The 57,671-nt window shown below is 51.1% G+C and carries 57 protein-coding genes and 1 pseudogene (2 of these 58 only partly in view); 20 read left to right on the plus strand and 38 right to left on the minus strand.

What is annotated here, in order from left to right; genetic code table 11:
• A protein-coding gene (gene hrpA / locus OGV94_RS11510) for an ATP-dependent RNA helicase HrpA (protein ID WP_080625229.1) crosses the window boundary here: on the minus strand, positions 1-705 show its beginning. 3,198 nt of this gene lie to the left of the window's left edge; the window shows 705 of its 3,903 coding nt (coding positions 1-705); its start codon is at positions 703-705; its stop codon lies beyond the left edge, outside the window.
• Positions 706-906: 201 nt separating this feature from the next.
• On the opposite strand from hrpA, the gene azoR reads away from it, so the two are divergent.
• Complete coding sequence (azoR, locus tag OGV94_RS11515; RefSeq protein ID WP_043016220.1) at positions 907-1,512, plus strand: FMN-dependent NADH-azoreductase; 606 nt, start codon at positions 907-909, stop codon at positions 1,510-1,512.
• 43 nt (positions 1,513-1,555) lie between these two features.
• Here the strand turns inward: azoR and OGV94_RS11520 are convergent, their stop codons facing one another.
• From OGV94_RS11520 to OGV94_RS11565, 10 genes are all read right to left on the minus strand, one after another.
• On the minus strand, positions 1,556-1,747 hold the full coding sequence (locus tag OGV94_RS11520; protein ID WP_043016219.1) for a hypothetical protein: 192 nt from the start codon (positions 1,745-1,747) through the stop codon (positions 1,556-1,558).
• 98 nt (positions 1,748-1,845) lie between these two features.
• A complete protein-coding gene (locus OGV94_RS11525; RefSeq protein WP_286523370.1) occupies positions 1,846-2,247 on the minus strand; it encodes a hypothetical protein in 402 nt (133 codons plus the stop codon).
• Positions 2,223-3,527 carry a phosphatase PAP2/dual specificity phosphatase family protein gene (locus OGV94_RS11530; RefSeq protein WP_286523372.1) on the minus strand — a complete coding sequence of 435 codons (1,305 nt, stop codon included), beginning with the start codon at positions 3,525-3,527 and terminating at the stop codon, positions 2,223-2,225. The genes OGV94_RS11525 and OGV94_RS11530 overlap by 25 nt, the downstream gene beginning before the upstream one ends.
• Positions 3,517-5,277: a bifunctional alpha/beta hydrolase/class I SAM-dependent methyltransferase gene (locus OGV94_RS11535; RefSeq protein WP_087053378.1), complete on the minus strand. Its 1,761-nt coding sequence runs from the start codon at positions 5,275-5,277 to the stop codon at positions 3,517-3,519. Before OGV94_RS11535 ends, OGV94_RS11530 begins: the two co-directional genes overlap by 11 nt.
• A complete protein-coding gene (locus OGV94_RS11540) occupies positions 5,270-5,911 on the minus strand; it encodes a lysophospholipid acyltransferase family protein (protein WP_047411037.1) in 642 nt (213 codons plus the stop codon). Before OGV94_RS11540 ends, OGV94_RS11535 begins: the two co-directional genes overlap by 8 nt.
• Before the next feature lie 3 nt (positions 5,912-5,914).
• Positions 5,915-6,832, minus strand: a complete 918-nt coding sequence (locus OGV94_RS11545; RefSeq protein WP_043016215.1) for a phosphatidate cytidylyltransferase — start codon at positions 6,830-6,832, stop codon at positions 5,915-5,917.
• Positions 6,829-7,434: a CDP-alcohol phosphatidyltransferase family protein gene (locus OGV94_RS11550; protein WP_075146222.1), complete on the minus strand. Its 606-nt coding sequence runs from the start codon at positions 7,432-7,434 to the stop codon at positions 6,829-6,831. The genes OGV94_RS11545 and OGV94_RS11550 overlap by 4 nt, the downstream gene beginning before the upstream one ends.
• 112 nt (positions 7,435-7,546) lie before the next feature.
• Positions 7,547-7,870 (minus strand): YdbL family probable chaperone protein, encoded by a 324-nt coding sequence (locus tag OGV94_RS11555; protein ID WP_075146223.1) that lies wholly within the window; start codon positions 7,868-7,870, stop codon positions 7,547-7,549.
• Positions 7,871-7,877: 7 nt separating this feature from the next.
• Entirely contained in the window at positions 7,878-8,069 is a 192-nt protein-coding gene (locus OGV94_RS11560; RefSeq protein WP_003020350.1) for a YnbE family lipoprotein, read from the minus strand.
• Positions 8,066-10,705 carry a YdbH family protein gene (locus OGV94_RS11565; protein WP_080625233.1) on the minus strand — a complete coding sequence of 880 codons (2,640 nt, stop codon included), beginning with the start codon at positions 10,703-10,705 and terminating at the stop codon, positions 8,066-8,068. Before OGV94_RS11565 ends, OGV94_RS11560 begins: the two co-directional genes overlap by 4 nt.
• 690 nt (positions 10,706-11,395) lie before the next feature.
• Between OGV94_RS11565 and OGV94_RS11570 the strand changes: the two genes are divergently transcribed.
• Positions 11,396-12,385, plus strand: coding sequence for a 2-hydroxyacid dehydrogenase (locus tag OGV94_RS11570; RefSeq protein WP_003833196.1), 990 nt, complete (start codon positions 11,396-11,398; stop codon positions 12,383-12,385).
• 111 nt (positions 12,386-12,496) lie between these two features.
• Positions 12,497-12,916 (plus strand): heat shock protein HslJ, encoded by a 420-nt coding sequence (gene hslJ, locus OGV94_RS11575; protein WP_047411022.1) that lies wholly within the window; start codon positions 12,497-12,499, stop codon positions 12,914-12,916.
• Positions 12,917-12,929: 13 nt separating this feature from the next.
• Here hslJ and OGV94_RS11580 read toward each other — a convergent pair whose 3' ends face one another.
• Complete coding sequence (locus tag OGV94_RS11580) at positions 12,930-13,196, minus strand: putative hemolysin (protein WP_045442854.1); 267 nt, start codon at positions 13,194-13,196, stop codon at positions 12,930-12,932.
• 274 nt (positions 13,197-13,470) lie between these two features.
• On the opposite strand from OGV94_RS11580, the gene nifJ reads away from it, so the two are divergent.
• The 7 genes and pseudogenes from nifJ to ttcA all read left to right on the plus strand — a co-directional run bounded on the left by nifJ (position 13,471) and on the right by ttcA (position 21,349).
• Positions 13,471-16,995 carry a pyruvate:ferredoxin (flavodoxin) oxidoreductase gene (nifJ, locus tag OGV94_RS11585; protein WP_286523375.1) on the plus strand — a complete coding sequence of 1,175 codons (3,525 nt, stop codon included), beginning with the start codon at positions 13,471-13,473 and terminating at the stop codon, positions 16,993-16,995.
• A gap of 366 nt (positions 16,996-17,361) precedes the next feature.
• Complete coding sequence (gene ompC, locus OGV94_RS11590) at positions 17,362-18,477, plus strand: porin OmpC (RefSeq protein WP_043016209.1); 1,116 nt, start codon at positions 17,362-17,364, stop codon at positions 18,475-18,477.
• A gap of 145 nt (positions 18,478-18,622) precedes the next feature.
• The gene (locus tag OGV94_RS11595) at positions 18,623-18,835 is read left to right on the plus strand and encodes a KTSC domain-containing protein (RefSeq protein ID WP_043016208.1); all 213 of its coding nucleotides are present in this window, start codon (positions 18,623-18,625) and stop codon (positions 18,833-18,835) included.
• 81 nt (positions 18,836-18,916) lie between these two features.
• Positions 18,917-19,351, plus strand: a complete 435-nt coding sequence (uspF, locus tag OGV94_RS11600) for a universal stress protein UspF (RefSeq protein WP_043016207.1) — start codon at positions 18,917-18,919, stop codon at positions 19,349-19,351.
• Between the two features lie 186 nt (positions 19,352-19,537).
• Positions 19,538-19,780 (plus strand): DinI family protein, encoded by a 243-nt coding sequence (locus OGV94_RS11605; protein WP_003840850.1) that lies wholly within the window; start codon positions 19,538-19,540, stop codon positions 19,778-19,780.
• Positions 19,781-20,094: 314 nt separating this feature from the next.
• Positions 20,095-20,364 (plus strand): annotated as a pseudogene (locus OGV94_RS11610) (tyrosine-type recombinase/integrase); the annotation flags it as partial.
• 49 nt (positions 20,365-20,413) lie between these two features.
• A complete protein-coding gene (gene ttcA, locus OGV94_RS11615) occupies positions 20,414-21,349 on the plus strand; it encodes a tRNA 2-thiocytidine(32) synthetase TtcA (protein WP_075146227.1) in 936 nt (311 codons plus the stop codon).
• A 78-nt stretch (positions 21,350-21,427) separates the two neighbouring features.
• On the opposite strand, the gene dbpA is transcribed toward ttcA, so the two are convergent.
• The 4 genes from dbpA to OGV94_RS11635 all read right to left on the minus strand — a co-directional run bounded on the left by dbpA (position 21,428) and on the right by OGV94_RS11635 (position 25,521).
• Positions 21,428-22,801: an ATP-dependent RNA helicase DbpA gene (gene dbpA / locus OGV94_RS11620; RefSeq protein WP_043016204.1), complete on the minus strand. Its 1,374-nt coding sequence runs from the start codon at positions 22,799-22,801 to the stop codon at positions 21,428-21,430.
• Positions 22,802-22,829: 28 nt separating this feature from the next.
• Entirely contained in the window at positions 22,830-22,997 is a 168-nt protein-coding gene (gene ynaL / locus OGV94_RS11625; RefSeq protein ID WP_087050510.1) for a proline-rich small protein YnaL, read from the minus strand.
• Between the two features lie 275 nt (positions 22,998-23,272).
• Entirely contained in the window at positions 23,273-24,256 is a 984-nt protein-coding gene (gene zntB / locus OGV94_RS11630) for a zinc transporter ZntB (protein WP_043016203.1), read from the minus strand.
• Between the two features lie 155 nt (positions 24,257-24,411).
• A complete protein-coding gene (locus OGV94_RS11635) occupies positions 24,412-25,521 on the minus strand; it encodes a methyl-accepting chemotaxis protein (protein WP_080625235.1) in 1,110 nt (369 codons plus the stop codon).
• 410 nt (positions 25,522-25,931) lie between these two features.
• On the opposite strand from OGV94_RS11635, the gene OGV94_RS11640 reads away from it, so the two are divergent.
• Together OGV94_RS11640 and OGV94_RS11645 are read left to right on the plus strand one after the other, a co-directional pair.
• Complete coding sequence (locus OGV94_RS11640) at positions 25,932-28,046, plus strand: putative bifunctional diguanylate cyclase/phosphodiesterase (RefSeq protein WP_080625236.1); 2,115 nt, start codon at positions 25,932-25,934, stop codon at positions 28,044-28,046.
• 67 nt (positions 28,047-28,113) lie between these two features.
• Positions 28,114-29,346, plus strand: coding sequence for a GGDEF domain-containing protein (locus tag OGV94_RS11645; RefSeq protein ID WP_080625237.1), 1,233 nt, complete (start codon positions 28,114-28,116; stop codon positions 29,344-29,346).
• Between the two features lie 13 nt (positions 29,347-29,359).
• Here the strand turns inward: OGV94_RS11645 and smrA are convergent, their stop codons facing one another.
• Positions 29,360-29,923: a DNA endonuclease SmrA gene (gene smrA, locus OGV94_RS11650; RefSeq protein WP_286523379.1), complete on the minus strand. Its 564-nt coding sequence runs from the start codon at positions 29,921-29,923 to the stop codon at positions 29,360-29,362.
• A gap of 213 nt (positions 29,924-30,136) precedes the next feature.
• Between smrA and ogt the strand changes: the two genes are divergently transcribed.
• From ogt to uspE, 3 genes are all read left to right on the plus strand, one after another.
• A complete protein-coding gene (ogt, locus tag OGV94_RS11655) occupies positions 30,137-30,652 on the plus strand; it encodes a methylated-DNA--[protein]-cysteine S-methyltransferase (protein ID WP_043016198.1) in 516 nt (171 codons plus the stop codon).
• 194 nt (positions 30,653-30,846) lie between these two features.
• Positions 30,847-31,599, plus strand: a complete 753-nt coding sequence (fnr, locus tag OGV94_RS11660; protein WP_003020397.1) for a fumarate/nitrate reduction transcriptional regulator Fnr — start codon at positions 30,847-30,849, stop codon at positions 31,597-31,599.
• Between the two features lie 151 nt (positions 31,600-31,750).
• Positions 31,751-32,701, plus strand: coding sequence for a universal stress protein UspE (gene uspE / locus OGV94_RS11665; RefSeq protein ID WP_043016197.1), 951 nt, complete (start codon positions 31,751-31,753; stop codon positions 32,699-32,701).
• 48 nt (positions 32,702-32,749) lie between these two features.
• Here the strand turns inward: uspE and OGV94_RS11670 are convergent, their stop codons facing one another.
• Positions 32,750-33,010, minus strand: coding sequence for a DUF2534 family protein (locus OGV94_RS11670; RefSeq protein WP_003020403.1), 261 nt, complete (start codon positions 33,008-33,010; stop codon positions 32,750-32,752).
• Between the two features lie 244 nt (positions 33,011-33,254).
• Here OGV94_RS11670 and OGV94_RS11675 point away from each other — a divergent pair, with 244 nt between their 5' ends.
• Positions 33,255-34,286, plus strand: a complete 1,032-nt coding sequence (locus OGV94_RS11675; protein ID WP_043016196.1) for a mechanosensitive ion channel family protein — start codon at positions 33,255-33,257, stop codon at positions 34,284-34,286.
• Between the two features lie 39 nt (positions 34,287-34,325).
• On the opposite strand, the gene OGV94_RS11680 is transcribed toward OGV94_RS11675, so the two are convergent.
• From OGV94_RS11680 to OGV94_RS11690, 3 genes are all read right to left on the minus strand, one after another.
• Positions 34,326-35,378 (minus strand): NAD(P)-dependent alcohol dehydrogenase, encoded by a 1,053-nt coding sequence (locus tag OGV94_RS11680; RefSeq protein ID WP_080625238.1) that lies wholly within the window; start codon positions 35,376-35,378, stop codon positions 34,326-34,328.
• Between the two features lie 43 nt (positions 35,379-35,421).
• The gene (locus OGV94_RS11685) at positions 35,422-35,829 is read right to left on the minus strand and encodes a cupin domain-containing protein (RefSeq protein WP_179947233.1); all 408 of its coding nucleotides are present in this window, start codon (positions 35,827-35,829) and stop codon (positions 35,422-35,424) included.
• 211 nt (positions 35,830-36,040) lie between these two features.
• On the minus strand, positions 36,041-36,424 hold the full coding sequence (locus tag OGV94_RS11690) for a VOC family protein (RefSeq protein ID WP_043016193.1): 384 nt from the start codon (positions 36,422-36,424) through the stop codon (positions 36,041-36,043).
• 119 nt (positions 36,425-36,543) lie between these two features.
• Here OGV94_RS11690 and OGV94_RS11695 point away from each other — a divergent pair, with 119 nt between their 5' ends.
• Positions 36,544-37,314 (plus strand): DeoR/GlpR family DNA-binding transcription regulator, encoded by a 771-nt coding sequence (locus OGV94_RS11695; protein ID WP_043016192.1) that lies wholly within the window; start codon positions 36,544-36,546, stop codon positions 37,312-37,314.
• Between the two features lie 37 nt (positions 37,315-37,351).
• Here OGV94_RS11695 and OGV94_RS11700 read toward each other — a convergent pair whose 3' ends face one another.
• Positions 37,352-37,621 carry a Rho-binding antiterminator gene (locus OGV94_RS11700; protein WP_075146233.1) on the minus strand — a complete coding sequence of 90 codons (270 nt, stop codon included), beginning with the start codon at positions 37,619-37,621 and terminating at the stop codon, positions 37,352-37,354.
• Between the two features lie 71 nt (positions 37,622-37,692).
• Complete coding sequence (mppA, locus tag OGV94_RS11705) at positions 37,693-39,306, minus strand: murein tripeptide ABC transporter substrate-binding protein MppA (RefSeq protein ID WP_043016190.1); 1,614 nt, start codon at positions 39,304-39,306, stop codon at positions 37,693-37,695.
• Between the two features lie 184 nt (positions 39,307-39,490).
• Here mppA and mpaA point away from each other — a divergent pair, with 184 nt between their 5' ends.
• Entirely contained in the window at positions 39,491-40,219 is a 729-nt protein-coding gene (gene mpaA / locus OGV94_RS11710) for a murein tripeptide amidase MpaA (protein WP_043016189.1), read from the plus strand.
• On the opposite strand, the gene ycjG is transcribed toward mpaA, so the two are convergent.
• Positions 40,194-41,159 carry an L-Ala-D/L-Glu epimerase gene (ycjG, locus tag OGV94_RS11715; protein WP_105179602.1) on the minus strand — a complete coding sequence of 322 codons (966 nt, stop codon included), beginning with the start codon at positions 41,157-41,159 and terminating at the stop codon, positions 40,194-40,196. The genes mpaA and ycjG overlap by 26 nt on opposite strands.
• Before the next feature lie 115 nt (positions 41,160-41,274).
• On the opposite strand from ycjG, the gene tpx reads away from it, so the two are divergent.
• Entirely contained in the window at positions 41,275-41,781 is a 507-nt protein-coding gene (gene tpx, locus OGV94_RS11720) for a thiol peroxidase (protein WP_003020437.1), read from the plus strand.
• Between the two features lie 53 nt (positions 41,782-41,834).
• On the opposite strand, the gene tyrR is transcribed toward tpx, so the two are convergent.
• The 4 genes from tyrR to pspE form a co-directional block, all read right to left on the minus strand.
• Positions 41,835-43,379: a transcriptional regulator TyrR gene (gene tyrR / locus OGV94_RS11725; protein ID WP_043016187.1), complete on the minus strand. Its 1,545-nt coding sequence runs from the start codon at positions 43,377-43,379 to the stop codon at positions 41,835-41,837.
• A 146-nt stretch (positions 43,380-43,525) separates the two neighbouring features.
• Positions 43,526-44,587 carry a YcjF family protein gene (locus tag OGV94_RS11730; protein ID WP_075146234.1) on the minus strand — a complete coding sequence of 354 codons (1,062 nt, stop codon included), beginning with the start codon at positions 44,585-44,587 and terminating at the stop codon, positions 43,526-43,528.
• On the minus strand, positions 44,584-45,981 hold the full coding sequence (locus OGV94_RS11735) for a YcjX family GTP-binding protein (protein ID WP_075146385.1): 1,398 nt from the start codon (positions 45,979-45,981) through the stop codon (positions 44,584-44,586). Before OGV94_RS11735 ends, OGV94_RS11730 begins: the two co-directional genes overlap by 4 nt.
• Before the next feature lie 142 nt (positions 45,982-46,123).
• A complete protein-coding gene (pspE, locus tag OGV94_RS11740) occupies positions 46,124-46,441 on the minus strand; it encodes a thiosulfate sulfurtransferase PspE (protein WP_043016185.1) in 318 nt (105 codons plus the stop codon).
• Positions 46,442-46,669: 228 nt separating this feature from the next.
• Between pspE and OGV94_RS11745 the strand changes: the two genes are divergently transcribed.
• Positions 46,670-47,680, plus strand: a complete 1,011-nt coding sequence (locus tag OGV94_RS11745; protein ID WP_043016184.1) for a LacI family DNA-binding transcriptional regulator — start codon at positions 46,670-46,672, stop codon at positions 47,678-47,680.
• Between the two features lie 29 nt (positions 47,681-47,709).
• Here OGV94_RS11745 and OGV94_RS11750 read toward each other — a convergent pair whose 3' ends face one another.
• The 10 genes from OGV94_RS11750 to OGV94_RS11795 all read right to left on the minus strand — a co-directional run.
• Complete coding sequence (locus tag OGV94_RS11750) at positions 47,710-48,615, minus strand: OmpG family monomeric porin (protein ID WP_047410968.1); 906 nt, start codon at positions 48,613-48,615, stop codon at positions 47,710-47,712.
• 67 nt (positions 48,616-48,682) lie between these two features.
• Positions 48,683-49,765 (minus strand): ABC transporter ATP-binding protein, encoded by a 1,083-nt coding sequence (locus tag OGV94_RS11755; RefSeq protein WP_043016182.1) that lies wholly within the window; start codon positions 49,763-49,765, stop codon positions 48,683-48,685.
• Positions 49,766-49,775: 10 nt separating this feature from the next.
• Positions 49,776-50,444, minus strand: coding sequence for a beta-phosphoglucomutase (gene pgmB / locus OGV94_RS11760; RefSeq protein WP_047410965.1), 669 nt, complete (start codon positions 50,442-50,444; stop codon positions 49,776-49,778).
• Complete coding sequence (locus OGV94_RS11765; RefSeq protein ID WP_286523384.1) at positions 50,441-52,717, minus strand: glycoside hydrolase family 65 protein; 2,277 nt, start codon at positions 52,715-52,717, stop codon at positions 50,441-50,443. Before OGV94_RS11765 ends, pgmB begins: the two co-directional genes overlap by 4 nt.
• Positions 52,714-53,769 carry a D-glucoside 3-dehydrogenase gene (ycjS, locus tag OGV94_RS11770; RefSeq protein WP_286523386.1) on the minus strand — a complete coding sequence of 352 codons (1,056 nt, stop codon included), beginning with the start codon at positions 53,767-53,769 and terminating at the stop codon, positions 52,714-52,716. Before ycjS ends, OGV94_RS11765 begins: the two co-directional genes overlap by 4 nt.
• 10 nt (positions 53,770-53,779) lie before the next feature.
• On the minus strand, positions 53,780-54,568 hold the full coding sequence (gene ycjR / locus OGV94_RS11775; RefSeq protein WP_047410959.1) for a 3-dehydro-D-guloside 4-epimerase: 789 nt from the start codon (positions 54,566-54,568) through the stop codon (positions 53,780-53,782).
• 16 nt (positions 54,569-54,584) lie between these two features.
• Entirely contained in the window at positions 54,585-55,637 is a 1,053-nt protein-coding gene (gene ycjQ / locus OGV94_RS11780; protein WP_075146238.1) for a D-guloside 3-dehydrogenase, read from the minus strand.
• Positions 55,638-55,664: 27 nt separating this feature from the next.
• Positions 55,665-56,507: a carbohydrate ABC transporter permease gene (locus OGV94_RS11785; protein ID WP_003020474.1), complete on the minus strand. Its 843-nt coding sequence runs from the start codon at positions 56,505-56,507 to the stop codon at positions 55,665-55,667.
• A complete protein-coding gene (locus tag OGV94_RS11790) occupies positions 56,494-57,375 on the minus strand; it encodes a carbohydrate ABC transporter permease (protein ID WP_003840754.1) in 882 nt (293 codons plus the stop codon). Before OGV94_RS11790 ends, OGV94_RS11785 begins: the two co-directional genes overlap by 14 nt.
• A gap of 20 nt (positions 57,376-57,395) precedes the next feature.
• On the minus strand, positions 57,396-57,671 hold the 3' portion of the coding sequence (locus OGV94_RS11795; RefSeq protein ID WP_047410938.1) for an ABC transporter substrate-binding protein. Its footprint extends 1,017 nt past the window's final position; only the last 276 of its 1,293 coding nucleotides appear in the window; its start codon lies beyond the right edge, outside the window — the gene reads right to left on this strand; the stop codon is at positions 57,396-57,398.

Consider the following 57,671-nt stretch of genomic DNA (forward strand, 5'->3'; position numbering starts at 1 on the left):
CTCCGGGTCGATAGTCGCCGAAGTGATGATAATTTTTAGATCCGGACGGCGCGGCAGAAGCTCTTTCAGATAGCCGAGCAGAAAGTCGATATTCAGGCTGCGTTCATGCGCTTCATCGATGATGATAGTGTCGTACTGCATCAACAGCCGATCCTGCTGGATTTCCGCCAGCAAGATACCGTCCGTCATCAGCTTCACCATCGTGTTGTCGCTGACATGATCGCTAAAACGGACCTTATAGCCGATACAGCCACCCGGCTCGGTTTGCAGTTCTTCCGCAATACGGTTCGCTACCGTACGCGCCGCCAGACGACGCGGTTGGGTATGGCCGATCAGCCCTTTTATCCCGCGTCCGAGCTCCATACAGATTTTGGGTAACTGGGTGGTTTTACCTGACCCGGTCTCACCGGCAACAATCACCACCTGATGGTCGCGAATTGCCTCCAGAATATCCTGTTTTTTCTGGCTGACTGGCAGGTTTTCCGGATAGCTGATGACCGGACGCGCCGCTTCACGCAGCACAACTTTACCGGCTGCGTGATCAATCTCTTTTGCCATCTCCTGGTAAATGGCCTGTTGTGCATCAGGATTTTTAACCTTCTTAACACCGTGCAGGCGACGGGCAAAACGCTGTCTGTCACGCAGCATCAGTGAATCCAGCTGTTGCTGCAACATGTTGAAGGTTAATTTTTGTTGTTCTGTCATAGCGTTAAAAGGCAGTGCTCTGCCGGGTTAAATCTCTTTTAGATGATAGGTATAGAGTACCACATCGGCGCTTTTCATGTGTTGTTCAATAATTTCGAACATAGGATTCGATATATTGCGCTATCACTGCGACAGGATTGTGAATAAAGTGTCAACAAGCAACGGGGCATAACCCCTTCAAACACATAAAAGGAAACACCCATGAGCAAGGTATTAGTTCTGAAATCCAGTATTCTGGCAGGGTACTCTCAGTCTGGTCAGTTGTCTGATTATTTTGTTGAACAGTGGCGTGAAAAGCACTCCGCTGATGAAATCACCGTCCGCGACCTGGCTGCAAATCCTGTTCCGGTACTGGATGGCGAACTGGTGGGTGCCCTGCGCCCGAGCGATGCGCCGCTGACTCCGCGTCAACAAGAAGCGCTTGCGTTGTCCGACGAACTGATTGCTGAGCTGAAAGCGCATGATGTAATTGTTATCGCCGCGCCAATGTATAACTTCAACATCCCAACGCAGCTGAAAAACTATTTCGACCTGATTGCCCGTGCTGGCGTAACCTTCCGTTATACCGAGAAAGGTCCGGAAGGTCTGGTAACAGGTAAACGCGCAGTAGTACTGACCAGCCGTGGTGGTATCCATAAAGATACCCCGACCGACCTGATCACGCCGTATCTGAACGTATTCCTGGGCTTTATCGGCATCACCGACGTGAACGTCGTCTTTGCGGAAGGCATTGCGTACGGTCCGGAAGTGGCGACCAAAGCGCAGTCCGATGCGAAAGCCGCTATCGACAGCGTCGTCGCTGCCTGATAATTCACCCTCTCACCATCCGGTGGGAGGGTTTCTCGAGTATTTACTTCTTTACCTGCACCCGAACCTGTTTGCCGTGAATGCGATTAATATCACGCCAGATGGTTGCATAATCCCTGCATTTCGCCAGATTCTCTTCCCAGCAATGCAGCAAAAATTGTTCTGGCTCGGCGACATCCCGGCTTAATAGCTTAAATACCCAACGATTCCAGACATACCACTTGAGAAGCCACATGATCTCACTCCGCATCGCGACTGATATAGAACTATATCAGCCTGAATTTGATGCCGTGTGGCAACTATTGCGATGTTGATGAATAATCCAGATGAATACTACATCAACAGCACCAGCCAGAAAGCCCACAGAACCGCAATCATGCAGAGCGTATGACGAAACTGTTTCAATGCGCCGGACTGCCGTTCAGCCAGCGTTAACGTTTTCAACCGTTCACGTCGCCAGATAAAACACAGCGCACTTCCGGCCTGCTCGTTGTTTTGCGGATTAATCAGCGAAAAATAGCGTTCGTCGAGCCACAGTCGCCAACAGCCAAACCAGACCGCTGCGCACAGCAATGCCATGACGGCGCGCGGTACCCCTGACGAAGCAACAAACAGCACCCATGCCATCGGCGGGAGGGAAAAAAGCAGCATAAAGCGCCAGCTTGCCAGCGTATGCCGCAGCAGAGCATGCTGAAGCACTTCACCATTCGTTACATTGTCACTTTCTGTTGCCATTGTCGCAGCATCTCCAGATGTTTATCTGTCAGTACCACCTGTGGCCGACTCGCCCGAATCTGCGCCACGGCGTGCTCTACCGTCGCCGCATGGCCATAACGCAACAGCCACGCTGCAACCACCATTGCGCTGCGCGACAGCCCTAAGGCACAGTGCACCAGCACCGTTCCCTGTTCCTCACGCAGAGTCTCCAGAGTGCTAACCGCCTGCTGCAGTTCGGCTTCATGCGGGATCACTAAATCCAGCATCGGTACGCAATGATAAGTACGCGAGGACGTCGCCCGCCCACGTGAAAACTCAAAGGTTAAGTCAAGCACCGCCTTTTGCGCAGGTACCGAGCGCGGAAAACTGCCGAGATATACGCCAGCCACAACCTGACTTACTGCCGGTATACGGCGGGTAAACCAGCGCATCGACAGCCACATTCCCGCACGCCACGGCAATGATAGCCAGTAAACCGCGGGAGACAGTCGCCCCTGCGAATCTTTCGCCGTCACCGCCGCGCCAAATCCCGCGTAACCGCAGCCGACCATCAACAAGGCCATCGCTGGCCACAGCAGCCATGGCGTCAGCAACGCTGCAGCAAAAAAACATAATGCCGAGCCCAGCAGGTAACGGCGCATCAGCCTCTGACGGGCTGCATCCGGTCTGCACCAGCGCCAGCGGCATTGTTCCGGTACCATCCAGTCAATCAACATTCCTGCCGCCAGCCCGGTAATAATATCGATAAAGTGATGCTGCCAGGTGGTCAGCACCGATACCGCGATCAGTAAAGACCAGCCATCGCACAGTCTGCGCCAGCCGCCGGACAGATGGCGACTGAAATGCCGCCACAGCAGCCAACAAAGAATGATATGCAGCGACGGCGACTGGTTATAGGGCAGATCGAACTGTTCGAGCTGGGCAAACAGCCAACCCGCCGCGCCCGTCACTTCGGGGCGGGTAAAGGTAAACTGTAACGGGAACAGTAAAAAACCGGCGCAAGCAATCAACGATGCCAGTACCAGCCTGAGCACCAACCGACGCTGCTCGAAACGTGTAGTGCAAACAAACAGAGATAACCCGTAAAAAAGATCCAGACTCCAGTACGGGATGATGGTCCACGGAATAAAAGGAATGGCAGATTCCCAGGCAAAAACGATGCTGCCAACGTTCTGATAATGAGCATCCTGCCAGGCGGTAAACTGATTCACCTTGCCGTAGGTAAGGAAAAAAAATGGCGCCAGCAGCAGTAACCAGCCTACCGCCTGCACCATAACTTTACGCTGTTCAGGATGCACGGCGTACCGCCATAGAAACGGTGAAAATACCCCACTCATCAATCAGTTGGGTACACTTCTCAAAGCCTGCCTCGCGGACCAGCGCGTCCATTTCACCCTGTGTACGCACGCGCATAACCCATGCTTTGCCGTCTTTATGACTGGTCAGCGACCAGGCTATCGTTTTAAGTTGCGGATGCCACGGCTGCCCGGTGTAAATCAATACGCCCCCCGGCGCTATCGCCTCTGCCAGCCCGGCCAGAGAATTTTTGACCAGCGCATTTTCAGGAAAAAGCTCGTACAAACCAGAGACAATCCCCAGACCAGGACGAGGCTCCAGCGCCGCCAGCTGTTCGCGGTTGAAGGCATCGCCTTGCTCAAAACGCGCAATGTCAGCCATGCCTCTGCTGGCGATCATTTCCCGACCTTTATTCACATTCAATTCACTGTAATCACGCAATAAAATTGAACGTACCGCCTTTTCGCCTTCCAGCGCATCAAGCACATAGCGTCCATGTCCGGCAGCAATATCCACCACATGTACCGGCGTGCCCTGCTCATTCAACTGTGCAACAGCCTTACTAATCAGCATCTGCAAATGAATCTTACGCTGGCGGATCCCCTGCCAGCCGACATTGTTCAGGTAGTTCTTGTCGATTAAACGCCCCAGTGCACCGTTGCCCTGCGGCTGGTTGCGATAGACATAATCCAGTGTGCTACCGGAATCAAAACCGGTTTCAAATCCAAGACGCACGCCTGTTGATTGTGTGCCCAGAAGCTTCATTCCGTAGCGCAGGCCACGGTACGCAATATCGTCGAGAGAATACGGCGCGGGTCCCCCGTTGAGCATCCGCCAGGTATCGGCGCCAGGGCTCCAGCGATCTTCGTTGCTGTAATCAAAACGCTGTGGAGGCATAGCGTAGAGCGTAGAAATGAAATCACGCATTTTATCGAACGCCAGGTGCCGGTCTTTTTCGCCCAGCGTGTCGTGGTAAAAACCCGGCAGCACGTGCAGCTCTTTGAGGGGATTTCGCAGACGCTGATAAAAATCAATTTGCGGCTGGCGATGCACAACGAAATCATCGCCGGAGACCAGCAACTGCACAGGCATCGTAATGGCGGCGGCATCGCTGACAATGCGTTCTGCCGTTTTGTAGAGATCCAGCAAGATATTAACCGCAATAGCCCGGGTTATCTGGGTATCGAGGTTAAAGCTCGCCACACGATCGACGTCATGCGTCAGGTATTTACCCTTAACATAAGAGTTAACGAAAAACAGGCCGCGCAGTCGGTGCATTAACGCCAACCCCTGACGAGCAAACGGCACATACAATTTCACTTTAAAGGCCGGTGATGCCAGTACTAATCCGCGAATAGCGGGAGCATAGTCATGTACCCAGGTCGCGGCCAGTACCGCGCCAACGCTTTGCGCCACCACCACCACATCTTCCATGGCGGCATGACTGTCTGCAGCGGCGAAACGCACAAATTCTTCGACATCCTGTACCGAGCGCGCCAGAGAAGGACTATAGCCGCGCTGGCCCGGAGAGTGGCCATGACCACGCGCATCCCAGGCATAAAATGCGGTATCCGGCATCGCCAGCTCGTCCACAATATGCTGTAACCGCCCGGAATGTTCGTGTCCGCGATGGAACATGACGATCACTTTAGGCGCTGCGCCAGGGGCAATTGCCGGCCAGTAGCGATAAAACAGTTCGGTATTGTCACTGGTCACAAAATGACGTTCGTCAGGTACGCGTGTATCACTCATGCGAATGTAATCCTTTAGTTTGTTGCTCCAACAGCAACAGTTGCTGTCTGAGTCCGTCCATGAAGAGGGGTTTATCCCCGTGAAAATACAACGCACTGCCTATATTGACATCAATAAACAGCGGCAGCGGGATACGATTCCCTTTCGCCATGACAGATTCGGTACCACGCAGCCAGACGGGAATAATCGGTACCTCCGGTACGCACTGGCTCAGATGCCACAATCCGGATTTCAGCGGCGACAGTTTCCCCGGCTCGCCCCGCGTGCCTTCCGGAAAGAGGATCAGGATCTTGCCGTCGCGTAATGCCTGTTCGCACTGCGCCAGCGGATTGGCTTCTCCGCCCTTTCGCGAAATGGGAATAATGTTAAGAATATTTAGCGCAAACCAGGCCATGGCTTTATTACGCAGGAAATAGTCAGCGGCAGCCACCGGATGAACCGACGCCTGACGGCGCAGCGGAAAGAGCGAAAGCAGCGCAAAAACATCCATATGGCTATTGTGATTGGCGACAATAATTGCCGGGCCGCGGGTAGGCAAACGCTCCCGGTGCCTGATACGCAGCCCCAGCCACAGCCAAATCACCGGCCAGACGATGCACAGCGTAAACAGGGTTCGCAGAATTGAGTTCAGCATAAGTTAATAGCAAAAGTAGCGAATGAAATGGAAAAACACCGGCGCGGTAAAGATCAGAGAATCCAGTCGGTCAAGGATCCCGCCATGACCTGGCAGCAATGTTCCGCTGTCCTTCACGCCGATATCGCGCTTGATTGCCGACATCACCACATCGCCACAAAAACCACTGATGCCGATAATAAAGCCCGCCAGCAGCGACAACGGAATGCTTAACGGCGTCATCAGCGGCCCAAGCAGCGCCGCCATCAGCGTGGTGGTCGCTACGCCGCCGACCAGTCCCGCCAGTGTCTTATTAGGGCTGACTCTGGGGATCACTTTGATGCGCCCAATCGATTTGCCCCACAGGTACTGCGCAATATCATTGAATTCCGTTAAGCCAACCAGGAACAGCACCAGCAATGCGCCGGTTTGTTGGCCATCATCAGGCAGAACCAGCAAAAACGCGACATGGCTGAAGGCAAAAACGGTGGTCATCAGGCTCCAGTGATGCTGCGAGGCGTAGCGCAAGAAGCCCTGCGTATCGCCCGCAATCACCATTCGCACGGGTAAGAATAAAAAAGCGTAGACCGGGATAAACACCACAAACATGCCGTACCAGTTAATACCGATCAGCCAGTAGTTGACTGGAATAGCAATGAACATCCACAGCAGCGGCATGCGATCGGTCTGACGCGACGGCGCCAGCGTTAAAAATTCCTTTAACGCCATGAAGCTGACCAGCGCGAAAAAGGTCAGCGCCAACCAGTGCGGACTTAAAATCGCCAGAGAAAACAGGACGATGATTATCCACCAGGTGCGTATACGTAATGTCAGTTCCCGCCAGTCTTTATCCGGTCGTCGCCACACCAGTAATCCATTCACCACTGTTGCAACCAGCAGCAGTGCAAAAATGACCGCGAGTGACTTCTCCAGCATCATCATTGCGCCACCTCTTCGCGTAATGCGCTTCTACAGCGGTTAATCACTGTCCATAGCAGCAGGAGAATAGCAACACTCCACAGCACATTGTTCCACTGTACAAGCTGCGGCCACAGAGTCAGCGCCAGACCCCATGCGCCAAATACCAGCGCCCGGTCACTTTTCCCCAGCGGCCCGGCATAGCTGCGAACGCCATTAATCGTTTGTGCCAGAACGCCGCAAAACTCCGTCATTACCGCACAGAACAGCATCACCATAACCAGCAATCCATTACTGTCAGGAAGCAGCATAAACGGCAAATAAAGCGCTATATCTGAAAGAATATCCCCGCTCTCGTTCAGAATGGCCCCAAGGCGTGACTGCTGGTGACATTCACGCGCCAGCATACCGTCGAGGGCATTGAGCGCCATTCGAATAAACAGCACGATGGGCAGGAGAACAAAGTATTCAGGCTGGGGGAAAATCACCAGTACGCCGCCGGTCACAAAAGAGAGCGCCATTGCGGCAAGGGTAACGTGATTCGCTGTGACGCCTTTTTTATGTAGCCAGAACATTAATGGGCGCAGAAGTGCCTGGAAGGCGGGCTTGATCTGATAAAGCGTCATCATCACTCCTTGATAATTTACGGTGTTGACTATAGTGGATTAATTAACAGTACCCGCCTATTACTTTTCTTTGGATTAAACAGAAATCGGATTCTATCTACAACTCCGTTGATTATTTTCTCAGCCACTTGCCATTAATACCCTGCACATACTCTCCTGGTTTCGCGCGAGCAACCAGCTTTTGCCCGGCCATTTTCGCCACTTCATCAGGCGGAATGTTGTTGCTCCTGGCCAGTTGCTGATAGCTGGCGCTGCGCGCTTTGTTAATCTCATTCACCAGCGCCTGCGTTTCTGCGTCGGTTTGCAATGCCGCCAGATAACCATTAAGCGTTTCGCCCACCCGCCCCTCGGTTCTGGCTTCACTCAGGGTCAATGCCCACACGTTGCCGCTCAAAAAACTCAACGCCACCAGGATCGCTACAAGCTGTTTTTTCATTGTGACCTCAGAACAGATCGCTGCGCGATTTTAATAAGCTCTCAACGTCTTTATCGACTTTGATATGGATCTCATGCTCAATTTTGACGTTCATATTAATCGTGATCGGCTCTTTTGGCGCAGCCACTTCGATTCTTGGAGTACACCCGACCAGCAGAGATGAAGCCAGCAGACCCAGCATGGCAGCTATCGTTTTCATTGTTGTTCCTCACATTCCTTGCCTTCCAGGCAATGGGGTTCCGGCAGCGCTGCATTTTGTTCAAGCCATGCCTGTAAATTGTCGCCAAAACGCAAACTGCGCCAGAGCGTAAAGACGTTTTCCTCGTGGGTGTAATTCAAATTAACCGTCCCCACTTTGCCATCCACCCGGCTATTACCAGTCACGTTTGCCTGCATGGTTAAAACGCCGAGGTTATCCAGATTTATTTTCGTCCAGGAATGGCTTATTTCCATATAGCGCAGCCAGTTAATGGCCGCACCCGCCGCCATATTATCTTTGACGACGGCATCTGCGGTATCCTTATCAATACGCAGCGTCATCGGCCCCGGGTTGGTTAACCATCCGTCTTTAATGATCCACTTCTCGTTATCCAGCCATAACGGCAACGCGCCGCTGACCGGGCCAGACATGGCGAATTGCTTGGGGTTAACCGCGCTGATAAGCTCACTCGAGGAGATATTCTGCACCCGCAATAATGCAGGATCGTGTTGCGGCATCCGCAGTTGCTGCATGATGACTTTGCCCCCCAGCAGTTCGGCGCTGACATCGCTTAACAGTAACGGATTAGCTTCGCTCCAGGGATACGCCCCCTGCAGATCGGCGGCGATATTTTTCACCGTCACCTGATTAACCACTTCCGCAATACGCAGTGAAATAGGCCCACGCGTACCCAACTGCCATGCGCCTTCGCTAAACCGGAAAGGCAGCACAAAATCGACGCCATTAATTTGGTTATCGGGCATCCAGGCGCTACCGCCTTTTAATACCCCATGACCACCGGCTTCAAAGCCCTGTTCCGGGGCAGCTGAAAACGCTACCTGCGCATACAGTTCCCCTTCACGTAGCTTCATTTTCCAGTCAGGTGGGATGAGCGGTTGAAAGACGGTGAGCGATTGTTTTGGCCACCAGGCCTGTCCGCGCAGTCGGATCCCGTCCCAACGACCATTTAGCTGTACAGGGCCAATCGCCCCCGCGTGAAGCTGGCCTTTATACTGGAAAATCGTCGGGTCGGTGCCTTCCACACTGAACTTCAGGGTTGACGGTGGTAACACACTTCCCCCGGTGAAAGTGGTGTTCCCTGCGTCCAGCGACAGCGCACCGCTAAACGTCGGTTTGTTGGCATCCCGCACCCAGACAATGGGTTCGTCCATCACCAGGCGCGGGTTATCCACCTGCATGGTGCCGTATTGCAGATGATCAAACCCGGTGGAGAGATCAAAAAGCTTCAGGGTATTGTCATGCCATTCCCCCTTACCCGCCACGTCCCAACGCGCATGCATCGGCGTAAAGCTGCCTTTGCCCCAATATCGCCACTGCCAGCGACCCGCGTCGGGGAGAAAATCATTTGCCAGACCATCCAGATGCAATTCAAAACCGCCCATCTGGTTTTCATGCGCGCGCAATATAGCCTGCAGACGGCCATCCACGCCGCGTTGCGTTACCTTTACGCCCGCCAAAGGCCAGCGAATTTCGTCAATATCCAGCGAGTCGATCACCCGTCCGCGTGAACGCAGCAGCGCCCCTGGCTCAAAAACAAGTTGCGGGTCGTTCAGGCTGCCAGTCAGTCTGGCGGGTAACCTGGCGTAGAAGATGAGATCGCCCTGTTTCGCCTCGCCGATCAACTGCAACGGCATATCGCTACTATCCACACCCAACTTGCCCGGCCCCAGCGTTAATACGGCGTTTCCTTTACCCGCATCGCCTTGAGTAAGTATGTTCAGACGTCCGCTCACCACGGCATTTTCCAGCCCGGCCTGCCAGTTTTCAACTTTCATGCCCAGCCGTCCGCTTAGCGGAAATCCCTGATAAGGCCAGTTCCAGCGACCGTCGCTAATGGTTAACTGCTGACGGGTTATTTCCCACGGAAGATCAAGCAGCGGATCGGCATTATTTCGCGCCATGACGATCAGTTGTCCGCTGTTTTCTTGCCATTCAAGTTCGGCATCCACAAGCGTTGGCTCCTGCGGCAGGCTTAGAGTAGCAACCGCATGACCGCTCACCGGTAATCCATCGGGAACCAGCGGCATGGTAAATTCACCGACCAGTTTTATCGGCGGTTGCCCTTCAAATGCGGCGATATCCAGCTCATTTACCGTGAGATTTTGCCCATGCAGGCTCCCCTGGAATTTAACCTTTTCACCCTGGTAGCGCAGTTGCTGGCTAGAGGGAGTTAGCGAGAGCGACAGTTTTCCCTGCCATTCCTGCCAGGGAGAGAGAATGACTTTGTCGATGTTAATCCAGGTATTGGGCAGCATAGATTGCCATTCTGCCAACGTTTTGGGCGCTACCGGGGATGATTCTGTCTGCGGCAACCTGGCCAGGCAAGCTGAATCCAGCTCCACAGCCCCGACATTGAGCAACCAACGACTGGGATGGGAAAGATCCGCCTGAGTAATGCGCGCTAGCGGGCAATCATCGACCAGATAGCGGAGTTCCGGAATATGCAGCCCATGCCGTGTCAGCCGTGGACTCTCATCCAGCGCGATGCGCGTGCCAACAGGTAACCAGATACCGACCAGCGTAGGAACCCACAGGCCAAGCGTCATTACCAGCGTCAGCGGCACGAGAATTAATAATAAGAGGAGTGCCAGAACGGCTTTATATTTACCCTTCATGGGTAGTTAATATCCTGATTTAGCGAAAATTTAAGCCGGTTTAGGCCAGTATTGTGGCATGTTTAACAGGATATGCCCACATTAAGAATAAATTCCCATGAAGTATACGCAGAGTTAATGAATGAAAGAGAACCAGGAAAACATCATTTAATTCAATGAGATAAATTATTATATTATATGGCACGCTGTTACACGTGCCGTCGGGAATAGTAAGATTCAGACTCAATGAGGCCTCAGTTGTCCATCGCTATGTTTAGGTCCTATACGACCCGCTTCGATCAGAATTTCCTCGATAAGTTCTTCGAGGCACTCCCTACCGTGATGATCGCAGACCAGATGTACCTGCCGGGAAATCTCATCAGGTTTCATACCATCGCATAATGCCGCTTTGAGCATTAAGGTGGCCCATCGTTTTGCTTCAGAGTGAGTTAACATGACCCCTCCCGATATTTGCTACCTGTATAAGCGTAGCCTTCCGGATGTGATTCGGCTGGCTTTTTATCTGCGGCGATATCTGGGGGTTGAGTTGGATGGAAAAATATCCGGTTGTTGAAATTGAGTAACCTGCCCACACTAACAACAGATGCGCTGAAATTATTCATTACGCCTATGACTATCAATAACTTTTTAGATTTTGTAAAATAATTTGAATTGGATTAATGTGACCTCAAAATCACTGGAGAAAGTCTTATGAAACTCGCCATCTATAGTACAAAACAGTACGACAAGAAGTATCTGCAGCAGGTTAACGAGGCTTTTGGTTTTGAACTTGAATTCTTTGACTTTCTGTTGACGGAAAAAACAGCGAAGACTGCCCATGGCTGCGAAGCCGTATGCATTTTCGTCAACGACGATGGCAGTCGCCCTGTTCTGGAAGAGCTGAAAAAGCATGGCGTGAAATATATCGCGCTGCGTTGCGCCGGGTTTAATAACGTCGATCTCGACGCGGCAAAAGAGCTGGGTCTGCAGGTCGTACGTGTACCGGCCTATTCACCTGAAGCCGTCGCTGAGCATGCGATTGGCATGATGATGACGCTGAATCGCCGTATTCACCGCGCCTATCAGCGTACCCGTGATGCCAACTTCTCTCTTGAGGGCCTGACCGGCTTTACCATGTATGGCAAAACAGCCGGGGTGATCGGTACCGGTAAAATCGGGATTGCTGCGCTGCGTATCCTGAAAGGTTTTGGTATGCGTCTGCTGGCGTTCGATCCTTACCCGAGCGCTGCTGCGCTGGAGTTAGGCGTTGAATATGTCGATCTTAAAACTCTGTTCGCAGAGTCCGATGTCATCTCCCTGCACTGTCCGTTAACGCCGGAGAATTATCATCTGCTCAATCACGAAGCCTTTGAGCAAATGAAAAATGGCGTGATGGTGATTAACACCAGCCGCGGCGCATTGATCGATTCGCAAGCCGCTATCGATGCGCTGAAAAACCAGAAAATTGGTTCTCTGGGTATGGACGTGTATGAAAACGAACGCGATCTGTTCTTTGAAGATAAATCCAATGACGTGATTCAGGATGATGTGTTCCGTCGTCTGTCGGCCTGTCATAACGTGCTGTTTACCGGTCATCAGGCCTTCCTGACCGCCGAAGCATTGACCAGTATTTCTGAGACTACGCTGCAAAATCTGGCGCAAATCTCCAAAGGCGAAACCTGTCCAAACGCCCTCTTTTAATCCCAGTGCTCCCCTGACTTCAGGGGGGCATTTTCAGACAATCACCGATGATAAAACATTCAGTATCATTATTATATTGAATGTATCCCGTCACAAACGTAGAGAAATTTAATGAAGAAAGTTGTCACGTTGATTGCGCTCAGCATGCTGATGGCTGGCTGTGTGAGCAATGGAAAAGTTTCCGTCAATCGCGATCAGTTGCAGCATCACCGCTTCGTTTTACAGAGCGTGAATGGTAAGGCCGTCACCGTCGCTAATAACCCGCCCGAATTGAGTTTTGGTGAAAACATGACGGTGTCGGGAAAGATGTGTAATCAATTCCACGGTCAGGGCAAACTGTCCGACGGCGAGTTGAAGGTAAAAGATATGGCGATGACCCGCATGATGTGCGCCGATCCACAGCTTAACGCGCTCGACGGGATCGTCAGCGAAATGTTTAAGCAAGGCGCACAGGTTGATCTGACTGCTGACCAGTTAACGCTGGCGACAGCAGAACAAACGCTGACGTATAAACTCGCGGACTTAATGTAAGAAACGCGCTGGCTTAATAGTTGCCACAGCTTCCGGCGGCAAGCGACTGCTCACTACAGCGTTTGCCGTTGGGTAACGCACACATTCCGATAGCTGAACCATCCAGTTGACGGGCAACGGAGAGCGAACCACCAATCATGGCGCAATTAGCTTCTCCAGAACTGGACATTGCAGCCCTCATCCCCGGTGCGACATGCGCGGCGGTTGCCTGCTGAACAGGTTCACTGCTACAAGCCGATAATAATAACGCGGCACACCCTACCCAAAACGCTGCGCGCATCTTACTCCCCTCTGAATATTAACCAAACGACACAGCCATAAATAATAGGCAGCGGAAACACCGCCGTCGAGAGGCAATATGCGCATTTATGCGCGTTGTTTACATTTTCTGGCAATTTTTTGCCTGCTCCTTTGATCAAACCATTCATTCTGTTAATTCCAGGGACACAAAAGCGAAAATCTGTCTGAACGGCTTTTGCTAAAATAGAAAGATAATTACAGGACTCGCCGCTGTTACGCGTGTCCCTCTTTTTGCGCAATGTAAGGGTGTCAGTATGATCACAATTGACGGTAATGGTGCGGTTGCTTCAGTCGCATTTCGTACCAGCGAGGTTATCGCCATCTACCCAATTACGCCAAGTTCGACTATGGCTGAACAGGCAGATGCCTGGGCCGGGAACGGGCTTAAAAACGTGTGGGGGGATACTCCTCGCGTCGTGGAAATGCAGTCGGAAGGCGGTGCGATAGCGACCGTTCATGGCGCATTGCAGACCGGTGCGCTCTCTACGTCGTTCACCTCATCGCAGGGCCTGCTGCTGATGATCCCGACGCTGTACAAACTGGCCGGTCAATTGACCCCGTTTGTACTACACGTTGCGGCGCGTACGATAGCCACTCACGCATTATCGATCTTTGGCGATCATTCTGACGTGATGGCGGTGCGCCAGACGGGATGCGCAATGCTGTGTGCCAGCAGCGTCCAGGAAGCACAGGACTTTGCGCTAATTTCGCAAATGGCCACCCTCAAAAGCCGGGTCCCGTTTATTCATTTCTTTGATGGTTTCCGTACTTCGCATGAAATTAATAAAATAGTGCCGCTGGCCGATGACACGATCCTCGGACTGATGCCGCAGGCGGAAATCGATGCTCACCGTGCCCGCGCACTTAATCCTGAGCATCCGGTTATTCGCGGCACGTCTGCGAACCCTGACACCTACTTCCAGTCACGCGAAGCAACTAACCCGTGGTACAACGCGGTTTACGATCACGTCGAGCAGGCAATGAACGACTTCGCCGCTGCGACGGGTCGCCAGTACCAGCCATTTGAATATTACGGCCATCCGCAGGCAGAACGCGTCATTATTCTGATGGGCTCGGCAATTGGCACCAGTGAAGAAGTCGTTGAAGAGCTGCTGGCGCGCGGCGAGAAAGTGGGCGTTCTGAAAGTGCGTCTTTTCCGCCCATTCTCTGCCAAACATTTACTACGCGCCCTGCCGGAAACGGTACGGAGTATTGCCGTCCTGGATCGCACCAAAGAGCCTGGCGCGCAGGCTGAACCGTTGTATCTGGATGTGATGACCGCGCTGGCGGAAGCCTTTAACTGCGGCGAGCGAGAAACGCTACCGCGCGTGATTGGCGGGCGTTATGGCCTTTCCTCCAAAGAGTTTGGCCCGGACTGCGTCATGGCGGTCTTTAATGAGCTGAGTAACGCCAGGCCGAAGCCTCGCTTTACGGTCGGGATCTATGATGATGTCACTAACCTGTCGCTACCGCTGCCAGAAAACACGCTACCCGGTAGCGCTAAGCTCGAAGCGCTGTTTTACGGGCTGGGCAGCGACGGTAGCGTGTCGGCTACCAAAAACAACATCAAGATTATCGGTAACTCTACGCCGTGGTATGCGCAGGGTTATTTCGTCTATGATTCGAAAAAAGCAGGCGGCCTGACGGTTTCTCACCTGCGCGTTAGTGAGCAACCTATTCGCTCAGCATATCTGGTGTCGCAAGCCGATTTTGTTGGCTGTCACCAGTTGCAATTTATCGATAAGTATCAAATGGCCGAGCGCCTGAAACCAGGCGGTATCTTCCTGCTTAATACCCCGTATAACGTGGATGAAGTCTGGTCGCGTTTGCCGCAGGAAGTTCAGGCTGTACTGAATCAAAAGAAAGCCCGTTTCTACGTCATTAATGCCGCCAAAATTGCCCGCGAGTGCGGCCTGGCTGCGCGTATTAACACCGTTATGCAGATGGCGTTCTTCCATCTGACGCAAATCTTACCCGGCGACAGCGCGTTGATCGAATTGCAGGGTGCGATTGCGAAAAGCTACAGCAGTAAAGGACAGGATCTGGTGGAACGTAACTGGCAGGCGCTGGCCCTGGCGCGTGAATCCGTCGCCGAAGTGGCGCTCCAGCCCGTTGATCCGCATAGCGCCAACCGCCCACCGGTGGTTTCTGATGCCGCACCTGATTTCGTGAAAACCGTCACCGCGGCGATGCTCGCCGGTCTCGGCGATGCCCTCCCCGTTTCAGCACTGCCGCCAGACGGCACCTGGCCGATGGGCACCACGCGTTGGGAAAAACGCAATATTGCAGAAGAGATCCCCATCTGGAAAGAAGAGCTGTGTACTCAGTGTAACCACTGCGTTGCCGCCTGCCCGCACTCGGCTATCCGTGCCAAAGTGGTTTCACCAGAAGCGATGGGAAACGCCCCTGCCAGCCTGCATTCTCTGGATGTGAAATCACGCGATATGCGCGGTCAGAAATATGTCCTGCAGGTTGCGCCAGAGGATTGCACCGGCTGTAACCTGTGCGTTGAAGTGTGCCCGGCGAAAGATCGCCAGAACCCGGAGATCAAGGCCATCAATATGATGTCGCGCCTTGAGCATGTTGAAGAGGAAAAAGTTAACTATGACTACTTCCTCAATCTGCCGGAAATCGATCGCACGAAGCTGGAGCGTATTGATATTCGTACCTCGCAGTTGATCACTCCACTGTTTGAATATTCTGGCGCCTGCTCTGGCTGCGGTGAAACGCCGTATATCAAACTGCTCACGCAGTTGTACGGTGACCGCATGCTGATCGCCAATGCGACCGGGTGTTCATCAATTTATGGCGGTAACCTGCCCTCAACGCCGTATACCACCGACGCCAATGGTCGCGGACCTGCATGGGCAAACTCACTGTTTGAGGATAACGCCGAGTTTGGTCTGGGCTTCCGCCTGACGGTGGATCAGCATCGTGTGCGCGTCATGCGTTTGCTGGAACAGTTTGCCGATAGCATTCCGGCTGAACTGAATGACGCCCTGCACGCTGAAGCCACGCCAGAGGTACGTCGTGAGCAAGTTGCAGCACTGCGCCAGCACCTGAAGGATGTCGAAGGCGCACAGCAGTTGTTAACCGATGCCGACGCGCTGGTCGAGAAATCTATCTGGTTGATTGGCGGTGATGGCTGGGCTTACGATATTGGTTTTGGCGGCCTGGATCACGTCCTGAGCCTGACCGAGAACGTCAATATTCTGGTGCTGGATACTCAGTGTTACTCCAACACAGGTGGGCAAGCGTCGAAAGCCACACCGCTCGGAGCCGTCACTAAATTTGGTGAGCATGGCAAACGCAAGGCTCGCAAAGATCTTGGCGTCAGCATGATGATGTACGGTCACGTGTATGTTGCACAGATTTCTCTGGGCGCTCAGTTGAACCAGACGGTGAAAGCTATTCAGGAAGCGGAAGCCTATCCCGGGCCGTCACTGATTATCGCCTATAGCCCATGCGAGGAGCACGGTTACGATCTCGCACTAAGCCACGATCAGATGCGTCAGCTCACGGCGACCGGATTCTGGCCGCTGTACCGCTTCGATCCACGTCGCGCAGACGAAGGCAAACTGCCGCTGGCGTTGGACTCTCGCCCACCGTCAGACGCCCTGGCCGAGACATTGCTTAACGAGCAGCGCTTCCGTCGTCTGAATGCTCAACAGCCAGAAGTGGCTGAACAGCTGTGGAAAGACGCCGCCGCCGATCTGCAAAAGCGTTACGACTTCCTGGCCCAACTGGCAGGAAAAGCGGAAAAGAGCGGTACTGAGTAATACGTTTATCTCAGTATTAACCTGGAACCAAAAAAAAAGCCCGAACAGTCGTTCGGGCTTGTCAATTTATTCGCTGGCTAATTAATAATAGCTATCAATAGGTCAACGAAAAATAAAACGTGACAATAAAGGCATATAACACGCGCAGAATAGCCCAACACAATTCACTTGTATAATTTTTATTTTATATATTTCCATACAACACATTCATCGCAATTATCATCATTTCCGTAGAATTATTTATTTAAGGTTTTACTTAAGGCGTAACAATTCATATTTATCTCTTTACGGAACTTCTCCTTTAGCATGCTTTTACTCCCTACATGGGTAGTCACAGGTTAATAAAAAAACTAAAGGATTATTTCAATGAACAGAAAAGTACTGGCTCTCGTAATTCCTGCCCTGCTGGCTGCAGGCGCTGCTCACGCGGCTGAAGTTTATAATAAAGATGGCAACAAATTAGATCTCTATGGCAAAGTAGACGGCCTGCACTATTTCTCTGATGACTCTTCTAAAGATGGCGATCAGACTTATATGCGTATGGGCTTCAAAGGTGAAACCCAGATCAACGATCAGTTGGTTGGTTTCGGTCAGTGGGAATATCAGGTAAACGCTAACACTACCGAAAGTGATAAAGGTAATAGCTTTACGCGTCTGGCTTTCGCTGGTCTGAAATTCGGCGACTACGGCTCATTCGACTACGGTCGTAACTACGGCGTACTGTACGACGTTGAAGGCTGGACCGACATGCTGCCAGAATTCGGTGGCGACTCTTACACTCAGGCAGATAACTTCATGACCGGTCGTGCTAACGGTGTGGCAACTTACCGTAATAGCGATTTCTTCGGTATGGTGAACGGCCTGAACTTTGCGTTGCAGTATCAGGGTAAAAACGAAAATCAAAGCCTTAACGATGATAACGTAGGTACTAATAACCGTAATGGCGGCGATGCACGTTATGACAATGGGGACGGTTTCGGTATCTCTTCTACCTACGATCTGGGTATGGGCGTGAGCTTCGGTGCTGCCTATACCTCTTCTGACCGTACTAACGAGCAGATCAATTCCTTTAATGCAGGCGGCGACAAAGCTGACGCATGGACTACCGGTCTGAAATATGATGCGAACAACATCTATCTGGCCACTATGTATTCTGAAACCCGTAACATGACCCCTTACGGTAATGACGGTATCGCAAACAAAACTCAGAACTTTGAAGTGACTGCACAATACCAGTTCGACTTCGGTCTGCGTCCAGCTGTGTCTTTCCTGATGTCTAAAGGTAAAGATCTGAACAGCACCGACGGCGACAAAGATCTGGTTAAATATGCTGATATCGGCGCTACCTACTACTTCAACAAAAACATGTCCACCTATGTTGATTACAAAATCAACCTGTTGGACGAAGACGACAGCTTCTACACTCGCAATGACATCTCTACCGATGACGTTGTAGCATTAGGCCTGGTTTACCAGTTCTAATCCCTCAGCCCGCTGGCAACAGCGGGCTCTCTTTCTGTTCTAACAATTCTGTTTTATCCAGATCAAAACATTATATCTGTTGCGCTAAAACACTTCTCTGATAGATGATATCTTGCATTAAGATCGGTAGTAGAGGATACCTGCAATGAATCATCATCCTGTAAAATCATCCCGTATTGCATCCGTCGGCTATGACGAATCCTCCCGTACGCTAGAAATTCGCTTTCACCAATTGGCGACCCTGCAATATCAGCATGTGCCTGCCCGTATTTTTCGTGATTTCCTCAGCGTCGTTTCTAAAGGTCGATTTTACGATGGGGTAATAAAAGGAAAGTTTCCTGAAATTAAAATAAAGTGATGCCAAAATGTGATCGTTGTCATTGTACATAAAGTGCCATTACGCGGTAAGCTTTAGGAGGATGCTTAAACAGGAGGTTTTATGAACAGAACGATTCTTGTACCCATCGATATTTCAGACTCAGAATTAACTCAACGCGTTATCGCCCATGTTGAAGCAGAGGCAAAAATTGACGATGCACAGGTCCATTTTTTGACCGTCATTCCGTCACTGCCCTATTATGCTTCTCTGGGACTGGCCTACTCGGCAGAGTTACCGGCCATGGAGGATCTGAAAGCCGAAGCGAAATCTCAACTGGAAGAGATTATCAAGAAGTTCAATATCCCAACGGACAGAATGCACGTTCATGTTGCAGAAGGTGCACCGAAAGACAAGATTCTGGAGATCGCTAAAAAATTACCGGCTGATATGGTCATTATTGCCTCACACCGACCCGACATCACCACCTACCTGCTGGGTTCTAACGCCGCAGCCGTAGTGCGTCATGCGGAGTGTTCGGTACTGGTAGTTCGCTAATCTGTCTGGCCCGCACATCGCTGCGGGCTTTTTGTTTCTCCCTCATTTTCCCCACGATTCCTGATCGAAGCATACAAGGCCATTTCAGTATCGCTATGTCGTGACATCATTACGCCCTCTCTTGAAACCCGGATTAAAACAGAGTATAAATACTGTATATACATCCAGCAAAAAGAGCGATAAGCAATGTTCGTGGAACTCGTTTATGACAAAAGGAATTTTGATGGTCTGCCCGGTGCAAAAGATATCATTCTGGGCGAGTTAACTAAGAGGGTTCACCGGATCTTCCCCGATGCTGATGTTCGGGTTAAACCGATGATGACACTGCCGGCGATCAATACTGACGCCAGCAAGCATGAGAAAGAACAGATAAGCCGAACGGTGCAGGAAATGTTTGAAGAGGCTGATATGTGGCTGGTTTCAGATTAAACGCCTTGAACCGTCATATTGCTTAAGTACAATCCGCTGTGACTGGCAATCATTCAATACTCGCACTATCGGATGTTTGCCAGTTGGCCGCAGCCATGCTCTTGCATACGGTATGGTTGCGGCAGTTCACCACACCCTGTGGTTTTGCTTCCAGACACTACACGTTGATGGTTCAGAAATGAATTATCTGGCAGTGAGCGGTTCCACGAATATCTTCAGCGCTTCAATATCCGCCTTCGGTTGATTAATTACTTCCCGCCCGGGGCCACGCACCTTTATTCAATTATGCGGTTCCCTGTTCATTCTGGTCTGGTCACGGAGAGCAAAAACCTGACTACTCTATGAGTAGCATCAGTGCCAGATGGAACGCAGCTGTAAAACGTGCTGGTATTCGTCGCCGTAATCCGTACCATACGCGACATGCTTTTGCCTGCTGGCTGTTATCGGCTAGAGCAAACCCATCATTTATAGCTAATCAGATGGGGCATGAAAACGCGCAAATAGTGTCCGAAGTCTACAGTACATGGATTAAAGAAATGAATGGCGATCGGGTTGCAATGTTGAATAACAAACCAGCCCTGTGATGGAAGTTTGTCCCTTATTATGCCCCTTTGGTTTTTGAGAACGGTAAGAATGCAAGATAATCAACAAGCTACAAAGAAAGAACAATACAACCTGAACAAATTACAAAAACGTCTGCGTCGTAACGTCGGCGAAGCCATTGCCGACTTCAATATGATCGAAGACGGCGATCGCATTATGGTGTGTCTTTCCGGCGGGAAAGACAGCTATACGATGCTGGAGATACTGCGTAATTTGCAGCAAAGCGCCCCGATCAGTTTTTCCTTAGTTGCGGTTAACCTCGATCAGAAACAACCCGGCTTCCCGGAGCACATTCTGCCGGAGTATCTGGAAAATCTGGGCGTTGAATATAAGATTGTCGAAGAAAACACCTACGGGATCGTCAAGGATAAAATCCCTGAAGGTAAAACGACCTGCTCACTCTGCTCTCGCCTGCGTCGCGGCATTCTGTATCGCACGGCAACTGAATTAGGCGCCACCAAAATTGCGCTCGGCCACCATCGCGACGACATCCTGCAAACGCTGTTCTTAAACATGTTCTACGGCGGGAAAATGAAAGGTATGCCACCGAAGTTGATGAGCGATGACGGCAAACATATCGTCATCCGTCCGCTGGCTTACTGCCGTGAGAAAGATATCGAGCGTTTCTCTGAAGCAAAGGGTTTCCCGATTATTCCGTGTAACCTGTGCGGCTCACAGCCTAACCTGCAGCGTCAGGTCATCGCCGATATGCTGCGCGACTGGGATAAACGCTATCCGGGCCGGATTGAAACCATGTTCAGCGCGATGCAGAACGTTGTGCCTTCACATCTGAGCGATATCAATCTGTTCGACTTTAAAGGCATTAAGCACGGTTCAGAGGTTGTTGACGGTGGTGACTTAGCGTTCGATCGTGAAGAGATCCCGCTGCAGCCTGCGGGCTGGCAGCCAGAAGAAGAAGATGCTCAACTGGATGAGCTGCGTCTGAACGTGGTGGAAGTGAAGTAAACGTCTGTCAGGCCTACAACGTGCATAAGCGCCTGTAGGCCTGATAAGCGGAGCGCCATCAGGCGCCCCAACGGGCAGTTATTTCAATAACCGAACCCGGCAAGTCTTGCCTTTAATCTTACCGTTTTGCAATTGCTTCCACGCCTTATGCGCTACAGTCTGGCGAACGGCGACATAGACGTGCGCCGGATGAACGGCAATTTTGCCGATGTCGGCGCCATCCAGACCAATATCGCCGGTCAGCGCACCGAGAACATCGCCGGGACGCATTTTGGCCTTTTTACCGCCATCAATGCATAACGTCGCCATCTCGGCTTCCAGCGGCAGGATTGAGCCGTTAGCCGGTGCAGGCAGCCAGTTCAGCTTCAGTTGCAGCATTTCAGAAAGAATGTTGGCCCGCTGCGCTTCTTCCGGAGCACAGAAGCTAATCGCCAGACCGCTGTTGCCGGCACGCGCAGTACGTCCGATACGATGGACGTGGACTTCCGGATCCCATGCCAGTTCGAAGTTCACCACCAGCTCAAGTGATTTAATATCCAGACCACGCGCGGCCACATCGGTGGCAACCAGTACGCGCGCACTGCCGTTGGCAAAACGTACCAGCGTCTGATCGCGATCGCGCTGCTCAAGATCGCCATGCAGTGAAAGTGCGCTTTGCCCCGCCGCATTCAGTGCGTCACACACGGCCTGACAATCTTTTTTGGTATTACAAAAAACCACGCAAGAGGCAGGCTGATGCTGACTGAGTAATTTTTGCAGTAGTGGAATTTTTCCGTGGCTGGAGGTTTCGAAAAACTGCTGTTCAATCGCCGGCAGCGCATCAACCGTATCAATTTCGATCGTTAATGGATTTCTCTGCACCCGGCCGCTAATGGCGGCAATAGCTTCCGGCCAGGTTGCCGAAAACAGTAGGGTCTGACGAGATGCTGGCGCAAAGCGAATAACATCATCAATCGCATCGCTAAAGCCCATATCCAGCATGCGGTCGGCTTCATCCATAACCAGCGTATTCAGGGCGTCTAAAGAAACCGTGCCTTTTTGCAGGTGGTCGAGTAAACGCCCCGGCGTGGCGACAATAATATGTGGCGCATGCTGCAGGGAGTCGCGCTGTGCGCCAAAGGGTTGCCCACCACACAACGTTAAGATCTTGGTGTTTGGCAGAAAACGCGCTAAGCGACGCAGCTCACCCGCAACCTGGTCGGCAAGCTCGCGCGTTGGGCACAGTACCAGCGACTGCGTTTGAAATAGCGCGGCATCGATGTGCTGTAGCAATCCAAGACCAAAAGCCGCCGTTTTGCCACTGCCGGTTTTAGCCTGCACGCGAACATCTTTCCCCGCCAGGATTGCCGGTAACGCAGCAGCCTGAACAGGCGTCATTTCAAGATATCCCAGCTCGTTAAGATTCTCGAGTTGGGCAGCAGGTAAAACATTCAGGGTTGAAAAAGCGGTCACAATTTAATCTCGCGGTAAAAACTCACATTCAGCAGGCGCGTATCCTCGCAGATCTGCGCCCGCGATGCGACAATTTAATCGGCTCTTCATCCGGCGGCGGATCCGGCATGGGCTGCGGACGAGGAATGGGATCGGGAATGGGAACCGGGTCAGTCGGTAGCGAATCAGTGTGCGACGTTGCAATCAGACAGGTCATATACCCCTCCAGTCATTCAGATTGACTCTTTTAGGGTAGACGCTGATTTCATGCAGGCAAAAAAAAGCCGACTAATCTAAGTCGGCGTCGTACGAATCAATTGTGCTATGCAGTAATTCAAAAAAGGAAGTAAGACAATATGGAGCGCAACGCCCATCGCTTGACGTTGCATTCACCTGCGAGAGAGATATTGCCCCGAATAGGTAGATGGTTTATTGACCTCGCTCAAAAACCAGGACGTTTTCATGCCAGAAAGTCACTAAAAAACGTAGTTGTTACAACCATTTACTACGATGCAACCATAAAGTAACACCACCAATCAGGACCACTAACAGAATACAAAAAAGTGAGAAACCAAACGGCCAGCCACCGCCGGGGATACCGCCGAGGTTAACGCCAAACAGTCCGGTTAAAAATGTACTGGGAAGAAAAACCATTGCCATCAATGACATCGTATACGTTCGGCGAGCCAGAGACTCCTGCATCACCTGTGCAATTTCATCCGCCATAATACCGGTCCGGGCAATACAGGCGTCTATTTCATCCAGCCCTCTCCCCAGCCTGTCAGCGATATCCTGCATTCGCCGCCGATGGTCGTCAGTCATCCAGGACAACCGTTCGCTCGCCAGACGAGCATAGACATCGCGCTGCGGCGCCATATAACGGCGCATCACAATGAGCTGTTTACGCAGTAATGCCAGGAAACCACGCGGGGGGATCTGCTGATCCAGCAGGTTATCTTCCAGATCGATAATTTTGTCGTGCAGCTGTTCGATAAATTCGCTGGCATGATCGGTTAGCGCATCACAAACATCCACCAGCCAACCACCACAGTCAGCCGGTCCCGTACCTTCCTGGAGATCGCTGACAACATCATCCAGCGCCAGCACTTTACGCTGGCGTGTTGAGACAATCAGACGTTCATCCATATATAAACGCATCGCCACCAGTTGGTCAGGTCGCTCATCGGTGCTGCCATTGATACAGCGCAGTGTAATCAACGTACCTTCCCCAACTCTGCTGACGCGTGGGCGCGTGCTTTCGCCTGCCAGCGCATCACGCACATTATTGGGAAGTAAAGGTGTTGTCGCCAGCCATTGCGCGCTTTCAGGATGAGTATAATTAAGATGTAGCCAACAGGGATGCTGACTGTCGATAACATCATTATCTTCCAGTGGTTTCACCCCACCCCGACCATCCAACAGCCAGGCAAACACGGCATCCGGCACATTAACATCCGTTCCCTTAATGGCTTCCACAGCGCCTCCACAAACATTCAGCTTTTTTCGTTAGTCTAGCCGTCAGAATATGTTAAGCAATATCTCATTGTCCCATTGTGCTGAAATGATTCATAAAAATATCTGATAACAAGCAAAGCGCCGACGAATGCGGCGCTGTTTACGAGATTCCCCAGTTAAGCCTGCTGGCGTCTTTCTGACTCAAGAGCATGACTTAAGCGGAATTTATGCGTTCGCGATTGAAGGTCAATCACCTGATTTTTCAGGATACCTGAGGAATCAGAAAGCTCATCAACCATGATGGCATTACTTTGGGTTACGTTTTCCAGTTCGGCCAGAGCATGGGTGATTCTGATAATCCCTTTCTCCTGCTCCTGCGTGGTGGTTAATATCTCGCCCATCAGTTGGTTTAATTGCCCGGCCCCTCCGACAATATCATGCATATTTTTTTCAGCTTCCCGCACCACAGCTGCGCCTTGCTGAACATTTTGATGGGTTTGGGCAATCAGTTGCTTAATATTCTTCGCTGCATCTGCGCTGCGGTGCGCAAGCATTCTTACCTCACCGGCAACCACGGAAAAACCTTTACCATGCTCACCAGCCCTCGCCGCTTCTACAGCAGCATTCAGGGCCAGAATATTTGTCTGGAATGCAATACCATCTATTAGCGTAATAATTTCTGTCATCTGTTGTGCGCATTCGGTGATTGATCGCATATTTGTCGCCACCTGCACCATTAATTCGCCACCCTGACGGGCGCATTGCGTGGCAATTGTTGCCTGGGCGCTGGCTATTTGCGTGTTATCAGCATTATTTCGCGTATTAACCGCTATTTCATCCATGTTGGCAGCTGTCTGCATCAATGCTCCAGATTGCTGTTCTGTTTTCACAGAGAGCTCAGCGCTGCGTTCTGCAAGCTGTTCAGAGAGCGCCATCGCCGTTTGCGAGGATGTTCTGATCTCATTAACGAGTGTTGAGATATTACTTGATAAACTATTGATACCAGGAATTAGTCTACCCGCACAGTTATTGCCAAACTCTGGAATACTGATTGCCAGATTTCCGGACGTCACTTCTTCAATGCTTCTTTTAACCGTATTAATCGGCATGACCAGATATTTCGTCATGTACCACCATAAACACAATATAGAAATAATACTTACCGCATTAGTGCCAATAATGATTTCTGGGGTGGCGGAGAAAATTATTTCAACAAGATTGAGCGCAACCGCCGTAATGATCAGAAATAAAATAATAAAGGTTCTGACGCTAATATCATTTAACATTTTAGTCCTGTACACCAAGAAATAACGTGGATGTTATTTTTATAGCATCTGCAATACAGATTTCCATAGCTCGGTGATGAAAGCTTAACTTTCAATGAGAGCCAGAGATCCTTTTACTTAAGACGATAAATTGCACTGTTTATTTAGAATAATTCAGTACCTTATCCTGCAAACAACGACGATGACGCCCGCTATCAGATTATTGTGATGGCGAGCACGTGACGAGCATAAAACACACAGAATCATAATTTTGATGAATGAATATATTAGTAATGGCCTGTTATTTTCAATATCTGGCCCTTACTTCTAATACTCATTGTAAAAACACAAGAACATACCTGATTTTATCAGGTTAACTGGACAAAACCTGCTAGATTTACCATCACGGCTTTTTTTCGATAGGTAGCAAGATGTTGCACGTGTCGTGGGACCCAGTATTGATTGGGATTTCCTTTGTTGTCGCGTTTATTGCCTCCTTTATAGCCCTCGACAGTGCGGGTAAAGTAGCAATCTCCAGCAGACGTGAATCTACCTTCTGGCGACTCTCTGGCGGCGCTACGCTGGGTATGGGGATCTGGTCGATGCATTTTATCGGTATGCTGGCCATGAAAATGAGTATGCCGATCAATTACCACTTAGCACTCACGGCTTTTTCGTTCTTTATTGCGCTCATATCCGCGACTCTCGCTATCAATATCGCTATTTCAGGTCATACGCTATCAACAAAACGGCTGGTCATTGCCACTGGTATATTGAGCGCTGGCGTTGTCACGATGCACTACGTCGGCATGTACGCCATAATCGAACATGTGGCTATCGCATGGGATCGCTCACTGATTTTGCTCTCGGTGATCATTGCCATCGTTGCGTCTGGCGTCGGCTTATGGCTGGCTTTCCATTTACGCCAAAACACCCGTCGCGCGCTGATTAACCGGCTTATTGCCGCCCTTATTATGGCGCTGGCAATTGCCTCGATGCATTACACCGGTATGGGAGCGGCATCCTTCACCCATTTTGGACATACTGCACACGATGGGCTCAGTACCCTCGAACTCTCTGTCTGGGTCTGCGCTGTCACGCTGATTATTTTGGGGATCATGCTGGTGGTTTCGATGGTGGATTCGCAACTGCGCACCTCCCGACTGGCCGACAATCTGCATCAGTTGAATTGCCAGCTTGAACATCAGGTCCACTTCGACGCGCTGACCGGACTTGCCAATCGAACGCATATAGACACCTGCTTACAGGCCTGCCTGCGGCATTCCAAACTGCATCAACAGCATTTCGCGTTGGTGTTCATCGACCTCGATCGCTTCAAAGTCGTTAACGATACCTGGGGACATCACATCGGCGATCAGTTGCTGATTGCCAGTACACAACGAATCTACAGCTGCCTTGATGACTCAATGACGCTGGCAAGACTGGGAGGAGATGAATTTATCCTGCTGGTTCCGGACTGCAATCAGCAGGCTATCTCTGCCCTGCTGGCGCGGATTGCCGATGCGATCGGCGACCCTTTTACCTTGTTCGGACATACCATTCGGGTTTCGTTAAGCGCGGGGAGCAGTATTTATCCAGAACATGGTTCAACACTGCATGAGCTAAAAGTGAAGGCCGATATGGCGATGTATCATGTCAAACAGGCGGGCAGAAACGGCTGGGCTATTTATAGTCCCGAGATGGAAGCTATCGCGGATACGCCGCCGACATTTCTTCAGGAACTGTCACAAGCGCTTGAACGCGACCAGTTTGAGCTATGGTATCAACCTAAATATACTGCCGGAGATCATTCTCTGACCGGCTTTGAAGCGCTATTACGCTGGCATCATCCGGATCGCGGCATGCTGCTCCCAGCTGAATTTCTTCCTGCATTGGAAGAAACGGGCCTGATTATTCCCGTCGGCAAATGGGTTATCCAGCAGGCGTGCATGCAGTTGCATCACTGGAAATTACAAGGAAATACAGAATGGACGCTTGCCGTTAACCTCTCTCCCGCCCAGTTTGAACAGCATGATATTATTGATGTTGTGTGTAATGCCCTGGCGCAATATCAACTTTCACCGGCCAGCCTTACGCTGGAACTCACTGAAAGCACTGCGCTAAAAAATTTAAAACGCAGTATTGAAATACTGAATGCTTTTTCTGCTTTGGGGATCACCGTTTCTATTGATGATTTCGGCACTGGTTATTCAAATATATTGATGTTGAAGTCTCTCCCGGCGCGGGAATTAAAAATCGACAGGATATTTGTCAAAGATATTAGCGAGAACAGCAAAAATACAAAAATTGTGTCTACCATTATTGATATAGCTCACTCCATGAATATGCGCGTAGTAGCTGAAGGAATAGAAACCCAGGAGCAGGAAATACTTCTTACCCAAATGGGGTGTAGCATGCTGCAAGGATTCCTGTTTGCAAAACCGCTGCCAGCGCATAAGATTCATGAACTGCTACAACCAGAAAACAGCATCAAACAAAAGCCAGTCGTACAACCCTTGTCTCACCGACAATCAATAACCTTGTGAGACTGCGATATCTAAAATATTCGCCATTAAATGGGCTGCACAGCAGATAAAGATAACGGGATTATCGATGAGCACAACCGAGCTGAATTCACTGGATTTATTAACCTTTCCGGTGTGGATTGTTTCGCCGCATACCGAAGAGCTGGTCTTCGCTAATAACGCTGCAAGGGAGCTAATGCAGGATCTCTGTTTTTCCCCACTGCGTAACGGCCTATTTTCAACACATGCGCAAAATGATTTAACTATGTATCTCAGCGACTTGAGAAATCATCACGGTATTGTAGAAATTCTCACGGTTTATCGCGACGGCGAAAAAAACGCAATGGCCTGTCGCCTGTCGATCAGGACGTTGCCAGATGTGGGTGACGTCATCCTTTTTGAAGGCATTGAGACGCCTGCAGCGCAGGGTTTGAAAGCGAGCCGTTCAGCAACTTATCAACGAAAAAAGCAGGGATTTTATGCGCGTTTTTTCCAGACCAACTCCGCGCCAATGTTACTTATCGATCCGTCCCGCGATGGCCTAATCGTTGATGCGAACCTCAGTGCCCTCAATTTTTATGGATACAGCCATGACGTGATGTGTCAGAAACATACCTGGGAAATCAACATGCTGGGGCGCCACATACTGCCGGTAATGCATGAAATCGCCCACCTGCCCGGCGGCCATAAACCTTTGCATTTTGTTCATAAACTGGCAGACGGCAGCTCGCGTCATGTACAAACCTACGCCGGACCGATTGAAATCTACGGTAATAAACTCATGTTGTGCATCATTCATGACATTACCGAACAAAAACGACTGGAGCAGGAGCTTGAGCGAGCAGCACTGCGTGACGCCTTAACGGGATTACTGAACCGCCGACATTTTTATCAGGTAACAGAGCCCGAACCAACGCATGCGATCTCATTGACGCAGGACTACAGCCTGTTGTTGATCGACACCGATCGTTTTAAAAGCATTAACGATCTCTTCGGCCATTTAAAAGGCGATGAGGTGCTTTGCGCTCTGGCACGCACTCTGGAATCGTGTGCGCGAAAAGACGATCTTATTTTTCGCTGGGGTGGTGAAGAATTTGTGCTACTTCTGCCGCGAACCTCACTGGAGGCCGCACTCAATCTTGCAGAGGTGATCCGCGCAACGGTCGCCAGGGTGACGCTCCCTGGTCTTCCCCGCTTTACCGTCAGTATTGGCGTTGCGCGGCACGAAACAAACGAAAGTATTGATGAATTATTCAAACGCGTGGACGACGCGTTGTACAAAGCCAAGAACGAAGGCAGGAACAGAGTGCTGGCCGCCTGATGAACCAGGTTGCTCAGCGACTGCGTTTAGCGTGACGTTCCCAGTTTTCCTGTTTTGCCTGCGCGGTTTTACGTAATGCGACATAACATGCCCCGCTGCCGCCGTGATGCGGCAAAGCGGTGCAGTAGGCCTGTACGTCATCAAATTCCGTCAGCCAACGCGCCACATAGCTGCGCACAATATTGGCATGGGAGTTATCATCACGCCCCTTGCCGTGTATCACCAGCACGTTACGTAACCCATTTTGCTGCGCCTGCAGTATAAAACTGAATAACATCTGACGGCATGTTTCTACGGGCTGACGGATGAGATTAAGGCTCGCCTGCTGCGGGTATTTTCCGCTTCGCAGTTTGTCAGTCACGCCGTGCTGCAAACCTTCGCGACGAAACTCCAGCGGTTCGCTCAACGGGACAATATCGAGAAACCCCGTCGAGAGAAAGTTATCCAGTTGCAACATATCTATACGCGCTGGAGTGCGGATATTGCGCGTTGGCTGCCAGTGTACATCGGCGCAGCCCTTCAGCGGTTGAACATCCCCCATAGCATCAAGAAACAGCGAAGCATCATCAAGGTTCATGTTTCATCCTCCAGCGAATTACGACGAACGTTATCATAACCGCGCACTATTATACCGACAACGGTTTACGATTATTTCCAGTAATTCATCCGCTTCACTCCGCTGAGAAGATCTACTCACGACATGCCGATCTCCGTTTTTAGGGGTATAGCTGCGACGGTCACTGGCGTGATAATGTGTAACCTCGCCTGAACGCTGTAATGAGAGATATGGATGCTTAACTTACTGGAAGACACCATCGACACGCCGCTGGGCCCGCTGTGGGTTATTTGTGATGAGCAATTTCGCCTGCGCGCGGTGGAATGGGATCAGCACCGCGATCGTATGGAACAATTGCTGGATATTCATTACCGCGCGCAAGGTTATCAGCGCATTGCAAACAAAAACCCCGGCGGATTAAGCGATAAGCTTTCGGAGTATTTTGCCGGGAACCTCAGCATTATTGACACACTGGAAACGGCAACCGCTGGCACGCCTTTCCAGCGTGAAGTCTGGCAAGCATTACGCACTATCCCCTGTGGGCAGGTCATGCACTATGGTCAGTTGGCCGAACAGTTGGGACGCCCCGGCGCTGCAAGAGCCGTCGGTGCAGCTAATGGCTCCAATCCAGTAAGCATTGTGGTCCCCTGTCATCGTGTCATCGGACGTAACGGCACCATGACCGGATATGCCGGTGGCGTACAACGAAAAGAGTGGTTATTGCGCCACGAAGGTTATTTGCTACTCTAGATTCCAGGCAATTAATGCCTTATTCATCACACTTCCGCATAATGCGACCCCAAATTAAGTGTGGTTAATCAAGCAGATACAAACATTCACTCCAGTTATGCCTGAATTATTCTCTATTGGGAGTAGCTCAGGCTTACGTGCTCACCAAAAAGATGTTAAAATTGACAAATATCAATTACGGCTTGAGCAGACCTATGATCCCGGAAAAGCGAATTATACGGCGCATTCAGTCTGGCGGTTGTGCTATCCATTGCCAGGATTGCAGCATCAGCCAGCTTTGCATCCCGTTCACACTTAACGAGCATGAGCTTGACCAGCTCGATAACATCATCGAGCGCAAAAAGCCTATCCAAAAGGGGCAGACGCTCTTTAAAGCAGGTGATGAGCTTAAATCACTCTATGCTATCCGCTCCGGAACGATTAAAAGCTATACCATTACCGAACAAGGCGATGAGCAGATTACTGGCTTCCATCTGGCGGGCGATCTGGTCGGTTTTGACGCGATTGGCAGCGGACATCACCCGAGCTTTGCCCAAGCGCTGGAAACCTCAATGGTATGCGAAATTCCTTTCGAAACCCTTGATGACCTGTCCGGCAAAATGCCAAATCTGCGTCAGCAGATGATGCGTCTGATGAGTGGCGAAATCAAAGGCGACCAGGACATGATCCTGCTGTTGTCGAAGAAAAATGCAGAAGAGCGCCTGGCGGCCTTTATCTACAATTTGTCTCGTCGCTTTGCCCAGCGTGGATTCTCGCCTCGTGAATTCCGCCTGACCATGACCCGTGGCGACATCGGTAACTACCTCGGTCTGACGGTCGAAACCATCAGCCGCCTGCTGGGTCGTTTCCAGAAAAGCGGTATGCTGGCAGTGAAAGGTAAATACATCACTATTGAGAATAGCGACGCGTTGGCAGTTCTTGCTGGCCACACGCGTAACGTTGCGTAATCCTTCCGCAAGCATCTCTGTTATCCTTCTGTCAAATCGCTAAATTTTCCCGATTTATTGATCTGGCAGGAGGTTATCCCCTGTTTCAATCCACATTATTGGGTTACTCTTTTAATTACAAACTGCAGTGACAGTTGTAAGGAGACCCTGTATGGCTATGTATAAAAATATGCTGGTCGTCATCGACCCGAACCAGGACGATCAACCAGCATTACGGCGAGCTGTTTATTTGCATCAACGGATTGGTGGCAAAATTAAAGCCTTTTTGCCGATCTATGACTTTTCCTACGAGATGACTACCCTGCTGTCGCCCGATGAGCGTACGGCAATGCGTCAGGGGGTCATCAGTCAACGAACAGCATGGATCCGTGAACAAGCGAAATACTATATCGAAGCAGGGATCCCCCTTGAAATTAAAGTGGTATGGCACAACCGTCCCTTTGAAGCCATCATCCAGGAAGTCATTAGCGCTCAACATGACCTGGTCCTCAAGATGGCGCACCAACACGACCGCCTCGAAGCCGTAATTTTCACCCCCACCGACTGGCATTTATTGCGGAAATGCCCAAGTCCGGTATGGATGGTCAAAGACCAGCCGTGGCCTGAAGGTGGCAAAGCGCTGGTTGCGGTTAACCTCGCCAGTGAAGAGCCTTATCACAATGCGCTCAATGAAAAACTGGTCAAAGAAACGATCCAACTGGCAGAACAGGTTAACCATACTGAAGTGCATTTAGTTGGCGCCTATCCTGTTACGCCAATCAACATCGCAATTGAACTGCCTGAATTTGACCCCAGCGTTTATAACGATGCGATCCGTGGACAGCATCTGCTGGCCATGAAGGCGTTACGCCAGAAATTCAGTATCGATGAGAAAGTGACGCACGTTGAAAAAGGATTGCCTGAAGAGGTCATTCCCGATTTAGCCGAGCACTTGCAGGCGGGTATTGTGGTACTGGGGACCGTTGGTCGTACCGGGATTTCTGCCGCGTTTCTTGGTAACACCGCAGAACAGGTTATCGATCATCTACGCTGCGACCTGCTGGTCATCAAGCCGGATGAATATCAGACGCCCGTTGAACTGGACGACGAAGAAGACGATTAACCGCTCAACTCAATGCCGGATGGCGACCTCATCCGGCATAACAAACGTTTAGTGCTGTTCCTCACCGCCGAGGAAATAGATACCCAGCGGGATAGCCAACAGAATCGTAAATACCATACTGTAGACACAAATCATTGCAGATTGAATGGCGTACATTGAAGCGGTCCAGTCGGATAGCGGAATGTCATACTGTTCAATAACGCCACCGATCGTCGCTCGCGTCACGACCGACGCTGCGATAATAAACACCCCAAGCAGGCACAACAGAAACTTCCGTCCCTTCGCTGTCTTCAGCTTAGCCATGATCATAGTACTGTCCTTTTGCAGATGAAAACCTTGTTACTTTGCGCTAACAATACCATGACATCAACTGACTGTCTGCTACATAAACTGCTCACAAAGGTGATGCCTGCGCTATTTCCCGGAAAATAGCGCTAATTGCATTATATATCTCTCCTGATGATTAATGATCTGACCGCCTGAACTGAGTAAAATATTCGATGATGAGGATGTCAGATGATATTTAACTACCACGGAGCTACCTGGAAGAATCATGATCGCTGAACTGTTTATAAATAATGCGTTTAATTTGACGGTAATTCTCAGCAGCTGCGCAGCGCTGGTCCTGATGAGCGTCTGGTATCATCGTGGAGAGCGGCGCTGTAAAGGATTCATATTTCACGCAGCGCAATTTTTTGTCTATGCCATTATCATCGGGACGTTTGGCAGTATTGCTAATAACGTTATCGAAAGCTACAGCCTGAAATTTATCTCCCCCAGCGTGGTCGACTTTATCTGCACCTCGTTGATTGCGCTAATCCTGACTATCAAACTTTTTCTGGTGATTAATCAGTTTGAAAAGACGCAGATCAATAAAGGCAGAGATATCACCAGCGCGAGGATCCTGTCGCGAATTATCAAGATCACCATCATCGTTGCCATCATTTTGCTGTATGGCGAGCATTTCGGCATGAGCTTATCCGGCCTGTTAACCTTTGGCGGCATCGGCGGTATCGCTGTCGGTATGGCGGGCAAAGACATTCTGAGCAACTTTTTCTCAGGAATTATGCTCTATTTTGACAGACCGTTTAGCATCGGCGACTGGATCCGTTCTCCAGACCGCAATATTGAAGGCACGGTTACGGAAATCGGCTGGCGAATGACCAAAATAAACACCTTCGATCATCGTCCGTTGTATGTCCCAAACTCGATTTTCTCCTCCATCAGCGTAGAAAATCCAGGCAGGATGACGAACCGCCGCATCAAAACGGTGATCGGGTTACGATATGAAGATGCCGATAAAGTCGCTGCTGTTGTCGAATCGGTCAGACAAATGCTGCAAAATCATCCGGGAATAGACCAGAAACAAACCCTGCTGGTTTATTTCAATGAATTTGCCGATTCATCGCTGAATATCATGGTGTATTGCTTCACGAAAACCACCGTCTGGAAGGAATGGCTCGCGGTACAGCAAGACGTTTATTTGAAAATTATTTCGATTGTCCAGTCAAACGGCGCCGACTTTGCTTTCCCCAGCCAGACACTGTATATGGATAATCCTGAAGCATCGTCCTCGACACACTAACAAAAGAAAAGACGCGGAAATCCGCGTCTTTATTTGTATTTATTTCAATGAAGCAATATCAATTACAAAGCGGTATTTGACATCGCTTTTCAACATCCGTTGCCAGGCATGGTTAATATCTTGAATATTGATCACTTCAACATCGGCTGTAATACCGTGCTGGCCGCAGAAATCCAGCATCTCCTGGGTTTCAGCAATACCGCCGATAACCGATCCCGCTACAGACCGTCGTCCGAGGATTAACGGTACCGAGTTCACGAAGGGATCCAATGCCCCCAGATAACCCACCAGCACCAGCGTACCGCTTAGCGCCAGCGTTGGAATATACGGATTCAGGTCATGTACATACGGGACAGTATCAATAATCAGATCAAACTGATTCGCTGAGGCTTTCATCTGCTCGCTGTCAGTCGAAAGTACAACATGGCGGGCCCCCAGACGCCGGGCATCGGCTTCTTTACCCGGCGAGCGCGTAAACAGCGTGACTTCAGCACCCAGCGCATTAGCCAGTTTGATCGCCATATGCCCAAGGCCTCCCAGCCCGACAACCGCGACTTTACTCCCCTCCCCAACCTGCCAGTGACGCAGCGGCGACCAGGTGGTGATCCCGGCACATAGCAGCGGTGCGGCACCGCGTAAATCGATCCCTTCAGGAACCTTCACAACAAACTTGTCAGTCACGACAATCTTGTCAGAATAACCGCCGAAAGTGGGTAAACCGTCGTGACGATCGGTATCGTTATACGTCAGCGTGTTGCCTTCTTCGCAATACTGCTCTAATCCCTGTTCACAGGCGCTACAATGTTGACATGAATCGACCATACAGCCGACCCCGGCGAGATCGCCCACTTTAAATTTCGTTACCGACTTACCAACATGTATCACGCGGCCAATGATTTCATGGCCTGGTACCATCGGATATTTAGCGCCACCCCAGTCGTTGTAGGCGTTATGGATATCCGAGTGGCAAACACCGCTGTATAAGATGTCGATAACCACATCATCTTCACGCGGATCGCGACGAACAAAACTGTGTGGGACTAAATCTTCTTTCACCGCCAGCGCGGCATAACCCTTCACGTTCATGACCATGTAGATTTCCTCAGGGATTGGGTATTACCAGAACCAGCATAGTTCAGGGCAACAGGTTGTACTCAGCGTCGCTCACCGGTTCCAGCCACTCATTCGATGCGCCAGGCGCCGGGATTTCAACCGCGATATGGGCAAACCAGCTGTCACGCGCGGCGCCGTGCCAATGTTTCATGCCTGCCGGGATGTGTACGACGTCACCGGTTTTCAGCTCACGCGCCGGTTGACTCCATGCCTGATACCAGCCTCTTCCACCAGTCACCAGCAATATTTGTCCCCCTTGATGATGGATATGCCAGAAGTTACGGCAACCCGGCTCAAATGCTACGTTGCCAATTACCACACCTTCCTTGGAGAGCATGGTCAGATAGCTGTCGCCAGTGAAATACTTCGCATACGCTTCATTTTTCTCCCCTCGCGGAAAGACGCTGTTGCCATCAAATTGGTGATTCATAATCTCCGCATCAGCGCTGGACACGGTATTCAGTTGATTTTGCATTTCGACTCTCCAAAACGGTGGCGGCATGCGCCACCGGATGCTGAAAACTATAAAAATTATAGAGACTCGACAGGCTGGTGATTAGAGGTGGAAAGAAGGACAAACTTATGAATCATACTCATTAATAATAAGCGTACGATTTATCTCCTGGCGCTTGCGTTAAGCTCTACGCCACAATTTCAATCAGGTTACCGTCCGGATCGCGTATTACCGCTTCGTAATAGCCATCACCTGTGGTGCGTGGGCCAGAAACTAATACACCCTGTTCTTTTGCACGCATCGCCATAGCATCAACATTTTCGCTACCGCCAACGGAAATGGCGAGATGCACCCACCCTGAGGTGTTATTGTCCGGAGTATGTTTTGTCAGCCCGGGCTTAGTCATTAACTCAATCGCGATATCTTCACCCATTCTGACAAAATAGGATTCAAATCCAGGATTGGTTTTACTGCAGTATTTTTCGTTGATCCTTGCGTCAAAAAACGTAACCCAGAACTGAGCTTGCTGCTCGAGATCCAATGTCCATAACGCGATATGCGCAACCTTCATAGCTGACCTCTACTTGCTGTAACCAAAAAAATAGGTTCCCCACAGGGATGTTGACATCGCGAACCATAATGCACGATCATGCTTGTTGTTGCTCGATTTTTATTTTCTCTGGAGTGTTTATGCTCGATTACGCAGCGTTCCCGGAACAACGCCAGGCGCTTATCTATCAGATCCTGCAGGAAAACGGCAGAGTCATCTGTTCCGAACTTGCCAGCAGGTTAGGTGTTTCTGAACATACAATCCGCCGTGATCTGCATGAACTGAGTAAAGATGGCGTGTGCAAAAAGGTCTATGGCGGCGCGGTCATTGCACTCCCTGAGTCCGAAGACATCACCGTGCGCAAGAATATTAATGTGGCGAAAAAGAGCAACATCGCGCAGAGATGTGCCCGGTTGGTCAAATCGGGAAGCTGCATTTTTATTGACACCGGCAGTACCAACCTGGCGATGGCAGAAGCCCTGCCCGCCGAGCTGGCGTTAACCGTAGTGACAAACTCACCGGAGATTGCTGCCGCTTTGCTAAAAAAGCCGTTGTTTGAGGTCATTATGCTGGGCGGCGCGGTACAGCGATCTTCGGGAGGGTGTGTGGGCGCCCCGGCCATCTCACAGGTGCAGGGTATTTTATTCGATCAGGGATTTATTGGCGGCTGCGCGATGTCGCCCGAGTCCGGATTAACGGGATTTGATTACGCGGATTGTGAGTTCAAAAAAGCGGTGATCAAGCAGTGTAATGAAACTATCGTCGCGCTGACGGCGGAGAAAATCCCGGCAGTTGCCCGTTATGTCGTCACTGAAAGCAGCAATATTGATGTAATTGTCGTCGAGGAAAATATCAGCAAAGAGTATGCCACGGCTTTCCAGGCGCACGACATCCGGATTTATACCGTGTAGCGGCGGCGCTACGTCCCTTTCAATATGGCCGTATGGCTCATCGAAATCTCACTGTGCTGAACGACGCCCCTGGCGTCAGCGCGGTGATTGATGACAGACAATCCAGACGAATTTTTTGCTCATTTTCATGCAGCTCCACCAGCAGAAATTCTTCTTTATCGGCGGTGGTACAGGTTGTCAGCGCTTTGGCATCAAAACATGTGCTATCCGTTAACTCAATGCGCAACAAATAGTGGTACATACAGGCGATTTCCAGGTAATCATGAAGATCGCAATCTATCGGATGATACTTTTCCATTGCTTTCATAACCCCACCTTCGTCACAGCCTTATTTGTTCGGGAAATAGCCAGTACCACTTCCCGAACGAGCGAGCTATTTCAGTGCTTCACAATATACATTGTGCGACTGTATGCGACATCTTCAGGGTTAGTAATCGGATATCCTTTCAACCACGGTTTAATTAAACGTCCGTTGGTATACTGATAAATCGGCGCAATAGGTGCCTGTTCCATCAGAATTTTCTCCGCGGCATTATAATCGACATTGCGCGCTTTCTGCGTATTCTCCAGAGTAGCCTGGGTCAACACTTTGTCGTAAGCAGGATTATTAAAGCGGGAGATATTACCCGTATGGGTCGAGGTTAATAGCGACAGGAATGTAGATGGCTCATTGTAATCACCTACCCAGGAAGCGCGGATCACATCAAAATTACCGGTATTACGGCTATCGATGTAGGTTTTCCACTCCTGGTTTTGCAGTTTTACGTCAACGCCGAGATTTTTCTTCCACATCGACGCGACAGCAATAGCGATCTTCTGATGGTTTTCAGAGGTGTTGTACAGCAGCGTCAGTTTAAGCGGTTTCTGTGGACCATAGCCCGCCGCACGCAGCAGCGTTTTCGCCTGCGCATTCAGTTCTTCCTGACTCATTTGCTCAAACGGTGAAGGTTCCGGCACAAATCCTGCCGTGACATCCGGCGTAAAATGCCATGCGGGCTTTTCACCGGTTCCCAGAACTTTCTCCGCCATCAGACGACGATCGATAGTCATGCTAAGCGCCAGACGCACGCGTGAATCTGCCGTCGGTCCCTTCTGGGTATTGAAGGCATAATAGTAAGTACCAAGCTGCGGCGGGGTGTAAACCTGGCCCGGGATATCCTTCAACAATTTCTGATACATGTTTTTCGGGAAGGACTCGGTAATATCGATATCACCAGCAAGGTAGCGCTTGGTTGCTGCCGATTCCTGGTTAATTGGCAGGAAGGTCACTTTTTGCAGCACCGTTTTGGCGTTGTCCCAATAATGCGTATTCGGCACAACTTCCAGTTTTTCGTTGACGACGCGATCTTTGAGCACATAGGCGCCGTTACCGATCAGGTTGCCCGGTTTGGTCCACTCTTTACCGCTCTCAACGTTAGCTTTTTGTACCGGATAAAACGCGAAACTCGCCGTCAGATTGGCAAACCAGGGCAGCGGTTTATCCAGTTGGACTTTTAATGTACGCGCATCAACCGCGCTAACGCCGAGCTTATCCGGAGAGGCTTTCCCATCGATGATCGCCTGCGCGTTGCTAATTCCCGCCAGCGCAGCAAACCAGGCAAACGGCGACAGCGTTTTCGGATCAACCAGACGCTGCCAGCTATAGACAAAATCCTGGGCCGTTACCGGCGTACCATCGGCCCATTGCGCATTGTCACGCAGCGTAAAGGTCCAGATACGGTTATCGTTGCTTTTCCATTGGGTGGCGACGCCGGGCACAATCTCGCCCTTCTCATTCTGGTTGACCAGCCCTTCAAATAAATCACGAATAACCTGAATTTCAGGAAGCCCGACGGCCTTTGCCGGATCCAGCGACGCAGGTTCGTCTTTGATATGACGCACCAGTTCTTGTTTTTCTGCCAGTACCGTTCCGCTGGGAACATCAGCAGCCCAGGATAATGAAATGCTGCTTACCAACAGCGCACAACAGGTTACTGAAACAGAATGCTGCATAAAATACCCTCAATTCCGGCTACTAAGTGAATGTGTAATTATTTGTATCGCCAGCAGGAAATGCAATTAACTTCCGACAAGAAAGTGATATTACACCTGAAAAGATAAGTGTGTGAAAACGATTTGATTATCCATACATTTTGCACAACACTGCGAGTAATAACCCATGCATTCAGAGATGACTATGACCGTTACCCGCCCCCGTGCCGAGCGCGGCGCATTTCCACCTGGGACCGAACATTACGGACGTTCATTGTTAGGCGCGCCGTTAATCTGGTTTCCCGCATTGGCAGCCGATCGTGAAAGCGGCCTGATACTGGCAGGAACGCACGGCGACGAAAACGCATCGGTCGTCACTCTCTCCTGCGCATTGCGTACGCTTAACCCTTCCTTGCGTCGTCACCATGTGGTGCTGGCCGTTAACCCTGACGGTTGCCAGCTCGGACTACGCGCAAATGCCAACGGCGTGGATCTAAACCGTAACTTTCCCGCCGCAAACTGGAAAGCGGGCGAAACGGTGTATCGCTGGAACAGCAGCGCAGAAGAACGCGATGTGGTGTTGCTGACCGGCGAAAGTCCGGGCTCAGAACCGGAAACCCAGGCGCTATGCCAACTTATTCACCGAATTCATCCGGCGTGGGTAGTCTCTTTTCACGATCCGCTGGCCTGTATTGAAGATCCCAGACGCAGCGAATTAGGCGCGTGGCTGGCGCAGTCGTTTGAATTGCCCCTCGTTACCAGCGTAGGTTATGAAACGCCCGGCTCTTTTGGAAGCTGGTGCGCAGATCTGAACTTACACTGCATAACCGCCGAATTCCCCCCCATTTCATCAGATGAAGCGAGCGAGAAATACCTGCTGGCCATGTCCAATCTCCTGCGCTGGCACCCTAGAGATGAAGGTGTCCGGTCGTAAAATGCAGTGCCGGCTCCGCGTCGCTGGCAAGCCAGGTAGGACCATCAAGATCGGCAAAGCTAACCTGCGGCGTAAGGGGTAACGCCGCGCCGATCGCCCGGGAGGTGCACAGCATACAGCCCAGCATGAGCGCAAATCCCTGCTCGCGAGCTTCATTTGCCAGCGCCAGCGCTTCCGTCAGGCCGCCTGTTTTATCCAGTTTGATATTCACCATTTCATAGCGCCCGTGCAGCGCTTTCAGGCTGCTGCGGGTATGACAGCTTTCATCCGCGCAGATCGGCAGCGGATGCACAAAATTCTCCAGCGCGGCATCGTCCTGCGCCGGCAGCGGCTGCTCCAGCATCGCCACACCTAAATCAGCCAGGAGCTGACAGCGTGCCGCCAGGCCTTCTGCCCGCCAGGATTCATTGGCGTCGACAATAATCGTGGCATCAGGGACCGCGGCACGGATAGCGACCATCCGTTCGCTGATTAATCGCGCATCCAGTTTAACCTTTAATAGTTTCGCGCCATTTTCCCACAACGCAGCCGCGCTCGCCGCCATTTGTTCCGGCGAGCCAATCACCACGGTTTGCGCCGTCGTTACCACTTCCGCCAGTTCACTTCCCACCAATTCCGCCAACGGCTGCTGCTGTTGGCGCGCACTCAGATCCCACAACGCGCAGTCCACGGCATTACGCGCAGCCCCCGCTGGCAGCAGCTTTTGCAGCTCTTCACGGGTCAGTCCGTTTTCCAGTTTTGGCGCAATGCTCATAATTTGCGCCAGCACAGAAGCATCGCTTTCACCGTAGCGCGGGTACGGTGTGCACTCGCCGATACCGGTGACGCCGTTTTCTGTGACTTCAACTACCACCACATGCGCTTCGGTTCTGCTCCCACGGGCGATAACAAAGGGAGTGTGCAGCGGCCAGGCTTCCTCATACACCTTAACTGTTCTCATCTGTTTTCCTTAATGCAGTACCTGAAGCGGATATCCGCAAATAGCGTTTGCCGTGTTAACTACTGATGGCATAAACTAGCCCCGACGTTAACTATATGTAAACAGGAAGATAACCATGTCACAAACCGTTCATTTCCAGGGCAACCCGGTAGCCGTTGCCGGCTCTATTCCTCAGGCTGGAAGCAAAGCTCAGGCTTTTACCCTTGTGGCTAAAGACCTGTCTGACGTTACGCTGGGCCAGTTCGCAGGCAAGCGCAAAGTGCTGAATATTTTCCCAAGCATCGATACCGGCGTTTGTGCGGCATCGGTACGTAAGTTTAACCAACTGGCGACAGAAATCGACAATACCGTCGTACTGTGCATTTCGGCCGACCTGCCATTCGCCCACTCTCGTTTTTGCGGCGCGGAAGGTCTGAGCAACGTTATCACGCTGTCCACCCTGCGCAACGCAGAATTCCTGAAAAACTACGGTGTTGAAATCGCTGAAGGCCCGCTGAAAGGCCTGGCCGCACGTGCCGTGGTCGTTATCGATGAAAATGACAACGTTGTTTTCAGCCAACTGGTCAATGAAATCACCAACGAACCAGACTACACAGCGGCGCTGGACGTACTGAAAGCGTAAGCTGCGTCTGCATACAAAAATGCCTCCGAATGGAGGCATTTTTATTTACGGCATTACTCTTCGCTTTTTTTCTGTTGGCTCAAACCATACTCACGCAATTTGTTGGCAATCGCGGTATGCGAAACGCCGAGGCGCTTGGCCAGTTTGCGCGTACTGGGATAATTCATATAAAGCTGCGTCAGCACTGAGCGTTCAAAGCGGCTGGTAATTTCATCCAGCGACCCTTCCATCACCTCTTCTCCGACCGCAACCGTTGCCGCATCGTAATCTGGCAGTAAGATATCCTGCGGCCGCAGCTCATAACCTTCAAGCTGGGTCAGTGCCCGGTAGATGGCATTTTTAAGCTGACGCACGTTACCCGGCCAGCCGTAACGGGTTAACACCGTGCTGAGGTCAGCGGACAGCTTCGGACGTGGCACGCCCTGCTCATCGGCGAAGCGCGCCACAAACAGTTCGGTAAGCGGCATAATATCCTGCGGGCAATCGCGCAGCGGCGGCAGGTTTAACGTCAGTACATTCAGACGATAATAGAGGTCTTCACGGAAAAGTCCTTTTTGTACCAGCTCAACAAGATTCTTTTGCGTCGCGCAAATCACGCGGACATCAACGTTAACCTCGTGATCTTCTCCCACCCGACGGAACGTGCCGTCATTGAGAAAACGCAGCAATTTGGTCTGCATTCGCGGCGACATTTCGCCAATTTCATCTAACAGAACCGAACCGCCATTCGCCTGCTCAAAGAAGCCTTTTTTGCCTTCCGGTGCATGGCCAAACAGTTCGCTTTCGACCGCATCTTCAGGAATTGACGCGCAGTTGAGCGCCAGATACGGTTTCGACGCACGCGGACTGGCCAGGTGGCATGCATGAGCAAAGAGATCTTTGCCGGTGCCGGTATTACCGGTAATCAGCAGCGGCGCGCTCAGCGTCGCCAGCTTTCGCGCCTGTTCCACCACGTGTTTCATTTTGGCGCTGACGGCAATAATCTGGCTAAACGCGCTCAGATCCTGGGTCGTCATATTTTGCAGCTGACGTCCCATCCGCAGGGTGGAACGTAGCATGACAACTGCACCGGTCAGCATCTGCTCCTGATTTTCACCCTGCAAATGGACAGGCGTAATTTCCATCAGGAAGTTCTGGCCGTTAATAACGACATGCTCGCTATGAGAATCCTGTGGATTGCTTTCGAGCCAGCGCTGGAAGTTAAACCCGTTGATTAACTGGGCGGCGGTATGATTGCGCATCCGATCCTGAGTGTGCGCGAAAAGCTGACAACTCGCAGGGTTCGCCATCTCGATTTTGCTTTTCATGTCCAGAGAAAGGACCGGTTCTGGCAATGCCTCAAGCAGCGCGCTCAGCGCAAGATGTTCACGCTCGGAGGGCATCCAGGGCACGGTACGCACATCCGTAACCCCTGAGATACGGCGGATTTCAGCCATCAGGCTGCTGAAGTTAGTGAACTCCAGTTCCGCAAAATTGAGGTAAATTCGCCCGATGGGGTCAATCTCGATACCGCGTAAATCAATGCTTCTGAGTACCAATAAATCGAGCAATTCGCGGGTCAGACCAAGTCGGTCTTCACAAAAGACTTCCAAACGCATAGGAACCTTCACCTGGACAAGGGATTATGTGTTAAATGATAAGACAGTATTTCGTTTGCAGGAAGAACTCTGTCAACAAATATTGACAGCTCGTTGGAAAATTGGGCGCCGGGGCGTAAAGTTAAACAACTGGCGCCCAATTTTAGTTAACTTTCGCGTGGAGATTTGTTCTTTTGTAAGGTCTCTTTCACCTGACCAATCAATTGACGGCGAAAATCGCCCAGTCGTGGCTTATCGTCATCGATCCACGGCAGCGGTCGGCACAGTTCCATGGCTTTAATGCCCAGTCGCGCCGTTAATAACCCCGCGCCAATGCCCTGTGCGGCACGCGTTGACAAGCGGGCGGCTAAATCCTGCGACATCCAGTCCATTCCCACTTCCCGCACCAGCTCACTGGCCCCGGCAAAAGCGATATTCAGCAGCACCAGTCGGAACAAGCGCAGGCGGCTGTAATAACCAAGTTCAATGCCATAAAGCGATGCAATACGATTGATCAGCCGCAGATTGCGCCAGGCGATAAACGCCATATCCACCAGTGCCAGCGGGCTGACGGCAATCATCAGTGTAGACTCTGCCGCTGAACGGCTAATCTCACGTCGGGCCTGCGCATCCAGCACCGGCTGCACAAGATGGGCATACAGGCTGACCACTTCGCGATCGTTCTGCGTTTCATGAATTGAGGCATACCAGCGCTGTAGCGCCGGATGGGACTGATCGATACCCGCCTGCTGCGCCAGCTTTTCACAAAATGCACGACCTTTTCCGGTTCCATGGCTGTGGAGCAGATCTCGTGCTTCGTCACGCTCGTGCGCGCGCTGGCGCAAGCGCCATAACCGACGCCACTCGGTCGCAACCGATCCAACACCGGCACCAATAATCAATGCGCCAGCGGCACATCCTCCCAGCGCGACCCAGTCCTGAGTCTGCCAGGCGTTCATGGTCCACTGCACGCCCTGCGCGACGACGCTCACGCCAAACAGCGCCAGGCCCCCCATCACCATCTTACGCCACAGACTGCGTTTAGGGCGTAAGGCCGCATCAATGACGGCCTCAGCCTGACCTTCGTCTTCCAGTGGTTCATCCACTTTCCCCGGAGAAAAAGTCTGTGCCTCCGTCTCATTGAACATCTGCTGCGCTTTAAACGCCGCGTTTTGCTCCACCTCCAGCGGACCTGAGAAATCGATACGCGGTTTTAACGGCTCGCTCATCGCAATTTATCTCCTATTAAAAACTCCAGCGCGGCATCAAGACGAATATGCGGTAAGGGTTTATCGACATCCATAACCTGCGGGCGAAACGCCTCAAACTGGAAGCCCTGGCTGTCCCAGAATGCCTGTCCGGGTAAACGCGCGGGTACCTCACCCGGATAAACGGTTAGCGGTTCGCCATCGCTCAGCCGATTACCACGCAGCGCCGGGATCTTCTCGCCCTTCACATCGATCAAACCGCTGGTGGTTGCCTGTACCGATGCCAGTCCCAGACAATCCATGCTGATACCTTCGAACGCGGCGTTTTGCCAGGCGTCCTGGATCAGCTGCTGCAATAACGACACCATATTGGCGTGCTGATCCACCGTGACGTGATCGGCTTTGGTAGCGGCAAACAGCAGCTTGTCGATCACTGGAGAAAACAGCCGACGAAACAGCGTGCGCTGTCCGTAATGGAAGCTCTGCATCAGTTGGGTGAGCGCCAGACGCATGTCGTTAAACGCCTGTGGCCCGCTGTTGAGCGGTTGCAGGCAGTCGACCAGCACAATCTGGCGGTCAAAGCGCAGGAAGTGATTCTTATAAAATCCCTTGACGACTTTTTCACAGTAATAGTTAAACCTGTCGCGCAGCATGCCCGCGTTGGTGTGTTTGTCTGCCTGGGCCAGCTTCGATTCACCATAAGCATCAACGTCCGGCCACGGGAAGAACTGTAACGCAGGCGCGCCCGCCATATCCCCGGGCAGGACAAAACGGCCCGGCTGAATAAAATGCAGCCCCTGCTGCTTGCACTGATGCAGATACTCCGTCCAGGCGGCAGCTATTTCCGCCAGACGGTTTTCATCAGCAGGCGCCAGCGGATCCAGCCCCTGGCATAACTGACGCCATCTTGCCGACCATTCGCCCCGCTGCCCTTGCAATAACCCGGTCATTTGCCGCGACCAGCTCAGATAATCCTGGGCCAGCATCGGTAAATCGAGCAGCCACTCCCCCGGATAATCGACGATCTCCAGGTACAGCGTGGAGGTGTCTTTAAAGTGGCGCAATAAAGAGTCATTGGATTTGTAGCGCAGCGCGAGGCGTATTTCACTCACACCGCGCGTAGGCGTCGGCCAGGTCGGCGGTGAGCCATACAACTGCGCCAGTCCCTCATCATAGGTAAAGCGCGGAATGCCAAAATCGCGTTGTGGAACCCGTTTAACGCCAAGCAAACGCTCTTCGCGCACGCAACTGAGCAACGGCAGACGCGCACCGGCATGAATATTGAGTAACTGGTTTACCATCGCGGTGATAAACGCCGTCTTACCGCTGCGGCTAAGTCCGGTGACAGCCAGGCGCAAATGCCGGTCTACGCCGCGATTAACCAGCGAATTGAGTTCATTTTTAAGTCGCTTCATCGCCATCCCGTTTTGCTGAAGGAACCGAAGAAATTATAACAAACAGGAAGTAAAGATAGGGGTCAATTCTTACTTATCAACTATCTGAGCTGTATCAGGCGGCATTATTCTTACCGCCTGCTGCAGAATGAATGCGGGCGGTTTATTTATTCTCTACTTTAGGAAGCGCTATCTGATTGATGCCACCTTCGTTGGTCACCTGCGTGTAGCCCATTTCAGTCAACATATCCCTGGCCTGCCCCGATTGACGCCCGGAGTTGCAGTACAGCTTCACAGTGTCGTTCTTATCAGGAACTTCAGCTGCGATACGCGTCTTCATCTCTTTCAACGGTATGTTGACGGCCCCCTGAATATGCTGCTGTTGGTACTGTTCAGGAATACGAACATCAATCCAGTGTTCGGCTGCAAAAACCGGCATGCCAATGACCAGTGCCAACGCTAATACGCCTTTTTTCAACATAATATCTTCCCGACTGATTGTTGGATTTAACCACCACACTATACGCTTGTTCTTAAGAAAATATTGCGACCACATTATCACCGTCTGCAGGTGCGGACGATTGTTCCTCAGGTGACACGTACTGCAGTTAGCCTTTTGATTTTTCTACCCGCATTCCGAGATTGTTGTCATTCGCCAATTAACTCCATAATATGTCCGCCATTGACTCTCGGACGGAGCTTGGGATCTATGTCTCCTACCATTTATGATATTGCACGAGCCGCTGGCGTATCAAAATCCACGGTATCGCGCGTGCTGAATAAGCAAACCAACATCTCGCCAGAAGCGCTTGAAAAGGTGCTGCGCGCTATTGATGAGTTACAGTATCAGCCTAATAAACTTGCTCGCGCGCTCACCTCTTCCGGGTTTGATGCAATAATGGTGATATCTACCCGTTCAGCAAAAACTACCGCCGGTAATCCGTTTTTCTCTGAAGTACTGCATGCCATTACGGCCAAGGCCGAAGAGGTCGGTTTTGATGTCATATTGCAGACCTCGCGAAGCACCGAAGATGATTTACAAAAATGTGAGAGCAAGATTAAGCAGAAATTGATCAAGGGGATCATTATGCTGAGCTCTCCTGCTGATGAATCATTTTTTGCACGCCTGGATAAATACAATGTCCCGGTTGTGGTTATTGGGAAAGTGGAAGGTGACTACGCCAATGTCTATTCTGTAGACACAGATAACTATCGCGACAGTATTACTCTGACAAATGCGCTGATTGAAAGTGGGCACCGTAATATAGCCTGTTTGCATGCGCCGCTTGACGTTCATGTTTCTATCGATCGCGTGAACGGTTATAAAGCCAGTCTTCAGGCGCATAACATTAATATGCGCGATGAATGGATTATTGACGGTGGTTATACCCATGAAACAGCCCTGCTCGCTTCACGAAAACTACTGAGTCAACAACCGTTACCCGACGCTGTATTTGCTACCGATAGTTTGAAATTAATGAGCTTATATCGCGTGGCGGCTGAGAAGAATATTACTATTCCGCAACAGCTTGCCGTCGTAGGCTACAGTAATGAGCTGTTATCGTTTATGCTGACACCGGTTCCAGGCGGAATTGATGTACCTACCCAGCAGTTGGGCGAGCAAAGCTGTAATTTATTATTTAACCTGATCGCAGGCGAGAAAGGATTAAAGAATATCACGGTGAGCACACACATATCGCTGGCCGACTCACTGGTGTAAAAACTGGGGCATTAATGCCCCAGTATCTTTTAGAATGCGTAGTTCACGCCTATACCAGCATAATGGAATCTGTCACTTTCGCCTTCGTCGTGATCTTCCCACTCATAGGCATACTCCAGCGACATTGATAAACCGTTCTGGAAATCATATGCATACAGTAAACCGAGACGATTGAAGTCATGGCCTTCACGTGCAGGGTCATCCTGCCAGTCCCAGTTTGACCAGCGATCAAGCCCCAGACGGGTATACGGCGTCAGGGTGGTATTGCCGAAAGACAGCGGCAAATATGCACGAATTTCCTGGGTTGAGAATTCACCATTATTGCGCGAATCAGCCAGATTAAAACCGCGTTCGAGGTAATAGTTAACCGTTAAACCCACCGTTTCGTTAAACGTATAATTCAGACCGGTCTCACTTTCAACGCGGCTATCAGAGTAGCCGGTGGTGCTCAAATCATTAACGAACTGATACATCGCCAGCCAACCGCTAAAGCGCAGATCGTCGGTCAGTTTAACATCCCAGTCCGGCTGAACTTTCCAGCGCTGCATATTGGCGGTGTCTTTTCCGGGTTCATTGACATAGTGATAACCGTAATTACGGAAACCACCGGTCAGGCCGAAATTAACATCCTCGCTTTCCAGAAATTGATAGCGGACTTCCAGTTCTGGGCGATCAAACCAGGTTCCACGTTTCCCCTCGCTGTAATCAACCGGTCCTTCCTGATAATAGGCCAGCGATATTTTCCACGGCCCATTAGACGCATTAAAATAGACGGACGGCTCAGCCAGTCCATCCATATCTTCGCCCTGACCTTCAACATTTTCTATTTCGTACATAGCACCAATATTAAAGTGCCAGTCATTCTTTTCAGCAGCCTGCGCGCAGGCCATTCCTGCGCTCATAATCAGCGCAGTAGCGGACAGTAGGGTTTTCATTATTATTCCTTGTTAAAATACTCGCAAAAATGCCCCAAGGCTTGGGGGATGATTATCCCCCGGAATTTTATTGAATAGCCACTTCAGTTTCAGCATCAAAGAAATGGCATTTCGCCATATCAAAATGAATAGTGATGTTCTCTCCTGCGTGATAATCATTCACTGCCCCAGCACGGACCACTAACTCATGCCCCCCAACAATGGTATAAAGCATAAATTCAGCGCCGGTTAATTCTGCAACGCTAATTTTTGCCGATACACTATTTTCATTATTAAGCTGCGGATGTATATCTTCAGGACGAATTCCCAGCGTGACCGCCTGATGTTCATAACCCTGCGCTTTTAATTGTGCTAATTTATTTTCTGGAATCGTTAATTTCAGTGTTTCTGTGACAAACTTATCACCGTCAATCGCGCCACGAATAAAGTTCATAGCCGGTGAGCCAATAAATCCGGCGACAAACATATTTGCCGGGTGGTTATAAACCGTTTTCGGTGCACCAACTTGCTGAACAATGCCATCCTTCATAATCACAATACGCGTCGCCATCGTCATGGCTTCGGTTTGATCGTGGGTAACATATATCATGGTGGTATTGAGTTTCTGATGCAGTTTGCTGATTTCTGCCCGCATCTGTACGCGAAGTTTGGCATCGAGATTCGATAAGGGTTCATCCATCAGGAAGACCCCTGCCTCACGAACAATCGCACGCCCCAGCGCCACACGTTGACGCTGTCCACCGGATAACGCGCCAGGTTTACGCTGCAGATAATCGCGCAGGCCAAGGATTTGCGCCGCCCAGTTGACACGCTCTTCAATCACGGCAGGGGCAATTTTCTGCATTTTCAGGCCAAACGCCATGTTGTCATAGACTGTCATGTGCGGGTACAACGCGTAGTTCTGAAAAACCATCGCAATGTTGCGCGATTTCGCCGGCACATCGTTCATCCGTTTACCGTCAATCAGCAGATCGCCGCCACTGATCTCCTCCAGACCGGCGATCATGCGCAACGTAGTAGACTTCCCGCAGCCGGAAGGTCCAACAAAAACAATAAACTCTTTGTCTTCGATTTCCAGATTGAAGTCTTTAACGACGTGTACCTGGTTGTCGTAAATTTTTTGAATGTGTTGCAACGAAAGCTGTGCCATGTTGAATCCTTTACTTGTCGTGTTGCCAGAAAGCCGATAAGCACGGCCACGTCAGAAATTCGGTTGCAGGAAGCTGCAAGCCTGCCCCATTCAGCCCTGTACCGATGCCGACAGAAAGCATGCCGCAGGCGTTGATTGCATCAATTCCCGCTTGTGCATCTTCTATGCCAATACACTGCTGCGGGTCAACGCCAAGGCCCGAACACGCGGCCAGGAATATTTCGGGATCTGGTTTCGAGCGGGAAATCAGCGCCGCATCTGCACAGAAATCAAAATAAGAGCTAAGATCAAGCGCTTGTAAAATCGCTGGGGCATTGAGGGACACAGAGGCCAGCCCCACTGGAATCCGCTCTTCCCGCAGCGTCATCAGCAGCTCACGTATTCCCGGCAATACCGAGTTCACCGTCAACTGGCGCAAAGAATGGACATACAGTCTGTTTTTTCTCTCGGCCAATTGTACGCAGGCCTCAGCAGAAAACGCCCCCGCCTTCCCACCATGGCGCAAAATACGCTGTAGCGATTCGCTGCGACTAATCCCTTTCAGGCTGTCATTAAATGCTTCGTCAATCGCAACCCCGATTTCAGCGGCTACCTGCCGCCAGGCGAGAAAATGCAGATGCGCAGTGTCGGTAATCACGCCATCTAAATCAAAAATGATGGCCTGTGGTTTGAGTATCATTCATCGCCCCTTTTTGTGGTAGCGGTCCCATAGCTGGGCGAAATAATGGCGTCATTACTGATTATGGCCTCCCCCTGCACGGAGATTTTTTCGCCATTGACCCAAAGGAAAATTTGCTCAGCACTGCGAATACTGATTTCGGCAGCGTTGATAGTTATCTGCATAGCGGAACCCTGCCAGCGCAGCGGAAAAGACAGCATTTGCCAGTGAGCAGGTAATGCAGGCGCAAGATGTAACTCTCCATGGCGAACGTTCACACCAGCAAATCCCTGAATTGCGCCCAGCCAGATGGCCCCCGTCGCCGCGGCATGAATTCCGTCATCACAACTATGTGGATCATCCCCAAGATCGATAAGCGATCCTTCGCGCCAGAACCGATACCCCTGAGCCGAATCACCGCAACGTGCAGCCACAATCCCATGGATCGCCTTACTCAAAGACGAGTCGTGTATTGTGCGCGGCTCGTAAAAACGCAGGTTAGCCAGACAGGTTTGCGGGCTAAACTGCTCCGGCAACATGTAGGTCAGCATCACTACATCGGCCTGTTTAAGAATTTGCATCTCATTGACTTCTGCACGGGAGTAATCGAGCAAAACGGTCTGCTTGCCCGCTTTGGCTTTGTACTGCGACAGGTCGATAACCGGTTTGTTCAGGAAGGTATCATCCTGAGGAAGCACGCCATCGGGCTGAACTTCCGGTCGCCAGAGATGCTGTAAAAAATGCTCTGCGCGATGAATAAACGTGTCATCGCCGCAGCCCAACCGACGGGCAAAACACAGCGCCTGCTCTACGTTGTACCAGGCCATGTAGTTGGTGAACGCATTGTTGTTCACGTGCTCAGTGTATTCATCCGGGCCAATCACATCGTGGATCTCTAAACGACCGTTGACCATGATCGCTCTGCTTATCCAGAACTTTGCCGTTTCCAGCAGCAGCGTTATACCTTCACGGGACATAAAGTTCATATCCCCGGTGGCATGCCAGTAATTGATTACCGCCCAGGCAACATCCGCCACGAGGTGATGTTCAGCCTGTGCGGAGGCCACTTTTTGCCGCAGCCCGGTACGGATGTTGATCGCCGCGAATTCAGGCGTTTCCTCATCACCGCTGCGAGCGCTTTCCCACGGGAAAAGCGCGCCCTGCCAACCGTTACGGCGGGCTTTCTCACGCGCGCCCGGCAAATTATGCCAGCGATAACGCAGTAGACTTCTCGCGGTTTTCGGTTCGGTAAACAGGTGAAACGGTAACAAAAAGACTTCAGTATCCCAGAAGATGTGCCCTTTATACCCTTCGCCCGTCAGACCCTTGGCCGCAATACTGCTGCGCTCATCGTGGTCTGGGGTCATCACACGCAGATGATAGAGCGCATAGTCCAGCGCCCGCTGATCGCTGATATCCGTGCTGGTAACCTGAACGCGACGAGTTTGCCACCAGGCATGCCAGTTGGCGCTCGACTCAGCCAGCAGTGCGTCATATCCTTGTTGCGCGCATGCTTCCAGGTTACGCAGTGACTGGCGTCCCCAGGTCTCCAGCGACAGGTTACGTTCGCTCGCCCAGTCTACCCAGCTCATTTTCGTCAGCGTGACGCGCTGCCCGGCTTGCGCATGTACGCTGTTGTGTTGTAACAACCGGCGCTCTTTCGCGGTGAAACAACGCTGCGCCGCGCCATCTACATCACAATATGTCGTGATAGCGATGTCATTACGATTGTCCTGGGTGGTGTAAATCCCTTGCATAAGATGCTGGCCAAAGACCCGGACCTGCGTTTCGTCCAGATGCTGGCGACCATGATTAGTGATCGTGGCATCAATACCGGTCGAGATACCAATGTTGGCATCGGCATCCAGTGGCGTTACGACAACTTCCATAGCAAACAGCGGCAGTTTATGTGCCGAGACAAATCGCCTGCTATCAATGGCAAAACGCGCCCCGTCAGACGCACGCCAGGTAAGCGTACGGCGTAATTCTCCGCTGGCAAAATCCAGTTCACGATGCCAGCTTTCAATCACACCGCTGCTGAGTGTGAAAATCTCGCCATTGAGTGAAATCTCGACGCCCACCACATCAGGCAGATTAACCAGTTCATTAATTTCGCCTTTCCCTGCCCGGTGATACAGTCCTGCAAGGTACATGCCGCGAGTTTGTAAGGTGTAGGCTTCCTCGTGGCTGGCACGAATGCCCATATAACCGTTGCCGGTCGTCATGAGGGACGCATATTTATTCAGACTGTGTGGGCAAAAAGCCGGTTCAGTTAGCATTACTGGCTTCGTCATAAGTCTACGTAGGTCCCTGTTTCAGCCGATTGATACAGTGCGGCAACCAATTGTTGAATAACGACGCCTTGTTCTGCGTCAGCAATAGTGACAGGCTCACCCTGGACATGATTCACGAAAGCGTCCATGCTGCGATAATGACGGTTGTCATCAGCCATTTCGCGCGCAAGCAGCACGTCAAGCGCACCATCGCGGTCGGTGTAGACCTGGGCCGGGAATAACGTTGCCCCCGCCAAATCGCCGCAGAAATTAACGTTCATAATCGATTGTTCCGGGATATTCAGCGCGAAAGAGGTTTCCAGGCGCAGGATACCGCCGTTATGAAATTCAATCGTGCCGAACAGGGAATCCTCCACGGTATACGTCGCGGGATCCCATTTCCCAAACTGGCCGCTGTTTTTACGCGTGCCAATGCGTTGATAGCTGTGCGCGTTAACGCGCTTTACCGCCGGGAACCCCAACACATACATGGCGGCATCCAGCATATGAATACCAAGATCAATTAACGGCCCGCCGCCCTGCAGTTCTTTGTTGGTAAACACCCCCCAGCCGGGCACGCCGCAGCGGCGCAAAGCACGGACATTGGTGACATAAATTTCACCCAGCACACCGGCCATCACCTGCTCACGAAGCAGTTGCGTATCCAGTGCGAAACGATGATGAAAATCATAAGCCAGTACTTTTCCCATCCGACGCGCCGTTTGACACATTTCCAGCGCCTCGTCTGGCGTCATCGCCGGAGGCTTCTCGCACATCACATGGCACCCAACGTTCAATGCCAGCATGGTGTGTTCATAATGAAAACGATTGGGCGAGCAAATACTGACGATATCTGGCTTAGCCTCACGTAACATCGTTTGAGGATCGTCCCAAACCTGCGGATTACCGTATTTTTCTGCAAACAGCCGCGCCTGTGACAGGCGGCTGTCGCAGACAGCCACCAGTTCCAGATCGTTACGGGTGCAGTAGTACGAAGCATGAACTTTATCCGCCACCTGCCCGGCGCCGATAATGGCGACGCGTAGCGGAGAGCTTGTCAGTGCACTTTTCACGGAAATCCTCTTAGCAGGTACGCAGCCAGGCCAGTGACTGACGGTACGCTTCCGGCAGATTCTCTGCCCGCACGCGCCCTTCGTACACGACGTAACCCTGATAATTATCTTCACGCAACTGGTCAAACAGCGCAGCGAAATCCAGCGTACCGCTCCCCGGCTGATAACGATGATTATCCGCAATATGGACGTGACCCAGCAGATCGCGGTTGTCGTGCAGCGCCTGTGCCATATCGTCTTCTTCAATATTCATATGGTAAAAATCACCAATGATTTGCACATGCTTCAGGTTGTTTTCCACGATATATCGACGGGCATCCGCCAGGGTGTTGATCATATGATCCTGATAGCGATTGAGCGGCTCCAGATACACCACCGTCCCCGTACGCTCGGCAACTTTATCAAGATAAATCAATGAATCACTGACGGCTTTACGATCGCCTTCCAGGCTACGTGGGGACGTCATCGGCGGTAAGCGGAAGGTAAACATGCCCCATGCCGCGGGTACAATGATGCCTTGCCCACCGACTTCGGCCAGCGCTTCGAGAATGCGGGTAATCTGCTTTAAACCGTTCAAACGACGCTCTTCGATAAAATCACCGATCCAACCGTCATATCCGCCGCAGGCGGTCGTGACGGGCAGCCCCGTTTCTTTGATTGCCGCTTTTACTTCTGCAAGATTATTGACCAGCAATTTGCCGTCAATTTCAAAACCGTCAAACCCCATTTCTTTGATATAACGAAATTTCTCGAGAATATTTTCCGGGAAAAAAGCCTGGTTCTGTGTTCCGATTTTCATTTTCTGCATTCCTTAATTAAAACGTCACGCCCATTTTGATGCTCTTTTCCGGATGTCGGTCCACATACTGCATATAGCTTTCCGGGCTGCTGGCAAAAGTTACTACCGGGTCAATAAGTTCTTCACAGTTCAGATAACCGTTCATCAACAGCTCCCAGCAGGTCTCCTCAATACGCTTGCGGCTCCAGCGCGGATAATCTGGATTTGGTTCACTGCAGGCGCGGGAGAAGACAATTTTGGCGTTGTTGAAGTGCGCTTCACGCCCAAGGTTGAACCCTTCTGCAAAAGGTTTCGCGAAAGCGACATAGGAGATGGTTCCACCATAGGCCAGACCACGTAGCGCCGATTGCAACGCATCCGCATAACCGCTGGTTTCGATGATCACATCCGCGCCCTGCTTGCCGGTCAGCTTCTTAATTTCCATTCCCACATCGGTGCCCAGAGGATTGAGACAGAAATCCGCGCCGTGGCGACGTGCGATATCGCAGCGATGAGCAATCGGATCCACGCCAATAACCACCGAGGCTCCCGCTTTCTTAGCTAACTGGACGGCAATCTGACCAATCGCACCTAAACCCACGATGACTACGAAGTCGCCGACACGCACATTGGCGTCGCGCACACCGCTCATGGCAAATTGTGCCGGGTCATAGCAAACGGCATTTTTCCACGAACTGCCTTCCGGCATTTTGCGTAATTTATAGTTGTTCACCGCATTAAAAATAACCGTTTCAGCCAGAGGACCGTAGCCGCAAACTGAATCGCCAACGGCGTATTCGGTCACATCGCTGCCACACTCAACAACATCGCCTACCACCATGTTGCCAAGCTGGAATTTGCCGAATTCAATCCCGCGCGGCGCCCCTTCCGGACGCGGCATGAACATTTGCCATTCGCTGTTAAAATCTTCGTCAATAAACGGGCTGGCCGCGCGAAAATCGACGACTTCCGTGCCATGTTTCGGCGCACCAAAGCGAACGCGTACTTTAACTTCATTGGCGGATACCGCTCTGTCTTCATATTCCACCAACGCCGCAACGCGCGGTTCTGTGGCAACTAACTTCTTCATTTACAACTCCTTAATTAAACTGGCCGCTTAGCCTTTCACGCCGCCTGCGGTCAAACCACTTTTAATAAAACGTTCGGAAAGCGCATACATAATGACAACCGGCAATGCAGTGACTAACGATGCAGCCATCATGCGTCCCCAGATATAGTCAGGCGTACTGAACAGCGCGTTCAGACCGACCGGTAAGGTAAAATTGCTGGCGCTGGAAAGGAAAATCGAGGCAAACAGATAGTCATTCCACGCCACCATAAAGCAGTACACAAAGACCGAAACCAGCCCAGACATCGCCAAAGGCACGGTAATGCGAAAGATTATCTGCAGACGATTCAACCCATCCATCATCGCGGCTTCTTCTATCTCATCCGGAATAGTGTCGAAGTAGCTTTTCAGCATGAACACCGCGGTCGGCAGCGTCTGGGTGACCATGGTGATAATCAACGCCATTTCGGTGTCATAAATACCGAGCGCCGTGATGATTTTGAAAAGCGGCACCACCAGCAGGATCCCTGAAAACATGTACACCGTATAAAAGCTGGCATTGATGGTCATTCGTCCCTTAAAACGCAGGCGGGAAAGCGCATATGCCCCGAGCACGCCCAAAAATACCGCCACCACCGATGACGTGACCGATACCACCAGGCTATTACGGAAGTAGTCGACAAACGGGAAAATCATCGGGTTGAAGATGTCGATGTAATGTTCCAGCGTCCATTGCTGCGGTAACAGCGTCGGATGCAGCGAGATCGCCTCTTTTGCGCTTTTGAATGAGGTCATCAGCATCACAAAAAATGGAAATAGCGTGATGCCCAGAAAGACAATTAATCCACAGTAAAAGCCAATGCGGCCAAGCGTGCGCTTATTTGTTGCCATTGAGGTTCACCCGTTTTCTGGTCAGCAAGATTACAGCGAAAATGATGACGAAGAGGACGACAGAGATCGCGGCCGCTTTGCCTAAGTCATTAAATGCAAACGCCGTTTTATAGAGATAGACCCCGAGAATATCGACTTTAGTGGTCAACAGATAAACATCGGCGAACATGTAGAACATCCAGATCGTACGTAGCGTGACCACGGTCGCCAGCACGGGCATAATCGCCGGCAGAGTGACGATACGAAACCGTTGCCAGGCATTCGCGCCGTCCATTTCTGCCGCCTCATACAACGATTTATCAATAGTCTGTAAAATCGCCAGAAACGAGATAAAGGCGTATGGGAAATAGCGCCAGATGGCGAACAGCACGACCAGCGCGAAGCTGCTGCCGGGATTGTCGAACCACAGCGGCGCCTGATCGTAGAGATGCAACAGATCCACGCCGAGGTAGTTCACAATGCCGTAGCCGTTGTTGAACATGTATTTCCAGGCAAACACCAGCGAAATTGATGGCGTTACGTAAGAGAGGATGACCAGTGAGCGCGCCGTTTTCCGCAGACGAAACTCACGGTTAAAAAACATCGCCACTCCCAGCCCCAGTACCGTGCTCCCTGCCACAACCAGCGCGGTATACCAGACCGTCATCCATAGCGAATGCCAGAATCCAGGATCGGATAAGATTCGGATATAGTTGCTCAGCCCGACAAACGTAGACTCAATTTGCGGATTAAGCGGCAGACGCATAAAGCTGATTTCGATATTAGATATCATCGGCCACGCCACTAAACCGCCCAATAACAGTAAGCTGGGCGCAAGCAGGAGCATGGCAAATGGCATATCAGATCGACCTGAAAAGAACTTATTCATCACGGCTTTCCATTTCCCCATTAGCGCTGTTCAACGAGGTCATCCAGTTTTGTCTGGCTGGCCTTGATAGTCGATGAAAGGTCAGCTTTCCCTACCGTGACGTTGTGCACCATGGTACTCACAACACCCGATCCGGTTACGTCGCCCATGCGGGTAAAGTTCTTATCACCTACAGCGCCAAAGACCTGAATATTCGGCAGTTCGGCAATCAGTTGATCGGGTAATTCACCCAGCGCTTTGATAACGGCGTTATCTTTCCACGTCGGCGTATTCACCACCGCTTTGTTGACCGGCAG

This window comes from Citrobacter sp. Ce006 (assembly GCF_030336535.1).
Taxonomy (GTDB): domain Bacteria; phylum Pseudomonadota; class Gammaproteobacteria; order Enterobacterales; family Enterobacteriaceae; genus Citrobacter; species Citrobacter europaeus.

Bases quoted from the DNA above. Each gene is read 5' to 3' on its own strand.
- azoR (WP_043016220.1), top strand. From the start codon at position 907: ATGAGCAAGGTATTAGTTCTGAAATCCAGTATTCTGGCAGGGTACTCT.
- OGV94_RS11520 (WP_043016219.1), bottom strand. From the start codon at position 1,747: ATGTGGCTTCTCAAGTGGTATGTCTGGAATCGTTGGGTATTTAAGCTA.
- OGV94_RS11525 (WP_286523370.1), bottom strand. From the start codon at position 2,247: ATGGCAACAGAAAGTGACAATGTAACGAATGGTGAAGTGCTTCAGCAT.
- OGV94_RS11535 (WP_087053378.1), bottom strand. From the start codon at position 5,277: ATGAGTGATACACGCGTACCTGACGAACGTCATTTTGTGACCAGTGAC.
- OGV94_RS11540 (WP_047411037.1), bottom strand. From the start codon at position 5,911: ATGCTGAACTCAATTCTGCGAACCCTGTTTACGCTGTGCATCGTCTGG.
- OGV94_RS11545 (WP_043016215.1), bottom strand. From the start codon at position 6,832: ATGATGATGCTGGAGAAGTCACTCGCGGTCATTTTTGCACTGCTGCTG.
- OGV94_RS11550 (WP_075146222.1), bottom strand. From the start codon at position 7,434: ATGACGCTTTATCAGATCAAGCCCGCCTTCCAGGCACTTCTGCGCCCA.
- OGV94_RS11555 (WP_075146223.1), bottom strand. From the start codon at position 7,870: ATGAAAAAACAGCTTGTAGCGATCCTGGTGGCGTTGAGTTTTTTGAGC.
- OGV94_RS11560 (WP_003020350.1), bottom strand. From the start codon at position 8,069: ATGAAAACGATAGCTGCCATGCTGGGTCTGCTGGCTTCATCTCTGCTG.
- OGV94_RS11565 (WP_080625233.1), bottom strand. From the start codon at position 10,705: ATGAAGGGTAAATATAAAGCCGTTCTGGCACTCCTCTTATTATTAATT.
- OGV94_RS11570 (WP_003833196.1), top strand. From the start codon at position 11,396: ATGAAACTCGCCATCTATAGTACAAAACAGTACGACAAGAAGTATCTG.
- hslJ (WP_047411022.1), top strand. From the start codon at position 12,497: ATGAAGAAAGTTGTCACGTTGATTGCGCTCAGCATGCTGATGGCTGGC.
- OGV94_RS11580 (WP_045442854.1), bottom strand. From the start codon at position 13,196: ATGCGCGCAGCGTTTTGGGTAGGGTGTGCCGCGTTATTATTATCGGCT.
- nifJ (WP_286523375.1), top strand. From the start codon at position 13,471: ATGATCACAATTGACGGTAATGGTGCGGTTGCTTCAGTCGCATTTCGT.
- ompC (WP_043016209.1), top strand. From the start codon at position 17,362: ATGAACAGAAAAGTACTGGCTCTCGTAATTCCTGCCCTGCTGGCTGCA.
- OGV94_RS11595 (WP_043016208.1), top strand. From the start codon at position 18,623: ATGAATCATCATCCTGTAAAATCATCCCGTATTGCATCCGTCGGCTAT.
- uspF (WP_043016207.1), top strand. From the start codon at position 18,917: ATGAACAGAACGATTCTTGTACCCATCGATATTTCAGACTCAGAATTA.
- OGV94_RS11605 (WP_003840850.1), top strand. From the start codon at position 19,538: ATGTTCGTGGAACTCGTTTATGACAAAAGGAATTTTGATGGTCTGCCC.
- ttcA (WP_075146227.1), top strand. From the start codon at position 20,414: ATGCAAGATAATCAACAAGCTACAAAGAAAGAACAATACAACCTGAAC.
- ynaL (WP_087050510.1), bottom strand. From the start codon at position 22,997: ATGACCTGTCTGATTGCAACGTCGCACACTGATTCGCTACCGACTGAC.
- OGV94_RS11635 (WP_080625235.1), bottom strand. From the start codon at position 25,521: ATGTTAAATGATATTAGCGTCAGAACCTTTATTATTTTATTTCTGATC.
- OGV94_RS11640 (WP_080625236.1), top strand. From the start codon at position 25,932: ATGTTGCACGTGTCGTGGGACCCAGTATTGATTGGGATTTCCTTTGTT.
- OGV94_RS11645 (WP_080625237.1), top strand. From the start codon at position 28,114: ATGAGCACAACCGAGCTGAATTCACTGGATTTATTAACCTTTCCGGTG.
- smrA (WP_286523379.1), bottom strand. From the start codon at position 29,923: ATGAACCTTGATGATGCTTCGCTGTTTCTTGATGCTATGGGGGATGTT.
- ogt (WP_043016198.1), top strand. From the start codon at position 30,137: ATGCTTAACTTACTGGAAGACACCATCGACACGCCGCTGGGCCCGCTG.
- fnr (WP_003020397.1), top strand. From the start codon at position 30,847: ATGATCCCGGAAAAGCGAATTATACGGCGCATTCAGTCTGGCGGTTGT.
- uspE (WP_043016197.1), top strand. From the start codon at position 31,751: ATGGCTATGTATAAAAATATGCTGGTCGTCATCGACCCGAACCAGGAC.
- OGV94_RS11670 (WP_003020403.1), bottom strand. From the start codon at position 33,010: ATGATCATGGCTAAGCTGAAGACAGCGAAGGGACGGAAGTTTCTGTTG.
- OGV94_RS11675 (WP_043016196.1), top strand. From the start codon at position 33,255: ATGATCGCTGAACTGTTTATAAATAATGCGTTTAATTTGACGGTAATT.
- OGV94_RS11680 (WP_080625238.1), bottom strand. From the start codon at position 35,378: ATGGTCATGAACGTGAAGGGTTATGCCGCGCTGGCGGTGAAAGAAGAT.
- OGV94_RS11685 (WP_179947233.1), bottom strand. From the start codon at position 35,829: ATGAATCACCAATTTGATGGCAACAGCGTCTTTCCGCGAGGGGAGAAA.
- OGV94_RS11690 (WP_043016193.1), bottom strand. From the start codon at position 36,424: ATGAAGGTTGCGCATATCGCGTTATGGACATTGGATCTCGAGCAGCAA.
- OGV94_RS11695 (WP_043016192.1), top strand. From the start codon at position 36,544: ATGCTCGATTACGCAGCGTTCCCGGAACAACGCCAGGCGCTTATCTAT.
- OGV94_RS11700 (WP_075146233.1), bottom strand. From the start codon at position 37,621: ATGAAAGCAATGGAAAAGTATCATCCGATAGATTGCGATCTTCATGAT.
- mppA (WP_043016190.1), bottom strand. From the start codon at position 39,306: ATGCAGCATTCTGTTTCAGTAACCTGTTGTGCGCTGTTGGTAAGCAGC.
- mpaA (WP_043016189.1), top strand. From the start codon at position 39,491: ATGACCGTTACCCGCCCCCGTGCCGAGCGCGGCGCATTTCCACCTGGG.
- ycjG (WP_105179602.1), bottom strand. From the start codon at position 41,159: ATGAGAACAGTTAAGGTGTATGAGGAAGCCTGGCCGCTGCACACTCCC.
- tpx (WP_003020437.1), top strand. From the start codon at position 41,275: ATGTCACAAACCGTTCATTTCCAGGGCAACCCGGTAGCCGTTGCCGGC.
- tyrR (WP_043016187.1), bottom strand. From the start codon at position 43,379: ATGCGTTTGGAAGTCTTTTGTGAAGACCGACTTGGTCTGACCCGCGAA.
- OGV94_RS11730 (WP_075146234.1), bottom strand. From the start codon at position 44,587: ATGAGCGAGCCGTTAAAACCGCGTATCGATTTCTCAGGTCCGCTGGAG.
- OGV94_RS11735 (WP_075146385.1), bottom strand. From the start codon at position 45,981: ATGAAGCGACTTAAAAATGAACTCAATTCGCTGGTTAATCGCGGCGTA.
- pspE (WP_043016185.1), bottom strand. From the start codon at position 46,441: ATGTTGAAAAAAGGCGTATTAGCGTTGGCACTGGTCATTGGCATGCCG.
- OGV94_RS11745 (WP_043016184.1), top strand. From the start codon at position 46,670: ATGTCTCCTACCATTTATGATATTGCACGAGCCGCTGGCGTATCAAAA.
- OGV94_RS11750 (WP_047410968.1), bottom strand. From the start codon at position 48,615: ATGAAAACCCTACTGTCCGCTACTGCGCTGATTATGAGCGCAGGAATG.
- OGV94_RS11755 (WP_043016182.1), bottom strand. From the start codon at position 49,765: ATGGCACAGCTTTCGTTGCAACACATTCAAAAAATTTACGACAACCAG.
- pgmB (WP_047410965.1), bottom strand. From the start codon at position 50,444: ATGATACTCAAACCACAGGCCATCATTTTTGATTTAGATGGCGTGATT.
- OGV94_RS11765 (WP_286523384.1), bottom strand. From the start codon at position 52,717: ATGACGAAGCCAGTAATGCTAACTGAACCGGCTTTTTGCCCACACAGT.
- ycjR (WP_047410959.1), bottom strand. From the start codon at position 54,568: ATGAAAATCGGAACACAGAACCAGGCTTTTTTCCCGGAAAATATTCTC.
- ycjQ (WP_075146238.1), bottom strand. From the start codon at position 55,637: ATGAAGAAGTTAGTTGCCACAGAACCGCGCGTTGCGGCGTTGGTGGAA.
- OGV94_RS11785 (WP_003020474.1), bottom strand. From the start codon at position 56,507: ATGGCAACAAATAAGCGCACGCTTGGCCGCATTGGCTTTTACTGTGGA.
- OGV94_RS11790 (WP_003840754.1), bottom strand. From the start codon at position 57,375: ATGAATAAGTTCTTTTCAGGTCGATCTGATATGCCATTTGCCATGCTC.